Raw genomic sequence first — 55,853 nt, 5'->3', positions numbered from 1 at the left:
TGGTAAATGCTACGGTTTTTTTCCGGCACTTGCGCTTGGCGGTTCACCATCGGTAAAACATATTCAGATCGTCGATGCTCGGGTTCATTTTATACTTCTTGCTCAGATGGGTAATTTACGGATTCTTCGCGAAAATGAACAGGATAATACGGAATTTGTCCGTAATGCTGGCGAAGCAACATCATAGAGGTAATTTATATTTCTTTATGTGTTCTGACTTTTGTTTAAAATAATCATAAAATTCCGGTTTAAGTAAAGAAACGTTTCCAGCACGAACGGGGTGAACACTCACCCCGTTCGTTCACCGGAATACCTGATTTTTGTTTCCCTTCTACGTTAGAGGTGAACGTAGGGTGATCGCGTTCAGCTAAAAGTGCCTCAGCTATAGCCAGACGTATTCTTAAATCAGTATTTTTATCGTGTAGTTCTTTAAGGTAATTTTTATCTTTTTGAGCATTTTCTGCTCGACGGTTTAATTCTTTTTGTAAACTAACTATGGCTAGTCGCATGGTCGACATTGTTTCTTCGTTCACCCTGTGTGTTCGGGGAAGACAGAGAGTTTAAAGGAACACTTACACGAACAGTTCCACTATTATCTGTAATTTGCTTATAAGTAAGTTATTCCGTCTTTGTCATGATACTTTATTTTATAAATATCTATTAATAACGACAATATAATATCATTTTTAATTTTTAAATCGCTGATTTTATGTTTTTTTGTAAAGACATTCAGGAGCTTCCTTTATATCCTGCTTCCAGTCGGACATTGCGTTCAACTCCGGAGAGTCGATCGCGTGCCGGGTATGATGGCGCGAAAAAAAAGAACGGATCGAAGCTGCATATGGCGGTCGATACCCCGGGGCATCTTCTTGCTCTGCACGTCACTCTGGCAAACAGGGCTATACCGGATCAAAAGCAACGGAAGCCGCTGAAGAGCACAATATTACCATCGAAATCGTCAGGCGGCCTCAGACAAAACGGGGTTTTGTGTTGCTGCCCTGACGATGGATCGTGGAAAGATCATTCGCGTGGGCAACACGGTGCAGAAGGCTCCTGAAAGACTACGAGCGCTGCGTTTCAACACTCGCCGCAATGCACATCGTAGCCTTCGCTGGTTTCATGTTGAAAAACGCAGCCCGACTGCTCACGCAAAGTGCATAACACCCTCTGGTATAATTTAAGGTGGCAGGAAGAATAAAAAATCATTCAAAAACAAAGAACAGAAGCTGAAAAAAAAGAAACAGGACGCTCTTGAATACCAACCTTATTGACCAGGAGACCCAGGTTTTATTCTGGGTATGTGTTTCGTAAGATTTGACCCAAGATTTCGTGAGCAGCTTAGATCGCAACTTAAAGTTTATGCATTCTGTGCCACTTTAAAAAATATTGGATTTACAAGTCAGGCTAGAGATATGCAGTCTTATCAGAGGCTTGCTATGAGCCTTCTGTTTATTATGGATAAAATTATTATTGATCCTGCATCCTATCCTTTTTGCGTTATCTGAAGTTGAGTTTGCAACCTATGCTACGCAAATTTTTGATGGTGAAATTCAGAATATACAAAGCACTTACCATGCTCCAAGTTATTATATAGATGCTGCAAAACTGGCAATGATATCTATTTTTGGTTTGGTTTCTGGTGCAATAATGACAGCACTAATGCCTGAAATGCTTGCGGCTGGTGCGGTTATGTCTCGTTTAGCACCAGCATAGCGAAATCAGTTGCAAGTGGTGTAGGAGGGAAGATAGCAGCCGCAGTGCTACCTGTTGATCTTAGAAAAGATTATCAACAAAAAACACTTTGGCCAATTTATAACCTTGACCTTGAACGCCGGAAAATAAAATAATGATTTCATCACTTATAAAAGTGATAGGAGATTTTTCTTATAAACATTCAAGTATTGTAGGCATTTCATTCATTTTATGTTCGTATTGGCAGTTTTTTAAAGGGTATGATTTATGGCCTTTTGTTTTGATTTTATCTACAATGGTAGGTCTGGCGATGTGGCCCTTTGATGAAGAGCAAAAAAAGTGGAAAAAAAAGAGTAAATTAAGATCTATATATGTAAGTGTATCTATACCTTTGGTGCTTATATTTCAGGCATTACTTCCTTATATATCATAAGGATATGATTTTTAACCTTTGTTTTTCCTAACAGAAAAGACTGCTTCACAGAAAAAGCGAAAGGACTGAGCGGTAACTCTGACCTTTCAGCATAACCTGCCAGATGCCGGAAATCTGCTCAAATATGTCACCCTTGCTCAGCTACGCAGGCGCCGGTGCACGTTTTTCAACTATCAGAACGGACAGGCAGATCATGCAAGGGAATGCCGGCGTGGTAACGATACAGAACCGCTTTCACAAATAAACTGCTATCGTCAGTTATCCCGTGGACATGGCCTTCATGACCCCGGAAGAAGATCTTTTGTCCGCTCCCGCTGGCTGTCATTCAGGCCATATCGTCGCATCTATTCTCTCCCTGCAAGCAGAGAGAAGCACAGAAGCCGAAACACCCGAAATGTTCAGACCCGCAGGGTCTGAACATTAGTGGATATTTTAGTAGTGAACTGAGGCTGAATCGAGAGGTGTCGCTTTCGGCGGGACGAAAGTGGTGAGGTCAATCCCTTCGACAGCAGCTTTATATTCCTCATCGTTAGGTATACGTCCAAGGATCGCAGACAGCACAACAACAGGTGTTGAGGCCAGAAGCGATTCACCTTTCTTCACGCTGGAGTCTTCAACAACGCGTCCCTGGAAGAGGCGGGTTGACGTTGCAAGAACGGTATCACCCTTAGCGGCTTTTTCCTGGTTACCCATGCACAGGTTACAGCCAGGGCGTTCCAGATACAGAATATTTTCGTATTCTGTACGTGCTGCTGCTTTTGGCTTGTCATCGTTAAATTCAAAGCCAGAGTAACGTTCCAGAACTTCCCAGTCGCCTTCGGCTTTCAGCTCGTCAATGATGTTGTAGGTTGGTGCGGCAACGACAAGCGGTGCTTTAAACTCAACTTTACCCTGAGTTTTTTCAAGGTTTTTGAGCATCTGAGCAACAATTTTCATGTCGCCTTTATGCACCATGCACGAACCAACAAACCCAAGGTCAACTTTCTTATTGCCGCCATAATAGGAAACAGGGCGAATAGTGTCATGGGTATAACGCTTAGACACATCAGGGTTGTTTACGTCAGGATCAGCAATCATAGGCTCGTTGATCTGATCAAGGTCAACAACAACTTCAGCGAAATATTTTGCGTTTGCATCAGGGGTCAGAGCAGGTTTTTCACCTGAACGGATCTCAGCAATACGCTTGTCAGCTTTAGCAATCAGGCCTTTCAGCGTGCCGGCGGCATTGTCCATGCCTTTGTCGATCATGATCTGAATGCGTGACTTGGCAATTTCAAGCGATTCTATCAGTGTCTCATCCTGCGAGATACAGATCGCTGCTTTTGCCTTCATCTCAGCCGTCCAGTCGGTGAAGGTAAAGGCCTGGTCAGCGAGCAGTGTGCCGATATGCACTTCGATAATGCGACCCTGGAAAACGTTATCGCCACATTGCTTAAGCATCTGCGCCTGTGTTGCATGCACCACGTCACGGAAGTCCATGTGTGGCTGCATTTTGCCTTTAAACGTGACCTTAACAGACTGAGGGATGGGCATTGTTGCCTCACCCGTGGCCAGTGCAAGGGCTACGGTGCCTGAGTCAGCGCCAAAAGCAACGCCTTTAGACATACGGGTGTGGCTGTCACCACCGATGATGATCGCGGCATCATCAATCGTGATGTCGTTCAGAACTTTATGAATAACGTCTGTCATCGGATGATAGACGCCTTTTGGGTCGCGTGCAGTGATCAGACCGAAATTATTCATGAATTTCATGAGTTTCGGAATGTTTGCCTGTGCTTTTTTGTCCCAAACTGAAGCCGTATGACAGCCAGACTGATAGGCACCGTCTACGAGAGGAGAAATGACAGTCGCTGCCATTGCCTCAAGTTCCTGTGCAGTCATCAGACCGGTCGTGTCCTGAGACCCGACGATATTTACTTTTACACGGACGTCTGAACCTGCATGCAGGACTTTACCCGGTGTGACGCCAACAGCGTTGCGGTTGAAGATTTTTTCAACAGCAGTCAGACCCTGGCCATCAACTGTGATTTCTTTGTTGGGAGCAAAAACCTTGGGCGCTTTTTCGCCAAGAGTCTCAGCGGCAAACGTCTGGAGCTTTTTGCCGAAAACGATAGCATAAGAGCTGCCGGCTTTCATGAACTCCAGTTTCTGAGGCGTAAATGAAGAGGCAATATCAACCAGCTCTTTACCGTTTTCGTCACGAAGCTGCTTGTTTTTTACATCAATAGTCAGAACAGTGCCGGTCGCAACTGAGAATTTTTGTTCAAGAACCGGGTTGCCGTCTTTGTCCAGCACAGGCTTGTTGTCTGCGTCGGTTTTTTTAACCCAGTTTTTCAGGTTAATACCGATACCGCCGGTCACATCCACTGTGGTTGCAAAAATCGGTGAGATACCGTTAGTGCCCGCGACGATAGGAGCAAAGTTAACAAAGGGAACATAAGGGCTGGCCTGTTTGCCGGTCCAGAGCGCAACGTTGTTCACGCCTGACATACGGGATGAGCCAACGCCCATTGTACCTTTTTCGGCAATCATCATCACCCGGGCATCAGGGTGTTTCTTTTGCAGCGCAACGATTTCTTTCTGCGCCTCAGGTGAGATCATGCACTGACCATGCAGCTCACGGTCTGAGCGGGAGTGTGCCTGGTTACCCGGAGACAGAAGGTCAGTTGAGATATCGCCTTCAGCAGCGATAAACGTCACAACTTTAATTTCGTCTTCTACGGCAGGAAGTTTGGTAAAGAATTCAGCCCTGGCATAGCTTTCGAGCACGTCTTTTGCGACGGCATTGCCAGCTTTATAGGCGTCACGCAGACGGAACATGTCAGCGTCGTAGAGGAATACCTGGGTTTTCAGCACTTCGCCGGCCTGGGCAGAAATTTCACCCTTATCACCAAGCGCGATGTCGAGCAGAACTTTAACTGACGGGCCGCCTTTCATGTGTGAAAGCAGCTCAAGAGCAAAAGCTGGTGTAATTTCCGGGACAACTGTTTCGCCCAGAACAATTTTTTTAAGGAATTCTGCTTTCACACCAGCGGCGCTGGTTGTGCCTGGCAGTGTGTTGTAAATAAAGAATTTAAGGGCATCAGCACGGTGCTCGTTACCGGCGTCCTCAATTAACGCAATAATGTCACGAACCAGCCCACCGTCGTCGATTGGCTTGGGAGCAAGTCCTTGATTTTTTCTGTCCTTAATTTCGGCCAGGTAATCTGAGTAGGCGTTCATGGCAATTCCAACGTCATTGATGTGTGTGGACCTGAAACACAGTCCTGCAAACCGGTGGTGGCTGAGCTGGCAACGGTCAGACCGATTTCAGTTACGTCAGCTACCTTCGACAGACAAGACACTGTATTCCAGCAAAACAGTCCTTTTAATTCAGCGTTCACCGCTTAAAAAGCAACCCACATGCCTGTCAGACCAGCCTGCACAGCCAGCCTCACTTCACTGGGCTTTGCTTATCTGACTGATGATGGGGCTTTTGTCATTTCAAATTTCCGGCACTGCTTTTTGAGGAAGGGGCGGGAGCAGCTTTTTCATGCCAATTCGCATGACAACCCTGTCTGCCCGTTGTAAGCACTCTGTGGAGTTATGCCCTATATGCTGTGGCAGATGTCAGGAACGTACTATTTATGCCTGTTTATGATTATCTGGCTAACTGGAAACAGCAGATTGACCAGAGCCCGAACGCTATTTACCTGACACTGGCCGATGCACTGGCCTTTTCTATACGGAAAGGAGATTTGCAGGAGGGGGATAAGCTGCCTCCGCAGAGAACGATCGCAGAGTATCTCGGCACTAATCTTACGACAGTGACACGAGCCTTCACTGAAGCGCGTCGTCGTGGCCTGATTGATGCAACAGTGGGCCGCGGCACTTTTGTGCGTTTAGGAGCGGGTGAGAGCCACTGGCGACATACAGGGCCTGCCGTTGTTGACCTCACAATGAACCTGCCACCTATCCCGCAGGACCCCTCGCTCCAGCGTATTATACAAAATGATATTGCTGCGATCCTGAAACAGCAGGATCTCAGCAGCCTTATGTCTTATCGTGTGACCGGTGGCACACTTGAAGAGCGTCAGCTTGGCGCGAAATGGATCGCGCCGGTTCTTGGGGCGCGCCGTACGGATGATATTCTGGTCGCTCCGGGGGCACAAAGCGCTCTGGCTGCGATTGTCAGCAGCCTTACCCAGCCTGGTGACGTTATTGTTACAGATCGCATTGCTTATCCGGGCGTTCGTACAGTAGCTGCACAGTTTGGGCTTATTCTTGCAGGCGTTGACAGTGATATTGAAGGCATGATGCCAGATCAGCTTGATCATGTCTGTGCGCAGTATCATCCGCGTCTTTTATACTGCATCCCAACCATCAATAATCCTACGACAGCAACAATGTCTTTGCAGCGCCGTAAAGATATTCTGGCTGTGGCACAGAGACACCATCTGCATATTGTTGAAGATGATCCTTACAGTCTGTTGCTGGATGAACCGCTGCCAGCGCTGGCGGTATTAGACCATAACCGGGTGAGCTATATTGCTACACTTGCAAAGACTCTCAGTCCTGGTTTGCGTACTGCTTATGTGGCCCTGCCTAACTCTGATATGACCCGCCGGGTCACAGCTGCTATTCGGGCCATTGCACTCACGAATGCAGGTCTGCTGAGTGCAATGACTGCAAGATGGATGCAGACCGGCCAGGCTGAAACTTTGCTTCAGGCTATAAAAAAAGAGCTTCGTTTGCGTCAGTCTGTTGCACGTAAAGTGCTGGGGCCTGACCATTGTGCAAACCCCTGTGGCCCGCATGTATGGTTAAAACTACCAGAATGGTGGGGAAGTGCAGATTTTGTAGCCTATGCGCGCAGGCGTGGGCTGGCACTGGTGCCAAGCACTGTTTTTACCATTAGTGGTGAGCCGCCACAGCGGGCCCGCATTGCTCTGGGAAGTGCACCTGATGCGGCCAGCCTTGAGGAATCTTTAAACGGGGTGATGTCTGTTCTCCATCATAAGCGCTCACCTGGTTTTACGGATATTGTATGACCGGCTTCCTCTGCGCAGGCATCAGGAAGACTCCTTGTCTGAGGGGCATCACTCAGAGAGAAAGTGAAAAACAAGAACGGGCATCGATCACGAATTAGTGAGTAAAAATCCCTTTTAAAACAATACGTTACCTTAATATGATATGATTGTACGATTTTTCATAAAATATTGTATGCTTTTGATTGCATAGTATTGTCGTTTAATTTTTATTTTGATTTGTTTGTAATGCTTTATGAAAGCATACAATATTTTGTCTTTCCCTTATCCCGTGTCACGTTTGCTTCGGCAACACGGTCAGGTCCGGCTTGCCGCCGGAGGCCGCAGTACATGGGAGACATACTATGCCAGCAATCGAACACGCACCCCATAAAGATGGTGACTGCTTCGTCAATTATGAAAATAAAGTTTTTGAAGACGTTAAAGCAAAACCAGGCGAAAAAGCGCTTATCACATTTCATACTGTTGCCAACGAAGGTTCAGTCGGGTTTGTAAACCTTTTGCAGGCAACACGTCTTATCCGCAAAGGTTTCGAGACATCAGTTCTGCTCTATGGCCCGGGCGTGACCCTGGGTGTTCAGCGTGGTTTCCCCCGCCTTGGTGATGAAGCTTTTCCAGGTCATATGAACTGCAATAAGCAGATCGTGAAAATTCTTGAAGAAGGCGGAAAAGTTTACGCCTGCCGCTTCGCTCTTCAGGCACTGTATGGATATGGCGAGCATAATCTGATTCCGGGTATTACACCCATTAACCCTCAGGATGTACTCGACCTGACCCTCATCGCGCGCCGCGATAATGCGTTTATTCTGAACAGCTGGACTCTCTGACGGCCGAAGGGGGAATCGCCATCATGTCACGTATTGTTCGCGCCGCAGCCATTCAGATCAGCCCCGTCTTTGGTGACGATGGTCTGGGTACTGCCCGGAAAGTCTGCAAGGCCATCCGCGATGCCGCCTCAAAAGGCGTGAAGCTGGCGGTCTTTCCTGAAACCTTTGTGCCGTATTACCCTTATTTTTCTTTTATTCAGCCCGCATTTCGCTTTGGTGGCGAACATCTTGAGCTTTATGAGCGCGCTGTTGTTATTCCTGGTCCGGTAACAGACATGGTGGCTGAGGCTGCACGTGATACCGGTATGGTTGTTGTGCTGGGTGTAAACGAGCGCGATGTCGGCACGCTCTACAACACACAGATTATTTTCGATGCGACGGGCGAGATTCTGCTCAGGCGCCGCAAAATAACCCCGACTTACCATGAGCGTATGGTCTGGGGGCAGGGTGATGGTGCAGGGCTTAAAGTCGTTGACAGTGCAGCTGGTCGTATAGGTGCACTGGCCTGCTGGGAGCATTATAATCCTCTCGCACGCTATGCGCTGATGACCCAGCATGAAGAAATTCACTGCGCACAGTTTCCGGGTTCGCTGGTCGGGCAGATTTTTGCAGATCAGATGGAAGTCACCATTCGCCATCATGCGCTTGAATCAGGCTGCTTCGTTGTCAATGCGACAGGCTGGCTGACTGAAGAGCAGATTAAGGATGTCGCCCGCGATCCTTCTCTTGAAGGGCCTCTGCGTGGTGGTTGTTTTACGGCCATCATATCCCCCGAGGGCCGGCATCTGGCTCCGCCTCTGACCGAAGGTGAGGGCATGGTCATTGCAGATCTCGATTTTGCTCTGATTACTAAACGTAAACGTATGATGGATTCAGTGGGGCATTATGCCCGTCCTGAGCTGCTTAGTCTGCTGCATGACCGTCGTCCGGCCAGTACGGTGCATTATGTGGGTGAAGAGGCACCCCGTGACAAAGAAGGGGACGTATTATGACTGTCCCGACACTTGGCACATTATCAGGCCGTAAGCTTATTACAGATCTGCAGTCTATGGGGCTGCAGATTGGTGAACAAACCGGTGGTATCTCGCGTAAAGGCGGTGCCGGGCCGTCAGATCATAAAACAATCACGATTGCCGGGCAGACCATTATGGTGCCGGTGTTTACGGCAGGGGCTCAGCGTTCGCCATTTCAGGCCAGTCTGCCAGATCAGAGCGGCAGCAGCGTGTTGCAGCGCGATGGTCAGACACTTGGTATTATTCACTTTCCGTCAGCGCCACGTTTTTACGGGCTAAGCACAGCTGACGGTATCCCTTACTGGAAAATCGCTCTGCTGCATGGGCGTGATACACTGGCAACAACGGTGCATCAGACCTGTATTCGCTATGCAGACCGCCGTACCTCCTGCCAGTTTTGTGCCATTGGGCAGTCGCTCGAAGCAGACCGTACAATTGCGTATAAAACACCCGCTCAGTTAGCCGAGGTTGCTAAGGCTGCGGTTGAGCTTGATGGTGTGCGCGACATGGTGCTGACAACAGGCACGCCGAACGTCATTGACCGGGGTGCGGCTGTGCTGGCGGAGTCAGCGCGTGCTATTCGGGCTGCGGTTGACCTGCCGTTACAGGTGCAGTGTGAGCCGCCGCGCGATCATGACTGGTTCGGTCGCCTTCGTGATGCCGGGGCAGATAGTTTAGGCATGCACCTTGAGGCCGCGACCCAGGTGGTGCGCGAAAAGATTATGCCAGGTAAAGCGACTGTCAGTGTCGAACGGTATATGGAGGCCTTTGCCAGCGCTGTGCCTGTATTCGGGCGCGGGCAGGTTAATACCTACCTTCTGGCAGGACTGGGTGACAGTGCAGAAGACATTCTTGCTCTGGCTGAACGTCTGATTGCACTTGGGGTTTACCCCTTTGTGGTGCCGTTTGTGCCTATATCTGGCACACCGCTTGAAAATCACGCTCCTCCTTCAGCCGACTTCATGAAGTCAGTGCTGGCACCATTGGGTCGTATGTTGCGTGAAGCAAATATGAAATCGACTGACATTCGTGCCGGGTGTGGCCGTTGTGGTGCCTGCTCCTCTCTCTCAGCTTATGAGCCATGATGATGACGGAAGATGTAGAAAATCGCCCGTTTATTCCTGTTGAATATGTTGTGCGACTTGCCCGTACACCGTGGGAAAAAGCCGGTTTTTACGCACTTCGCAGAGAAGTCTTCTGCACGGAGCAGCATATTTTCTCAGGTGATGACCGGGATGAGATTGATGATGTTGCACTTCCTGTTATTGCCGCCTGTTGTGTAGCAGGCATGCCAGATCGTGTTGTGGGTGCTGTGCGTATTCATGAGGCTGAGACCGGCGTATGGCGTGGCTCTCGCCTGGCTGTGCAGGCTGAACACCGTAAGCTGGGGCGTATTGGCGCAGAGCTGATCCGCATGGCTGTCAGTACCGCGCACAGTCTGGGGGCGACGCGTTTTCTCGCCCAGGTACAGGAGCAGAATGTGCTGTTTTTTCGCCGGCTTTACTGGAAAAGCCTGGGGGAAGTGACACTGCACGGCCTGCCACATCATGATATGCAGGCTGACCTGACGCGCTATCCGCCACACGGGCTTGACCAGACCTGGCTGCTTCGTCCTCAGCCCCGTAACCGGCAGGTGGCATAATGACAGGCGCACTGGCTTCGCTGCTCCATACATTACGCACCGGCAGCGCTCTTGCTGCCAAGCAGGATATTGCCGCTGTCACAGCTATTCTTCCCCAGGCCAGTGAAACAGGGTTCAGACCTGGTGATGATTGTGCCGCCATTCCTGACGGAGAGGGTTATCTGCTCCTGGCAAGTGAAGGGTTTCAGGATAGTTTTGTACGGGCCATGCCGTGGTTTGCCGGTTATTGCGGGGTGATGGTTAATGTCAGCGACATTACCGCAATGGGCGGGCGCCCGGTCGCTGTAGTTGATGCGCTGTGGAGCGAGACGTCAGAAACGGCAGCGACAATTATGACCGGCCTGCGTGATGGCGCACGCACGTATCATGTACCGGTTGCCGGCGGGCACACCAGTATGCGCAGCACGCATAATTCGCTCTCTGTTGCTATTCTTGGGCGTGCGCGTCGTTTACTGACAAGTTTTGATGCCAGCCCGGGTGAGGTTCTGATCGCAGCCATAGACCTGCGTGGTCGCTGGCATGACCCTCATCCATTTTGGGATGCAAGTTCAGCACTATGTGGTACAGATGATGACGCCCGCCTGAGAGGAGATCTCGAACTTCTCCCCTCTATTGCAGAGGATGGTCTGAGCAAAGCGGCAAAAGATATCAGCATGGCGGGACTGCTGGGCACAGCTCTGATGCTGGCGGAATGTTCAGGTATCGGCATGAGCATTACTCTTGATCATATTCCCCGCCCGGATGATGCACCAATGCTACGGTGGCTGTCAGCATTCCCCAGTTACGGGTATCTGCTCACCGCATCAGCTGAAAATGCAAAGACGATTATGGATCGTTTTCACAGACGTGACATCGATGCTGCTGTCATTGGTGTCTGTAACGATACCCGTCGCCTTGAGGTGACATGGGGTGATGAGAAAGAAACTTTCTGGGACCTTGGGCAAAAAACTCTCATGGGGTGCGCACCATGAGCCTTTCAGTTGGTATTCTGACGCACTCAACAAACCCGCGCGGTGGTGTTGTGCACGGTATGGCCCTGGCAGAAGCATTGTGCGATGCGGGGTATGAGGCAACCCTTATTGCGCCAGATGTGACGGGGGCAGGTTTTTTTCGTAAACCCCGGTGCGCTACCCGCTATATTCCCGCTGTGGCAGAGCAGCACTTACCATCACTGGTGGAGCGTCGTATTGGCGAGATATCAGCAGCTCTGCGTCACAATGCACAGTACGATGTGCTGCATGCGCAGGACCCGCTGAGTGCGAATGCTCTGGCTGATCTGGTTGCTGAGGGGCAGATAGCAGGTTTTGCCCGCACGGTGCATCATCTGGATAATTTCTCTGATCCAGGTGTGGCTGCACGTCAGGTCAGAGGGTTAGCTGCCGCTGATGAACTGTTTACGGTCAGTCAGCTCTGGCAGGACACTTTGCTGACAGATTATGGCCGGCATGCCCCGGTTGTGGGCAATGGAGTGGATCTGACACATTTCTCTGCGCAAATAAAGCCGGAGGACTATCAGTTGCGCAGCCGTTACGGGCTGCCTGAACATACGCCGTTTATTCTCTCTGTTGGTGGTGTTGAGCGGCGTAAAAACACGCTTCTTCTGCTGGAGGCTTTTGAAGCGATACGACAGGATAAGCCTGACCTGCACCTGGTGATTGCAGGGGGCGCGTCTTTGCTGAATCACACAGATTATCGTCGCCTTTTTGACGAGAGAGTTCAGAGCGCAGGCCTGGAAAAAGCAGTTACTGTGACAGGAACCATTGCAGATGACGATATGCCTGCATTGTACAGGCAGGCTTCTGTTCTGGCTTATCCGTCACAAACGGAGGGGTTTGGTTTGTGCCCGCTTGAGGCCATGGCCTGCGGCACTCCGGTGATTGTACCAGCCTTAAGGCCTTTTACCGAGCACTTTGAGGGCGATGAGGTGTTCTGGTGTGATCCCCGGCACCTGGCAACACTGGTTCATGCATTGCGTGCAGCCCTGAGCGCTGTTGCTCAGGAGCGCTTTAAGGTGAGTGGCCCCGCAACAGCCTGTCGTTTCGCCTGGCATCATGTCGCCAGGCGGCATTTTTTAGCATACGGGCGCCTGGCCGCATTATCGCGTGCCGGTGTCCATGCTTCAGGAGTTTTGTAAGCATGCCCGAAATGATTTTTCGTGTGCGATGGCCCGACGGGAAGGAGGCAAACTGTTATTCTCCCTCCCTGGTTATTCAGGATCATTTTACGCCTGGTCAGGAATACCCGGTCCGCATTTTTCTTGAAAAGGCAGAAACAGCACTCGGCGAAGCGAGTGAGCGTGTACGTGCACGTTATGGCTTTCCATGCAGCCGTGCCCTTGGCCAGCTTCAGGTTATTCGTCAGACCTGCGTGCCTTTTCTTAACCGACCCGACGCACAGGTGAGCGTCCTGTCTTTCAGTTTCTGAGATGGAAAAATACCATGACACAGAATGAAAAAAATATTCCTGTTATTATTGTCGGTGGTGGTCAGGCTGGCCTGTCTATGAGCTGGTATCTCTGTCGTGAAAATGTTGAGCATATTATTTTTGAAGCGAAAACAGCCTGTCATTCATGGGATGATGAACGGTGGGATAATTTTTGTCTGGTAACACCAAACTGGCAGTGTGAATTGCCCGGGCACCCCTATAAGGGAAAAGATCCGCATGGTTTTATGGTGAAAGAAGAAATTATAGAGTATGTAAAAGGATTTGTTAATTCATTTAACCCGCCTTTGCGTGAACATACGGCAGTTTCATCCGTTACCCGTCATGAAAAGGGTGGTTACCGGGTTATTGCTAATGGTGAGGTATGGCATGCAGAGCATGTTGTGATTGCCTCAGGTGCGTATCATGATGCAGTTGTGCCCGGATATGCCAGTGCTATTGATTCATCAGTCTTTCAGTTGCATTCACAGGATTATCGCAATGCTTCACAGCTGCCTGAGGGCGCTGTGCTGGTTGTGGGGAGCGGGCAGTCTGGTGCACAGATTGTTGAGGATCTTTTCCTTGAAAACCGCAAAGTACATCTCTGCGTTGGGTCAGCCCCGCGTGTTTCACGCTTTTATCGTGGCCGCGATGTGGTGGACTGGCTGGCCGATATGCAGTTTTACGATCTGACGGTTGATAATCATCCCTTGCGCGATGGCGCGCGTGACAAGACAAATCATTATGTGACCGGCCGCAATGGCGGGCACGATCTTGACCTGCGTCTTTTTGCGAAAGAGGGTGTTGGTCTGCATGGCACACTTGAGACAATTCGCGATGATGTTGCATATTTTCTGCCTGATCTGAAAGAAAATCTCGATGATGCAGATAAGACCAATGCTGATATCAAAAAATCTATAGATGCCTATATTGCCCGCGAAGGCATAGAAGCACCGGTTGAAGCACCTTATGAGCCTGTATGGCTGCCTGATGGCAGGAATGCCCCCCTTGACCTGATGGCAGCGGGGATCACGTCAATCATCTGGTGTATTGGGTTCCGCCCAAATTATCGCTGGATTGATGTACCCGTCTTTAATGGTGCGAATAAGCCTGTGTGGCGCCGGGGTGTGACGGATGCACCAGGTTTTTATTTCCTCGGGCTGCCATGGCTGCACACATGGGGGTCAGGGCGGTTCTCAGGTGTATCACGTGATGCTGCATGGCTGGCAGGCCAGATCACCGGCAAAGACGTTTCTGTAGCCTGAGAAGGATCATCGCTATGCTTCCATGGACAACATATGACGCGATGTATGATGCGGCTGTCTCTGCTCCTGAGATATTCTGGCTGAATGCTGCGCGGCGCATCACATGGAAGCAGGCTCCCTCGGTTGCATGCCGTGTGCGCGAAGACGGGTGGCATGACTGGTTTCCCGGCGCGACGCTGAATACCTGCTATAACGCGGTTGACCGCCATGTTGAGGGTGGTCGCGGAGCACAGCCGGCGCTGGTCTGGCACTCATGCGCAACTAAAGAGCATCAGGTTGTTACTTATCAGGAGCTGAAAACAAGAGTAGCCGGGTTTGCCGGTGGTTTGCGTGCTCTGGGGGTGGGGCGTGGTGACAGAGTGCTGATCACCATGCCAACGATGGTCGAAACAGTTGTTGCTATGCTGGCCTGTGCCAGGCTGGGTGCTGTGCATGTTGTGGTTTTTGCTGGTTATGCAGGCCCTGAGCTGGCACAGCGTATTGATGATGTAACCCCGAAAGTCGTTATTGCTGCCAGCTGTAGCTTTCAGGGGCGTACTGTTATGCCGTCTGTTCCTGTTCTCAGCGAGGCACTCTCCCTGGCTACTTATAAGCCATCAGCCTGCGTTATTGTACAGCGTGATGCCTGCCCGGCAGCATTACAGCCAGGGCGGGATTATAATTTTCATGTGCTTGAAGAGGCAGAGCCGGCAGAGCCGGTTTTACTCCATGCGGAAGATCCTCTTTATATTCTGCATACTTCTGGCACAACGGGCCGGGCAAAAGGCATTGTGCGCGATAATGGCGGCCATGCTGTTGCTCTCGCTTTGTCTATGGAGCTGATTTACGACTGTAAGCCCGGTGATACTTTTTTTACGACATCTGACCTTGGCTGGGTCGTGGGCCATTCTTATGGTGTTTACGCGCCACTCATCAGTGGTTGTACAAGTGTGCTGGCAGAAGGATGCACAGCGACTGCTTCTGTAATGGCTCTTTGTCGCAGGCACACTGTAAAATGTCTGTTTATGACACCGACACAGATGCGGCTTATACGACATGAAAGCCGTTATCATTCTGATGTGAAGCTGCCTGCTCTTGAACAGATTTTTATTGCCGGAGAGTATGCAGACCCGGCATTGCTCGACTGGGCACGCTCGTTCTTTCACAAACCGGTGCTTAATCACTGGTGGCAAACTGAAACCGGGTGGAGTATCACAGCTCATTTTTCAGGCCTGCCTGATTATAACTCCGAGAGTGAGGGGAATGAAATCGGACGACCTGCGCCAGGTTTTCTCCCTGTTATTCAACCCCCTGCATCAGGAGGGGAGAGTGGTGAAATTCTTTTAAAACTGCCTTTGCCTCCTGGTTGCCTTGCTGGTTTGTGGAAAGATGAGGCTGTCACTGTTCCTGCATTATATTTTGATAATACCCTAAAATATTACCGTACTTTTGATGAAGGGAGTATTGAGGAAGATCTTACTGTTCGTATGTTCGGGCGTTCTGATGATGTGATTAAGGTAGCAGGTCGCCGTATTTCAGGGGTGCAGATCGAAAAAATCATTTCCTCTCATCCTGCTGTTTATAACTGTGCGGTAATTGCTACTTCTGACCCTTTGAGAGGGCAAAGGCCTGTTGCCTATGTCGTAACAAAAACTGAAGCAGAACATGAGCTCTCTTCAGATCAGATTGTCAGAAAAGTTCACGATATGCTTGGGCCGTGGGTCGGCCTTAAAGATGTACGGTTTATCAGCAGTCTTCCTGTGACAAAATCAGGTAAAATAATCAGAAAAAAATTACATTGTTGTTGATTATTCTACGTTTTCAATGAAATTAATATAAAAATGAAGCTGGCATAGATACCTGTTATTTATGAATCCTGAATATGGCTTCATGCAAAACAAATACGATAATTATTATAATTATTTATTCTATACTCTGGGCGTGGTTGTTCAGGTCTCACGCCACGTGAGTGTTGTATGCTTACAGTCAGCAGCCTTTTTTGCCCTGATTGTTGCATGCAGCGTTTTTAACGCAAAAGAGGATTAATATTATGGCGCAGAATATTGAAGGCAAAGTTGTCGTTATTACCGGCGCCAGTAGTGGCCTTGGCGAGGCTGCTGTGCGACGGCTTGCGGCTGACGGTGCCAAAATTGTTATTGGTGCCCGCCGTCTGGATAAGCTTGAGGCTCTGGTTAACACACTTTCTCTGGGTGCAGGAGCAGCCGTGAAGACAGATGTAACACAGCCCGAGCAGGTTCAGGCGCTGGTTGATCGCGCGATAAAACTGCATGGCCGTATTGATGTGATCATTAATAATGCCGGTCTTATGCCTCATTCTCCTCTGGAAAAATGTCGCATCGAGGACTGGAACCGGATGATTGACGTTAACCTTAAAGGCACACTTTACGGCATTGCTGCTGTGCTGCCCTATATGAAGGCACAGAAGAGCGGGCAGATTATAAATGTTTCATCGGTTGCAGGTCATAAAGTTGGCCCGGGAGGCGCCGTTTATTCTGCCACCAAGACAGCAGTCAGGGTTATTTCTGAAGGTTTGCGCCAGGAAGTTAAACCTTATAATATTCGTTCAACAGTTATTTCTCCCGGTGCTGTTCAGTCAGAGTTGCCGGAAAGCGTGACTGATGCAGATACGGCAAAAACCATTCAGGAATTCTACGATAAATATGCCATTCCGGCAGATTCCTTTGCACGGGCGGTCGTATTTGCCATGAGCCAGCCAGATGATGTTGATATTAATGAGATTCTGTTTCGCCCTACGGCTCAGCTATACTGAATATTCTCTTTATTTGCTCTGAATTGTGCATCATTACTGAAAGGTATTTTGGTAATGATGACGATTTCTTATTGAAGCAGCAGGAGAGTATCCTGATGGCGTATCGTGACTATGTTGCAGGATAGTCAGTTATTTTTCGCGGTAGCGTAATGCGTCAACGACTAAACGAAAAGCTGCAGAAGATTGTCGCCGGTTAGGGTAATACAGGCGATAGCCCGGAAATGGTGGGCACCAGTCCTCCAGTACACAGACCAGGCGCTGGTCTTCAAGGCAGGCTGCGATCTGATCTTCCATCAGGTATGCCAGTCCAAAGCCATCAACAGCTGCCTGAAGGATCATTTGTGGTGAGTTGAAGGTGAGTTGCCCGTCTACACGAACACGTAGCGCACGATGGCCTTTTTCCAGCTCCCACGCATAAATGCCCCCTGCCGTTGGAAGGCGGAAATTGATACAGCTGTGTTGTGACAGATCGTGCGGTGTAACAGGTGCCGGGTGCGATTTAAAATATGAAGGAGCCCCTGCAACGACCATACGGAGTGGCGGACCAATGGGTACCGCAATCATATCACGGGCAACTGTTTCTTCCAGTCTCACACCGGCATCAAAACGTTCAGCGACAATATCTGTCAGGCCGGTCTCTATTGCCAGTTCAACGTGAAGATCAGGATATTGCGGCAGTAATTTTTTGAGTGCTGGCCATAGCAGGGTAGTGGCGGCATGTTCTGATGTTGTAATCCGCACAGTGCCGGCCGGTTTATCTGATAATTCGCTGATAGAGGCAATTTCATCAGCAATTGTATCGAGTGCAGGAACGAGTGTACTCAGCAGGCGTTCACCTGCCTGTGTAGGAGACACGCGCCGGGTTGTTCGGGTCAGAAGTCTTACGTTAAGGCTTGCTTCCAGGCGCCGTATTGTGTGACTTAGTGTGGATTGTGACGTTCCCAGTCGTGCCGCGGCACGCGTAAAGCTCTGCTCCTCTGCAACTACCATGAACGCATTAAGATCGACCAGTTCGCTGCGACGCATTTATTAACCTCTGATATAAGATCAAGCGTATTATAGCATCTAATCATAGCAATAGCGTCATGGTTCAATAATTTTTCCTGTATAGCAGGAGCTGCTTTTCTGCAGCTCAATTCGCAAGGAAAGAACTCATGGATATCAGACGTCCTGGTTTCAGACCATCTGTTAAAGGCACGGCAGAATGGTTTACCGGAACAGTACGCGTGGATGCACCCTTCGCGGGGAGTGGTGCTCTCGCCTGTGCCACCGTCACTTTTGAACCTGGTGCCCGTACAGCCTGGCATACACACCCGCTTGGGCAGACTCTTCTTATAACAGCTGGTTCCGGGTGGGTTCAGCGTGAAGGTAGTCCGGTTGAAGAGGTATATCCTGGTGATATTGTCTGGTTCGAACCTGACGAAAAACACTGGCATGGTGCATCACCAGAATGCGCGATGACACATATTGCCATTACAGAAACAAAGGATGGCAGGTCCTCTGACTGGATGGAGCATGTCAGTGATGAGCAGTATCATCGTTAAAAATTCATAGACAGAAAAGAACTTTATTAATTTCACTGACAGGAAATGAATTATGAAAAAACGTATTCTTGGAAAAAATGGTCTGGAAGTTTCAGCTATTGGTCTGGGTTGTATGGGGCTGAGCTTTGGGTATGGTCCGGCAACCGAGCATAAAAGTGCGATTAATCTTATTCGTAACGCATTTGAAAAAGGCGTTACCTTTTTCGATACAGCAGAGGTTTATGGCCCGTTTACGAATGAGGAACTCGTTGGTGAAGCTCTGGAACCTGTACGCAAAGATGTGGTGATTGCCACGAAGTTTGGCTTTCGTAACGGGGATTCAAAGCAGGGACTGGACAGCCGCCCGGAGCGGATCCGTCAGGTCGCTGAAGAGTCACTCAAACGACTGCGTACAGATGTCATTGATTTATTTTATCAGCATCGTGTTGATCCGAACGTACCCATGGAGGATGTTGCGGGTACAGTAAAGGATCTGATAGCGGAAGGGAAAGTAAGGCATTTCGGCCTTTCAGAAGCCAGTGTGCAGTCTATTCGTAAAGCACATTCTGTTCTTCCGGTCACAGCTTTACAGAGTGAATATTCTTTATGGTGGCGTGAACCTGAAAAAGAAATTCTTCCTGCGCTTGAAGAGCTGGGAATTGGTTTTGTACCCTTCAGTCCTTTGGGAAAAGGGTTCTTGACCGGAAAAATTGATACTCAGACCACATTTGGCGAGGATGATTTTCGTCATGTAGTGCCAAGGTTTTCTCCTGAATCTCTTGCCGCAAACCAGGGGCTGCTTACTCTGGTTGAGGATATTGCAGCGGCTAATCAGGTTACTCCGGCGCAGATTGCACTGGCATGGCTTCTGGCGCAGAAACCATGGATTGTTCCTATTCCTGGAACGACAAAGATCGCCCGGCTTGAAGAAAATCTGGGTGGAGCAGGTGTAATTCTGAGTAGTAAAGAGCTTGCGCGTATTGATGCAGCTCTTGCTGATATTGTAGTGGCAGGTGAACGTTATCCCGCCTGGATTAAAGAAATGGCCGGACGATAATTTTTAAAAAGCCGTTCTGATATCTTCCGAATATCAGAACGGCTGAATGATTTTATGAGTAAATCTGTTTAATCAGAAAGCCAACCGGTTAGCTTTTTATTTTTATGTTTTTCTTAAAACAAAAATACTTATTTGCTTGCATAAAAATATAAAAATTATTTTTACAATTTTGTTTTGATTATAAAACAAAAATTTATTATCAATTTTATTTATAAAATTTATTTTATATTTTTTAGATTTGAATTATTAAAATAATAGTTCATGATGTAAGATAATATCAAACAAAATTAAGCAGATTAAGGAATATCCGGTGCATTCAGTTATCTTGGCTGTTTCTGACCTGTTTCAGGCGTGTCCTGAAATAGCATTATTCCTTGCACTACTGGCTGGATGCTGGATCGGTCGTTTCCGTTTTGGTTCTTTCCAGCTTGGCGGGGTAGCTGGCACTTTACTGGCCGCTGTACTGATCAGTCAGGTCGGCGTTCATATAGATTCCGGTATAAAAACTGTTTTGTTCGCTTTGTTTATTTACGCTGTAGGTTATCAGAGCGGACCACAGTTTTTTCGTTCGCTTGGTCGTCAGACCATGCGTGAAATTTTAATGGCTGGTGTGCTGGCCGTAACGGGCCTTGTCACTGTTGTAGTGATCGCCCGTATCTTTCATCTTGATAAAGGTCTGGCGGCAGGGCTTGCGGCTGGTGGCCTTACACAGTCAGCTATTATCGGTACTGCCGGTTCATCACTCGAAAAACTTGGTTTGCCTCTGGTACAGGTTCAGCAGCTTCAGGGTAATGTCGCTGTTGGTTATGCTGTAACATATATTTTTGGGTCAATTGGCCCCATTATTATGTGTGTTAATGTGCTTCCGTGGCTTATGAAGCGAAGCATAAGAGACGATGCGCTGCGCGCAGAATCACAACAGGCAGCCGGCGTGCATATTGCCGGGGAGGGTGAAGTTGAATCTTTTCCCGATCTGATCGGGCGGGCTTATCAGATAACAAAGTCAGATCTGACAGTTGCAGCTATTGAGGCGCTTAGTCCGGGTATAACGCTCGAAAAAATTGTGCGTAACGGTAAGATGCTGGCAACAGGCTCTGATGCTTCTCTGCAGCCTGGTGATAATGTGCTTCTTGTTGGTCGTCGTGCTGATATTATTGCAGCAGGAGCGCAGATTGGTCAGGAAGCTGGTGAAGTGGCTGGCCTTGATTTCGTTCTGTTGCGTCGTGATATCTGTCTTTCAAGAAAAGACTTTTCCGGTAAAACTATTAAACAGTGTGTGCAGTTGCTCTCTGCCGTAACGCGGCATGGCGTGTATCTGGTCTCTTTGTCGCGGGCTGGTGTAAAACTTGCTTTGACCCCGGATACTGAGGTTCATGACGGCGATGTCGTCACCCTTCTCGGTGCATCAGCAGACGTACAGCGTGTTGCATCACAGCTTGGCCAGATTTTGGTGCCCAGTATTAAAACTGATCTGGTCTTTCATTCTTTAGGCGTGGCTGTTGGCCTTTTAATAGGTCTCGCTGTTGTGCATCTGGGTTCAGTCCCGCTTACACTGGGCAGCGGTGGTGGTGCACTGCTTTCTGGCCTGTTGTTTGGCTGGTATCAGGGACGACACCCTTCTTCTGGTAATATGCCTTCAGGGGCTTCAGCGTTGCTGGTTGATTTAGGTCTTGCCGGGTTTGTGGCGGTAACAGGGCTGCAAACCGGCCAGCAGGCGGTAACGACAATTATGCAGCAGGGGATTACGTTATTCCTGCTCGGCGTTATCGTAACACTGATACCCCTGGTGCTGACAATGCTTTTTGGGCGTTATGTGCTGCGTTATAATAACACAGCTATTTTTGCCGGTGCACTTGCCGGGTCACGTAGCGCAAATCCTGCCTTTGGTGAGGTTCTCAGCAAGGCAGGTAATTCTGTTCCAACAACACCGTTCGCCATTACTTATGCGGTAGCCAATGTTTTACTGACATTGCTGGGGCCGCTGGTTGTTGCATTTTCCTGATTTTTTTCTCCTTTTAAAAGGTATGTTCTGATGAGTACGGATTATTCAAAATTTGCCAGCCTGAGCCCCTTTGAGCTGAAAGACGAACTTATTCGCCTCGCCTCTTCAAAGGCAGACCGTGCGATGCTTAATGCAGGGCGGGGAAATCCAAATTTTCTTGCTACATTACCCCGGGCAGTTTTTTTCCTGTTTGGGCAGTTTGCTCTGGCTGAATCTCGTTTATCTATGTCTTATTTATCTCCTGCACTGGGCGGAATGGTGCGTGTTGAGGGAATAGAAGGGCGATTTGACCGTTTTGTTGAGGCGCGTCAGGGGCAGGAAGATGCAGATGCCCTTGCTGTCGCTGTGAGCTATGTGCGTGACCAGATGGGCTTGTCGGCGTCTGAGTTCCTTCAGGAAATGGTCGAGGGTATTCTTGGTTGTTATTACCCCACACCTCCTCGCATGCTGCCTTTGAGCGAAAAAATTGTAGGCCAGTATGTTTTGCGCGAAATGGTGGGTGGAGATATTGCGCTTGACACGACAGAGTTCTTTGCGACTGAAGGCGGTACTGCTGCCATGGCCTATGTCTTCAATACGATGAAGCAGAATGGCCTGATTAATAAAGGTGATAAAGTTGCGATAGGGATGCCGGTTTTCTCACCCTATATTGAAATTCCGCAGCTTGAAGAATATGGGCTTGAAGTCGTTAGCGTACAGGCTGACCCGGCTCTGAACTGGCAGTACCCTGAGCATGAACTTGAAAAACTGCGTGATCCGGGCGTCAAGATTTTCTTTTGTGTAAACCCCAGTAACCCGCCTTCTGTAAAAATGGATGATGCCTCTCTTGCTAAGATTGCATCCATCGTTAAGGAACGTCCGGATCTGATGATTTTAACAGATGACGTTTATGGTACATTTGCAGATAATTTCCGCTCTCTTTATGCAGTTTGTCCGTGCAACACTATTCTTGTTTATTCGTTCTCGAAATATTTTGGTGCAACCGGCTGGCGACTGGGCGTTATCGGTATGCATAAAGATAACGCGATTGACGTTCACCTCGCAAATCTGCCCGCTGAAGAAAAAAGCCGTCTTGCAAAGCGCTACAGCAGCCTGACGCTTGATCCGTCAGCTCTTAAGTTTATTGACCGCCTTGTTGCTGACAGCAGAGCGGTGGCTCTCAATCATACTGCTGGTCTCTCTACACCGCAGCAGGTGCAGATGGTACTATTCTCTTTATTTGTGCTGACCGATCATGAAGAACGATATAAAAAAGTTCTTAAAAATCTTATTCGACGTCGCGAAGCTGTGATGTATCGTGAGCTGGGAGTCAGCCGGTCAGAAGATGCGAATGCTGTCGATTATTATACGCTTATTGATCTTGAAGATACCTGCCGTGCGCTTTACGGAGAAGATTTTGCAAAATGGATGCTTGAGCGTGCAAGCACAGGTGAAATTTTGTTCCGTATTGCAGATGAAACAGGGATAGTACTGTTGCCAGGCGGAGGATTTGGTACAGTCCGCGCAGCGGCCCGCGCTTCTCTGGCAAATCTGAACGAGTTTCAGTATGCCGCCATTGGCAGTGCTCTTCGTAAAATGGTTGATGAGTATTATCAGGAATTCAAGCAGAAAAAATCCTGATGAAAATCGGGCGGGAAGAATTTTCTTCCCGCCCGTAAATATATCATCTCTTTATTGTAGCTATCAGAAATACACATAAATAACGGGTAGCTCATGTCATGCCGGCTGTGGAAAACGATGTCGTATCAACCTTAGATATTTAAAAAAAACAGAAGATATCTTAAGCAGGTTATACAAAAGGAAAAAAGTTCGTGGGACAAACAATAAAGAGGGGATTTATAGCTGGCTGCTGTACGTTTTTTTTGGCTTATGAGCCTCCTGCCTATGCTGACCAGTGGTACACAGGTTCTCTGGTTTCTCCTTCAGGTACAACGACGTCGGGTATTCTTAATATCGAGCCTTATTTTTCATATAGTCAGCCAGTTGGTGCTTTTGATGCGCATAACCGTTCAGGTCCGGAAAAACATCCTTATCAGCGTAGTTTTGCTAACTCCACACTTATAAAATATGGAATCACACCTGATTTTAGTATCCAGTTTCATACGGTTGTTCAGTATGGCTGGAAACATAATGACGGGCACTCTCATGGTCCTAAAGCTGGTGATATGCCGCTTGATCTTATTTATCGCATTTTACGTCCTGACCCTAAACGTTATATTCCGGCCCTGAATGTCTTTGTCGGTATGATTTTCCCTGCGGGAGATTATAAAAAGCTCGGCGACACTCAGGATGGAATAGGCACTGGTGCTTATGTCTTCCGTTTTGCTCTGACAGAGCAGTCTACTTACACTTTACCAGGGCACCATCAGTTGCGTCTGCGTATGTGGAACTGGTTCAGGCGGGCAGTGACCTCAGCACAGCTGCAGGATGTTACCAGTTACGGTACTGCTATGGGCTTTAGGGGTAAGGGACAACCAGGAATGAGTGGTCAGACCGGGTTTTCTCTTGAATATGGTATCAATCAGAGCTGGGTTGTGGCAATGGACCTGGCGCGTGACTGGGCTAATGGTACCCGACTGCGCGGGCATAATGCAGATGGTCAGTATATTCACACGATTGGTAAGGCTTCAGGTGACTGGCAGATTGCCCCGGCGATGGAGTATAACTGGAACCCACGGTGGGGGATTATTGTCGGGTCTTCTTTTTACTTTGCCGGTCACAATAAATCTATTCAGATCACGCCGCAGTTTGCTATTAATTCAATGTTTTGAAGTGGTTTAAATTATTTTAGGCCGGTAAAATACAAGAAGAGAAAAGCAGGGGCTGAATACAGGCGGTGGATAACCGTCTGTTCAGCCGGCAGCTATAATTATGTTTGCCGTTAAGCTAATCACCCATGATGTCTGATATGTTCTTCCTGTGAGAGGGTAATATTGTTGCCCCGCCTTATTATTTTTCTCATATATGGCGGTATATCAGGCCTTATCCTGCCATGGAGAATGGTCCCTCAGCAGTTACGCTGGCAGAGCGTATACGTTGTGCGTCCTGTACTGGTGGTACACCAAACATACGGCGGTATTCACGGCTAAACTGAGAGGGGCTGTCATAGCCTACTGAAAATCCTGTGGCTGCGGCATCAGCTGAAGTGCTTAAAAGCAGTCTGCGCGCCTCCTGAAGACGAAGTTTTGTACGGTATTGTAAGGGGCTCATCATCGTTGCTGCACGAAAATGCCTGTGAAACGATGAGGGGCTCATCCCCGCCATTTTAGCAACTGATGCAATATCAAACGATTCAGTATAGTGGTTGCGGATCCAGCTGATTGCCCGGTTAAGTTGTGAAAGGTTTGTGCCCGCTGTTGCAATCTGGCGTAGTACGTAGCCCTGTGGGCCCTGTAATAAACGGTATAGCAGTTCACGTAAGATAGCAGGCCGCAGAATAGGAATGTCTTCAGGGTGCTCAATGAGCCTGACAAGCCGCATCACCGGGTCAAGTATTTCGCAGCTCAGTGCACTGACTGTCATGCAGGAAGGGCAGGAGGATCCGTTACCGGGGAAGGTATCCTGCATTTCAAGTAAAAGATCAGCAATATGCGCAGGGTTAAGTGTCAGACATAAAGACAGGTAAGGCTCATCAGGTGAGGCCTGTGTGATCTGCCCTGTTACAGGCAGGTCAACGGCTGTGACGAGGTATTTACTGGCATCATAATGAAAAACTTTATCACACAGAACGACCTGTTTGGCACCCTGCACAATAACGCAAAAACGCGGCTCATATACGACATCAGCAGGTATGGTCGGCGCATCAGCACGAAATAAAATCAGGTCAGGCACGACTGTCCGTGTCAGAGGCTCAACACAGTGACGGTCTATCATATCACGCAGCCGTAACAGAATATCCTGCATAAAATTATCCTTATGATGTTCGTCCATGAGCTTCTCTCATCTTTATAGTCATGCCTGATCCATGCAAAAGGAGAATTAAGGGTATATGGCAGGATTGTGCAAGGATCTGGCTGAATTGTGCATTTTTTATTGCCTTCTTAGTGTGGGAGGTTGAGATATATAGCGAATTTCAGCCATTTTTTTATATGTAAGGTATGGCTCTATAAGCAGTCAGATAAATGAAAAGCAGAATCGTGCAATTATCTGCGCGCATTACTCTATCGAATTTCAAAAGAAAAGTTGCATAATCCTCCCAATCCTTACGTGCTGATCTACTCTTCTCTGCTGAAAAACTCTTTCAGGCAGCAGTAAGACGTAATCACGGCGCGGTATCTTATTCATGGCGAAAAGCTTGCCGATTTGTCCGGGTGCTGTGGGGCTCCTGACAAGCGGGGTGTATGTCTGCGCCCCAAAGCCATCAGAACAGAGACAGTTAATGGGGATCGTCGCCTTTTCACTCCGACGGCCTTACACATTCCTGGTCGCAGGGCTTATTATCCTGCTGCTGGGTATTACGGCCCTCTTTAAAACACCGACCGATGTCTTTCCCAGTATCGATATCCCGGTTGTAACCGTTGTCTGGTACTATGACGGCCTGGATGCCGCCGAGACAGAAAAACGTATCAGCACTTATACAGAGTTTTCTGAAAGTTTTTTTGTTAATAACCTGCGTACAATCGAAAGCCAGACAACGCCTGGTCTTGTATTGCAAAAACTGTATTTCCAGCCTGGGGTTAATGTTGACCTTGCTGTTGCGCAAACAGTATCTGCAACAAACTCCATTCGTGCGCTTTTGCCGCCAGGTATTCAGCCGCCTATTATCATGCAGTACAGCGCCTCGAGTGTGCCTGTTCTTCAGCTTTCTCTGTCTTCAGATAAGCTGACAGAGAGTGATTTGTATGATTACGGCATTTACCGCATTCGTCAGCAGTTAGCACCTGTTCCTGGCACTATGTTGCCTCCGCCCTACGGCGGCAAAATTCGTCAGGTTATGGTGGATATTGATGAAACAAAGCTCGCCGGAGCAGGCCTGACTCCTCTTGATGTCTCTAATGCCATTAATGTTCAGAATCTGACGCTGCCAGGTGGTACCGTAAAATTCGGTTCAACCCAGTATGACGTGCGTATGAATGGTATGCCTGATGTGGCAGCGCGCCTGAATAATGTACCGTTAAAGCATGACCCGAAAACGGGTGCTATTGTGCGTATACGCGATGTTGCCCAGGTGCGGGATGGTACAGCTGTACAGCAAAATATTGTGCGTCGTGAAGGGCGCCGCTCTGTTCTGCTGTCCATTATGAAAGCCGGTAATGCTTCAACTCTGAATGTTGTTAATGCCATTCGTAATGAAGTTCTGCCGGTTACGCGGGCTGCAGCACCTGCAGGTATGAAAATTGAAGAACTGTTTGATCAGTCTCTTTTTGTTAAGGCTGCTATTACTGGTGTGGCGTCTGAAGCAGTGATTGCAGGCCTTCTGACTGCGGCTATGATTCTGGCATTTCTTGCGAGCTGGCGCTCAACACTTATCGTTGCTGTCTCTATCCCGCTGGCGATTTTATCTTCTATCGCTGTGCTGTCCTGGACCGGGCAGACCCTGAACCTGATGACTCTTGGCGGCCTGGCTCTGGCTGTTGGTATTCTGGTTGATGATGCAACAGTGACTATTGAAAATATCCACCGTATCCGTCATGAGGGAACAGAGCTTAAACGGGCTGTGCTGGATGGTGCTTCAGAAATTGCTCTGCCAACACTGGTTTCTACCCTGGCAATTTCAAGCGTGTTTGTCTCCGTTGAGTTTCTTGTGGGGCCAGCCCGCTTTCTCTTCACGCCAATGGCACTGGCAGTGGTATATGCCATGCTGGCATCTTATGCGATCAGCCGGACACTGGTACCTATTTTTGCAGCCATTCTGCTACGCGCAGAAGAACGCCAGGCAGAACGCCGTCGCGATGCAGGGCTGCCACCAGACCGCATTGCACGTTTTGGTATGGTTTTTGACCGTTATTTTGATCGTGTGCGTGACAGCTATGTGTACACCCTGCACAGACTGATCAGCAGTGGCTGGAAAGTGCCAGCTCTGGCAGGTACTGTTCTTCTGGTTACTGGCATTCTTGCAACGCAGGTCGGTCAGGATTTTTTCCCGAGTATTGATGCCGGTGAATTTAAACTTCACGTCAGGGCACCTGAAGGAACGCGTATAGAAAGTACCGAAAAATTATTTGACCAGGTTGAAGATGTTATTCGTGACATCGTACCTGAAAAAGAGCGTGCGCTTCTGCTCGATAATATGGGCATGCCTTTCCGTTATTCCATGCCTTTTGATGATGGTACAACCGTTGGTACAAATGACGGGCAGATTATGGTTGAGCTGAAGGAGGGACACCGCCCGACAGCTGATTACATTCGTAAACTGCGCACCGAACTGGCCCGTCGTTTTCCACATTGTGTGTTCTATTTCCAGCCGGCAGATATTGTGACCCAGATTCTCAATTTTGGCATACCAGCTCAGGTTGATATTCGTATTTCTGGTTACGATGTCACCAATAACCGAAAGGTTATGCAGGAAATCCGTCAGGAGATTTCTCATATCCCTGGTCTGGTCGATGTACATCTGCATCAGCAGATTGCAGCACCTGAACTGGCTGTGGTAATTGACCGCGAACGTGCACTTGACCTTGGGTTAACTCTTAATGATGTCGCCCGAAATGTGATGGTTTCTCTGGCATCGTCTAACACGGTTACTCCTAATTTCTGGGTCGATCCTGCCTCTGGTATTCAGTATCCGCTTGCAGTGCAGACCCCGCAATATCGGGTGAATAACCTGGGTGATTTGCGTAACACTGTGGTGGCGTCATCTTCTGCTGTGCAGAAAAACCCGGCATTGCTGAGCAATGTTGCAACAATTCAGCGCGGAACAGGGCAGAATGTTATTTCACATAGCAATATTCAGCCTGTTCTCGATATTGATGCGAGTGCTGAAGGGCGTGACCTGGGCAGCATTGCCCGTGATATCGATCGGGTTATTGCCCGTCATCGCGGTGAACTTTCTGCGGGTAACAGCATCACCGTGCAGGGGCAGATTGAAAGCATGCGTTCAGCTTTTGTCAGGCTTGGCATAGGGCTACTAGTGGCAGCTGTTGCGGTTTACCTGCTGATGGTTGTGAATTTTCAGTCCTTTATGGACCCCTTTGTCGTGGTGCTCGGCCTGCCTAGCGCGATGTGCGGTATTGTTTTTATGCTGTTTGTCACAGGTACAACATTCTCTGTTCCGTCTTTGATGGGGGCAATTATGAGTGTGGGTGTTGCGAGTGCAAACTCAATCCTGCTCGTAACATTTGCTAAAGAACGGCGCGCTGAAGGCATGAGTGCTGCTGAAGCCGCTATTGCCGCAGGGCAGGCACGCCTGCGCCCTATTCTGATGACCTCACTGGCCATGATTATTGGCATGCTGCCGATGTCGTTAGGGCTGGGGGACGGAGGGGAGCAAAATGCTCCGCTTGGTCGCGCTGTTATTGGCGGGCTCATGCTTGGTACGTGCGCCACATTATTCATTGTGCCCTGGCTTTATACCCGCCTGAGAAAACAGGAAAGTCGCATTCTTGAGGAGTACAGTCATGTCTGAACCTGTTTTACCTGTAACCGGCCCTCATAAAGATGTTGCCCGCCGGTCAGTCGCTCCTTTTATTGGTCTTGGTGTTGTGTGCCTGCTTGGATACGGTATTTATGCCCATGCTGAGCGGGGGAGTGCCGTGCGGGCTCTGGCCGCAACACGTGAGCACCAGATTCCCGAAGTGAGCTTCATGACAGTGCACAGAGAGACAAAGCCTGTCTCTCTCGACCTGCCCGGTGAAACAGTTGCTGTTGAAACAGCAGCAATTAACGCCAGAGCTTCAGGTTATATTGCTGCGCGTCATGTAGATATTGGTTCGCATGTCAAAGCAGGCGATGTTCTGGCGGTTATCAGAGCGCCCGAGCTTGACCGGGAGGAAGCCCGTGCGCAGGCGGCTCTTGCCCAGGCACGGGCTAATCTTAACCTTGCCCGTATTACGGCCAGACGTTCGGGCGGGCTTGTGGGCGGCGGAGCTGTGAGCCAGCAGAATTTTGATGCTGATCGTATTACTCAGCAGGCGCAGAATGCCGCTCAGGCTGCAGCTGATGCGGCTCTGGCAGTCAGTGCGCAACGGCGTGCATATACAATAATTACGGCTCCGTTTGATGGTGTGGTTACAGCCCGTAATGTTGAAAAGGGTGACCTGGTCAGTGCTGATAACCCGCAGTCTGCGCCTTTATTTGTCCTGGACAGAACTGACCGGCTGCGTGTGCGGGTGCATGTGCCGCAGGAAGAGGCGGGTCGCATACAGCCAGGAACACCAGTCAGGCTGACAGTGCCGGGCCGTCCGGGCGAAGCTTTTTCAGGTTCCGTTACACGCACAGGCCATGCACTTGAGCGCGAAAGTCGTATGCTGCCAGTTGAAGCAGAACTGGATAACCGTGATGACAGGCTTGCAGCCGGTGTTTACGGGTCTGTTCATTTTGAGGTGCCCCGGCCGGCATCAACTATTCTGATACCTTCAGAATCTCTGATGTATAATGCAACAGGTTTATCAGTCGCTACTGTTGATATGACGAATCATCTGCATATTCGCCCTGTCACAGTCGGGCGTGACTATGGTGATAAAATTGAAATTCAGACAGGGTTGCCTGAGGGAAGCCGTCTGGTTTTACATCCGGCTTCTGCTCTGGCAGACGGTCAGGAAATTGCACCACATGATGCTCATGCGCCAGAAGGAGCATGAGCATGGCACCATCATTGAAAATATTATCTGCAGGCCTGGCGTTGCTGATGGGCGGGTGCACAATGATCCCGACCTATCATCGTCCGGCTGCGCCGGTTGAGAAAAAATGGCCTGGTAACGGGGCATCTGAAACCGTGGCACAGGATGCAGCTGATCTTGATAACTGGCGTAATTTCTATCGCGATCCGGTTTTGCAGTCCCTCATTTCTGCGGCACTGACCAACAACCGCGATCTGCAGGTGGCACAGCATCAGGTTGAGGCTGCAAGTACACAGTTTGATATTGAAAATGCTGCTCTTTTTCCGACACTGAACGGCACAGCCGGTGCGAATGTGCAGAAAATGTATTCTCGTATCTGGAGTTTGTCTCAGGGGAATGAGCCATTTTATATGCGTCAGTATGCCGTAGGGTTTGGCATATCAGCCTATGAGGTTGATTTATGGGGGCGTATACGTTCAGCGTCGCGTGCATCGTTCGACCGCTATCTGTCGGATGCTCTTGGGCGTGAAAGTATGCGCCTGAGTGTTATAGCCAGCGTTTCGGTGGCTATGCTTAACTGGGTTGCAAATAATCAGGCATTGCTGATTACACAGCATGTTATTGAAAACCGTCAGAAAACGTACAGACTGGTTGAACAGACAGCGCGTGTTGGCACGGGCACACAGCTGGATGTCGCTGAGGCTGAAGCGGCTTTGCGCGACGCAGAGACACATTTGCAAATTTATACGCGTCAGCGTGAACAGGCGATGAATCAGCTTACGTTGCTTATAGGCGGGGCACCTGATCAGGCAACGCGTCTGGCATTAGAGAAGAAGGCTTCTCTGGATGATGTTCAGGCTTTTCCTGATGTGCCGGAGGGTTTGCCTTCAGACATGATAGCACGCCGCCCGGATATTCTCTCTGCTGAGCAGGTTCTTCGTTCGGCAAATGATGATATCGGGGCTGCACGTGCTGAATTTTTCCCTAAAATTCAGATTACGGCAGCTAACGGTACGGCCAGTAATAATATTACCCGTCTGTTTCAGAGTGGCATGGGTGCCTGGAATGTTGCCCCGCAGGTTACAGTGCCTTTGTTTGATGCCGGACGGCTTACAGCTGAGCTGCACCAGGCAAAAGCGCGCAAAAAAGAAGAAGTCTCACGCTATGAAAAAACCATACAGACTGCTTTTCGCGAAGTTGCTGATGCTCTGGCAGGACGAAGTACTTATCTCAAGCAGCTTTCTGCCCAGGTAGCACTCGTGCAGGCCAGTGATCGCCAGTATCAGCTGGCTCTGGCCCGGTTTAAAGGCGGGTATGACCCCTACCTGGATACTCTTGTGGCGCAGCGTACGTTGTATGATGCCCAGCTTGGCGCGATTACAACACATTTGCAGCAAATGTCTAATATCGTCACGCTGTATAAAACGCTGGGGGGAGGATGGCAGGGAACTCTGCCGCATCGTAAGGATAATGTAATTAATCATATTTTATAATATCTTAGACATTTACAGACCAGAAACAGAGTGCCGGTGTGTAACCCTGGTGCCGGAACAAATTTTCCCGGCATCAGGTATGCGGTATTTAACGGATGATGTTTTCTGAACAGTATTTTGATAATATATAAATTTAATTCATGTTTATATGAAAATAAATCATTTTTATTCATATATTTGATCGTGCATAAGGCGGTCACTACTTTGAACCGCATATAGAAAAATTATCGTTTATGAAAATAAGAAAGCATAGTTACTTTTTTATTTTCAATAAACGTAATCAGGTTTTTTTATAAAAACAGGATGCAGTAATACGATGATTAAGGAAGATACATTCACTATAAAACGTATTCGTTTTGATGAGCATTATCTCCCTTCAGAGAATACGCGTCTGACGACAAATTTTGCTAACCTTGCAAGAGGGGAAAGCCGCCAGGCAAACCTGCGTAATGTTTTAAAGATGATTGATAATCGTTTTAATGATCTGGCACGCTGGGATAACCCTAAGCGGGATCGTTATGCTGTCGAACTTGAGATCATTTCATTTGATATGGATATCAGTTTTAAAAATAATAAAGAAACTTTTCCTTTGATAGAAATTCTGAAAACAACTATTATTGATAAAATAAATAATAAGCGTATTGAGGGTATTGCGGGGAATAATTTCTCATCTTACGTGCGTGATTATGATTTTAGTGTTTTGTTGCCTGAGTATAATAAAGGCAGGAAAGATTTTTCTAAACCTGATAATTTTGGAGATTTACATGGAAATCTCTTTAAAACGGTCATCAGTTCAGATTCTTATAAAAGAAACTTCAGTAAAGCGCCTGTCATATGCCTGAGTGTATCAGGTAACAGGATATATCATAAAACTGATAATGAGCACCCTGTGTTAGGGGTTGAGTATCAGCAGCGTGACTTATCGCTGACCGATCAGTATTTTGCAAAAATGGGCATGCAGGTTCGCTATTTTATGCCAGCCAGGAGTGTTGCACCCTTAGCATTTTATTTCTTTGGTGACCTTTTGTCTGACTATACCACGCTGGAGCTCATAAGCACGATCAGCACGATGGAATCATTTCAGAAAATTTATCGTCCTGAAATTTATAACGCTAATTCTGCTGCATCTGACTGTTATCAGCCAAGCCTTAAACATCAGGATTATTCGATAACCCGGATCGTTTATGATCGGGAAGAACGCAGCCAGCTGGCTATCACACAGGGCAGGTTTACAGAAGAGCGATTTATTAAACCTTATCAGGATATTCTGGAGCAGTGGTCTGCCAGTTACGCCGTTTAACCATTTATAAGATACAAGGTCACGCCCCATGAAAACACTACTTCCAACCTCAACAGCAGGCAGTTTGCCCAAACCCTCATGGCTTGCAGAACCTGAAACGCTCTGGTCTCCCTGGAAGTTAGAGGGAGAAGAGCTGACAGAAGGGAAACAGGATGCGCTGCGCCTGACCCTTGATGATCAGGATCGCGCCGGTATTGATATTGTGAGTGATGGTGAACAGACCCGCCAGCATTTTGTTACCACCTTCATTGAGCATCTGAGTGGTGTTGATTTTGAAAATCGTCAGACCATTAAAATTCGTAATCGCTATGATGCAAGTGTGCCATCAGTTGTGGGGGCGGTTACACGTGAAAAACCTGTTTTTGTTGAAGATGCCCGTTTTTTACGTACACTGACAAAAAAGCCGATAAAGTGGGCATTGCCTGGCCCGATGACGATGATTGATACGCTTTATGACGGCTATTATAAAAGTCGTGAAAAACTTGCCTGGGAGTTTGCCGGAATTCTTAACCAGGAAGCCCGGGAATTAGAGGCAGCCGGTGTCGATATCATTCAGTTTGACGAGCCTGCATTTAATGTTTTTTTTGAGGAAGTTAATGACTGGGGTATTGCTGCTTTAGAAAAAGCAGCTGAAGGTCTGAAATGTGAAACAGCAGTCCATATCTGCTATGGATATGGTATTAAAGCGAATATTGACTGGAAAAATGCTCTTGGTGCGGAATGGCGTCAGTATGAAGAGATTTTTCCAAAGCTGCAGAGCTCCAGCCTCGATATCATATCACTGGAGTGTCAGAACTCTCGCGTTCCTATGGACCTGATCGAACTTGTTCGTGGTAAAAAGGTCATGGTAGGCGCTATTGATGTCGCAACTCATACTATTGAGACACCCGAAAAGGTTGCGGATGTTTTGCGTAAAGCTTTGCGGTTTGCAGAGGCTGATAAGCTTTATCCTTCTACTAACTGTGGCATGGCACCTTTGCCCCGGCATGTAGCAAGCGGCAAGCTCAGAGCATTAAGTGCCGGGGCAGCAATTGTTCGGGAGGAGCTGACCCGCTGACAGGAATATAACTTGTTAAAATAATAAAAAATGATAATTATCATATAATTATATAAATTTTGTGCATAGATTTAAGGTGAAGCATGGATGTTCTGGAGCGTAGTCACCTGAAGGTTATTCAGGCTGTCGCGCGTGAAGGCTCATTAACTGCTGCCGGGCTGCGTCTTAACCTGACGCAACCCGCGCTAAGCCATGCTATTCGTAAAATAGAAAATCAGCTCGGAGTTAAGGTCTGGCGCAGGGAGGGGCGGTCACTGGTGCTCACTCAGGCGGGAGAATGGTTGTTATCTCTGGCCAATCGCATGTTGCCTCAATTTGAACTGGCTGAAAAACGGCTTGAACAATTTGGCAATGGTGAGCGTGGTACATTACGCATTGGTATGGAGTGTCACCCCTGTTATCAATGGCTTTTAAAAGTGGTTTCTCCTTATCTGGAAAGATGGCCGAAGGTTGATGTTGATGTGCGGCAGAAATTTCAGTTTGGCGGTATTGGTGCATTGTTCAGTAATGAGATTGATCTTGTTGTCACACCTGACCCGCTTTACAAACCCGGCCTGAAATTCACTCCTGTTTTTGACTATGAACTTGTGCTGGTTGTTGGCCCTCAGCACCCTTTGCGTGGTGAGAAGTTTATCTCACCAGAGCAGCTTGCGGGAGAAACCCTGATAACATACCCTGTACCGTCAGAGCGGCTGGATATTTATACGCAGTTTCTGCAACCTGCGGGTATTAGCCCAAGGCAGCAAAAGCAAATAGAAACAACAGATATTATGCTTGTGATGGTCGCTCATGGCAGGGGTGTTACTGCCCTGCCGGGATGGCTGGTTGAGGAATATGCTCAGCGCTTTGAACTTTCTCCTGTGAAGCTTGGCAAAAAGGGTATCGCAAAGCAAATTTTCCTTGGCTGTCGTGATACGGATGATGATATTTTTTACCTGCAGGATTTTATCCGGTTTGCTGCATCGCATCATTAGCCCTTTTTACCTTCAGCATTGTTGACAGGCCTGTGTTCTGCGCGCACATCATCTGACTGATGGTCTTTGCCTTTAAAATACAAGGCAGAGTGTAAAAGGGAATCAGGTATCATGGCATGATATGCTGTTTAAGCCTGAGCTGTCCCCGCAACTGTAAGTGGTATGTTTCTGCATACTGATCATAAGATCAGACCACTGGGCCTGGCCTGGGAAGGGAGATGCAGCCGGCGACGCCACAAGCCAGGAAACCTGCCATCGTGAATTGTTGCAAACGGGAAATGCTGATCGGGGAGTGTCAGCACAGAGTGGCATGCGCTGGCACAGCCTGATAAGGGCGTCAGTTCCTGCATAAACTTAGTCTCGTGGCAACATTCGGACCACGAGGTAGTTTTTATGGTGCGCAGACTTCTTTTTTTGAGCACAGCATTCTTCATTTTTCCCGGATGTATGGTCCGGGCAGCTGAACAGCCACAGCAGGCAGAGACAAGCCTGACGTCAGAGGAAGAGATGCTGTCACGTAATCCTGAACAGATTACTGTGAGTGCAGCCCGCAGGCCCGTCAGGCGTGATGAAATCGGTACTGCCATGACAATCATTACAGAGCAGCAGATTTTAAAACAGCAACGTCGCTCTTTACCAGATCTGTTAGCCCGTGAACCAGGGTTAAACCTTGTTCGCACCGGCGGAGCAGGGGGCACAACGTCAATTTTTATGCGTGGTACGAATGCCAATGAAGTAAAAGTGCGCCTTGATGGAATGGATATTAATGATGGCAGTTCTGCCAGTGGCATGTTCGATGCTGCTCAGTTTATGACTGATGGTATAGGGCGTATTGAAGTTCTGCGTGGTCCGCAAAGTGGCCTCTATGGTGCAGATGCTATGGCAGGGGTAATCGATATTACGACAGCCCGTGGCGAGGGGCGTTTTAAACCTTTTGTACGTCTTGAAGGCGGCTCATATGGCACATTTAATCAGGTTATCGGGTTACGTGGCAGTAAGGGGCGTTTCCATTATAATGTGACGCTTAATCATTATCGTATGGATGGGTTTCGCAGCATTCCGCATTATATTGACCGCTATTATGGTGCCACACGTGCGCAACGCCACACCAGCAACCGCAATGATAACCGGGGCACAAATATTCGTCTGGGCTATGACGTAACCAGAAATTTTGACCTTGGCCTGACAACCCGTCTGATTCAGAGCAATTATCACACCTATTCCCTGTATGACCTTCAGAGTGAAAACGAAGGCGGGGGGCATGTGCGTGAGCGTAATAATACAAATGAAGCAATTGTGCGCGGGACAGCTCATCTTGTGTCATTTGATGGTTTTTTTGATCAGGTCATCGGTCTTGGTTATATGGCCATTCGTAATCGCTGGAACCAGACAGGGCTGTATGCTACCGGGCCCATTTATTACCGGTCAGACCGGCTGAAAATTGACTGGCATGGTACATTTAACTTTAAAAAATATGGCACAGTGCTGATTGGTGCTGAGCATTTTCATGACACGTTTGATACCAGTCATACTGCAGGCAGCGCTTATGACACCGGCTATCATACACAGGCGAGTATGGATACAACTGCAGGCTATGCACAGTATGAAGGTAACTGGAACAAGATTCTCTATGGGGCTGCCAACGTGCGTTATGACAGCAATTCGCGTTATGGCCATTATGTCACCTGGCGTGTGGCGCCTTCTGTTCATATTCCACATACAGGCACAATTATTAAGGCAAGTGCAGGGTCAGGTTTTCATGGCCCTACACTTTATCAGCTCTTTTTTAATCAGACCGGATCCAGCTATTCGCAAAAAGGTAATCCTGACCTGCGGGCAGAGCGTCTGATTGGCTATGATGCCGGTGTTGAACAAAAACTGCTGCACGATAAGCTGCATTTCGGTGCAACATGGTATGATAACAAGGTTAAAAACCTTATCCAGTCAACATTGTCGATAGATAACTCTTCAGGCTATTCGTATTATCAGTATTCCTATGGCAACGTCTCCCGTGCCCGTATGTATGGGGTGGAGGCATTTGCTGAGTGGAAACCCATAAAGACCCTCGATTTCAATCTGACTTATACCTGGACACATGCCCGTGATCTGACAAATCATCTGCCTTTGCAACGCAGGCCACAGCATAAGCTGAATTTTAATACTTCATGGAACCCGCTGAAAGATCTCACGTTATCTGGCAATATTCTTTATGTCAGCGGCTGGCGCGACCTGCCGGTTATTGGTTCTGAGGTTTGCAGCACCTGTGGTAAGGGGCATGGATATTTCACAGTTGATCTTGCTGCCAGTTATAAAATTAATCGTTTTGTTACAGTCTTTGCCCGTGCTGATAATCTGCTCAACAGGCAGTATGAAGAACCGATAGGCTATCTTCAGCCCGGGCGGGCAGGTTATGGAGGCGTAACACTGAGCTACTGATGCGCTGGTTAATTCCTCTGATAGGCATAGTGTATTGCGGGGTTCTTGCTGGTCATGGTCAGGCTGCCCCGCGTATCGCCTCACTTAATTTATGTACTGACCAGCTTGCCCTGATGCTCGCTGATAAAGAGGAGATCGTTGCCCTTTCTCCTCTTGTGCGCGACTGTTCTGCTTCTGTGCTGTGTCATGAGGGGTTGCCACACGTTATATTTGCAGCAGATGCTGAAAATATTCTGTCTGTACATCCTGATATTGTTCTTGCAGGGCAATACACAGCCCGTACTGCAGTGATGGCAGCGCGTGAGGTTGGTGCTCATATAGTCATACTGCCACCGGCGCGCCGTTTGTCTGACATCCCCGGGCAGATCCGGCGCGTAGCTCAGGCTGTGGGCCATCCGGAGCGGGGGGAGGCTCTTATTGCTGTTTTTGAAAAGCGCCTCAGAGGTATGAGTGATCTGACGACAGACGTTAACCCGATTGCGGCTGTTTATGAAGCTAATGGTCTGGTTGCTGCTGGTGCTTCCTTGCAAAATGATGTTTTGAAATATTCAGGTTTCCAGAATCTTGCTGTGCGTGCTGCTTTGCCTGCAGGGGGGCGTATACCGCTTGAAACGCTGCTGGCCTGGCGCCCTGACCTGCTTATTCTTGACCGCTCAGGGCAGGGGCACTCTCTTGCTCAGGCTATGCTGGATAACCCGGTTCTGACGGAGTTTTTTCCCGGGGTGCATCATGTGAATATTCCTGCCTCTCTCTGGTTATGTGGTTTGCCACAAACGCTTGAGGCAGTAGCTGTTCTGCGTCGTGCCCGTGCAGCACTGGCAGAGAATAAAACGGAGGCTCCATGACGAAGCGCGAGGTTCTGCTCAACAGTCTGTTATGTATGAGTATATGCCTGCTGGTTATGACCTCTCTGCTATGGGGAGAGCACGGTTTTTCTTTTATGCAGGCATTGCATGAATGGCTTGCCGGTCAGCATACAGCCGGCTCTGTTATTCTGGGGGGGCTGCGTCTGCCACGGGTCATTCTGGGCATTATGGTTGGTGGTACACTGGGCCTTTCAGGTGCCGTATTACAAGGGTATTTGCGTAACCCGCTGGCCGACCCGGGGTTGCTGGGGGTTTCGGGCGGGGCGGCACTTGGTGCTGTTTGTGTATTTTACACGGGGCTTAGTGTGATGGGCTCAGCTCTGCTGCCCGCCGGTGGGCTTATCGGGGCCTTTCTTGCTGTCGCTATGCTGCTTCTTCTGGTGGGGCGGGGCACTGCTCTGGTGCTCTTACTGGCTGGCGCTGCTCTGAGCAGTTTTACTGCGGCTTTAACGGCACTTGTGCTGAACCTCGTGCCAAGCCCTTATGCTTCGTTTGAAATTATGCGCTGGCTGATGGGCTCTCTGACAGACCGGACCATGTCTGATGTATTGCTGGCACTGCCCGGTGTAGCAGGAGGATGCATTGTGATGATGTTATCAAGACGTGCTCTGGACGCGCTGACACTGGGGGAGGATGTTGCCCAGACGATGGGCTTTCATCTGCGTGGCCTGAAGGGGGTGCAGTTACGTCTTGTCGTGGGCACGGCTCTGGCTGTTGGTTCCTGTGTGGCTGTGTCAGGCGCTATTGGTTTTGTCGGGCTGGTTGTACCTCATCTGCTCAGGGTGGTTGTGGGGTACAGGCCGTCTCGTCTGCTCTTGCCTTCTTTTCTGGGCGGGGCCGCTCTGCTTTTGCTTTCAGACCTCATTGTGCGTACAGTTTCAGGCCATAAAGACATACAAATTGGTGTTATAACTGCACTTATTGGTGCACCTGTCTTTTTTTACAGAGTGCTTCAGTTCAGAAAACAGGGGCAGTTTTAATGCTCGAAGTGCATCACCTTTCCTGCCAGGCCGGAGGACGTACGTTACTGGATGCTGTTTCTGCACAGTTTGATAAAGGGTGTGTTACAGGTTTACTCGGTCCGAACGGAGCCGGTAAAAGTACGCTTCTGAAAGTTACAGCCGGCCTTGTGCCAGCCTGTGCGGGGAAAATAACACTCGACGGGCATGATATACAGTCTTTAACGACAGCGCAGCTGGCGCGACAACTGGCTTATATTCCGCAGGATAATCCGCCTCTTCCAGCTATCCCGGTATGTGAAATCATTTCACTGGGGCGTTTACCTTATGGTGAGACTGGTAGCCGGGCTATAAAGCATTATGCTGTTGAAAATGCTTTGAAAGCTACTGGTCTGGCAGACCTGGCGCAACGTCGGGCTGATCAGCTTTCAGGAGGAGAGAAGGCGAGATTAATGCTCGCACGCGCGCTTGCTACAGAAGCGGAAATTATACTGGCAGATGAGGTGATGGCGGCTCTTGACCCCGCTCATGCACTTTCTGTTATGCAGATATTGCGTAGTCAGGCTGAAGCAGGCAGGTGTGTTGTGCTTGTTATTCATGATCTGCTCATGGCAACGCGTTTTTGCGATAATCTGGTGCTGATATCTGATGGTAAAGTGCAGGCCTCTTTGTCACCGGCAGACCTGACGGACACTCTCGTGCAGAATGTTTATGGTGTCACCACGCGTAAAATCGGAACCGGGCTTGTGCCGTGGAATCGTGTGTGACCCCATAGCTGCCAGTATTTTTATAGGTTAAGTCTCATAAAGAGATTTTTCGTAATAGTATGCCGCAGTTATATCAGCGATACACTATTACGGGATCATTATGCAGAAAGAGAAAAATGTGTGATTTCCTGCTGAGAACCTACGGTGCGGATACCAAAATACCCTGGGGATGCAGCATTGACTGGTGCTGAAAAGATTTTTTTACCATCAAGGAACAAAGTCGTCACACCGTTATGAACACTTATAACGGTGTGATAAACATGGTCCGGTTTCAGCATATCAGCCGGGGCAGTACTTTCCTGTAACAGGATGCGTGCGCCTGAGCTGTCATAATGCCTGAAGCGTGTGGTTGTATTATTATTACCGCCAATACCTGCATATTCGAGAACAAGAGAGTTATAGGCAGAGAGCGTGCCGTTGCGCACGTGAGGAAGTGCGCCATTTTTTTCATGTGCGTTCCAGAAGATATTCATATCTGAAACGCGGAGTGCTCCTTCCGGCTTCAAAATTTTCCGGTCGAATGTAAGGGTATAGTTACCTTTTAGCGGGTGTTCGAACCAGAGTGTGACACCCCGCTGTGCTACGATTTTTACTCCATCAGGAATAATTTCTGCCTGTGAAGCAGGGGTGACAGGCAGAGTTTTCTCAGCTTCAAAGCGCCAGATATGGTTCTGATTATCCTTTATAGTTAAAGTGTTTTCGGCTTTTGTCCCGGCTTTTGATAAAACCGGAGAGGCCGCACTGAGAGCAAGGCATAAAACGTAGTGCCCGGGTGTATAAACACGTCTAGAGCGTTTCATAAAAAATGTTCTCCTCCTGCGGGGCAAGTGCCATCAGACCTGTTGCCCCCAGCCCCCACTGAGCCGCGGCATTTGTTGAAATATGTGGTGCTTCATCAACTGGTTCAGGCACTGCCGGCGGTGAGAGATGGTTTATCTGAAAGTCACTGAGTAAAAGCCCTGCATCACCCTGTGCAAAAATACGCCACGCCTGCCTGCGCAAAGCGGTGTCTCTGAGAGTGTAGCCTGCGTAGGCCAACAGGCGGGCATGTGCCTGCCTGAGGTTTAAGTGATGCAGTGCCTGCCCCAGTTTGTTTTTCTGGTTTTGTGCGTCAGCCAGATAGAGTGTGCAGTAATCCAGCCAGGCATTTTTAAAATCAGGCTGCGGTAAGAGCATAATCAGCTCGCTGCATGTTTCTGGCAGTCCGAACATGGCGCTCAGATGTGAAACAGAAAGAGCCCCTGTGCGATCCTGAGCAAACTCACCTGTATGCAGGTCCATCACACCCAGTCCGGTAAAAAAACCATGAGGCTGGGCTGCAATGCTGGTCATAGAGGTCAGTAGTTTGTTTTTCCATTGCTCATCACCTGTACGTTCCCACTCCAGCAGCCAGGCGGCGGCAATGGCTCCCCAGTCTGTACCAAAGGAGACCGTTGCGTGATGAGGCTGTGCCTTGATGGCCGCTGCCCCGCCAGTTTTGCGTCCGGGAACAATATCCTGCAGGCGGTTAACAGCGTTAACCTGTGCACGCAGTAACTCACCGGTACGCTCATCCGCAGTCAGGAAATAATAGATTTTTGCATTTGCAACGCTGGAGATACGCAGTTGTTTGGCGCTGTCTCCCCAGTGCTGCACGTTATGACGCGAACCTAAGGGGGCGAATTTTCCGATATGGTAGACATCAACTTCTGTAATATGTCGTGTCATGGCTTCAGCCTGACGAAAGCTTTCCGCATTGCCTTTGTGCAGGTGGTATGCCCAGAACCACATAACAGAGCTTAGTTCACCGTTATCCCATGCAAACCCGCCGATATCATAACGCCATGTATGCCTGTCGGCATCATAGGTGTGCATAATGTCACCGTAGTCCCAGAAGCCATACCAGCGTCTTTGCTCAATCTGATTACGGTAAAATGTAAAAAGTGTATCAAGAGCCTGGTTTACTTTTGAATTTACATTCTGTGGGTGTTCGGGGCTCCAGAAAGCGTGGGTCGCACGTGATGTGAACAGGTCAGGCAAAGATTGCTTTAATTGCGGTGGAGATGAAATGCGCTCAGCGATAGCCGCCAGGCTGGTGTTGTCGGGTGTATGGTCAGTAAATTCTATAACGATTTCGCTGGTTCGGCCAACACCGTAAGAGGAGGAAAAACCGGGTTCATAATCCTCATAAGTGATATCGAGAGCCTGCCGCTGCGTGGTATAATCGTTCTGATTTTCGGGGGTCTGATAAGGTGCCATCTGCATGGGCTCTGCATCTGGTGCCCAGAGCCATGCTGTGAGTTGTGCATTATTCTCTCCTCCGTTTTCTACAGAGAGTGCTGCCGGGTAGCTCTGCCAGAAATTTCTGATGCCGAGCACGACACCCCCCGATACGTCGCCAAGAAAAACAGTGCCAGAAGCTCTTTGTCCAGAAAAAGAATTGATCCAGGCATCATGTTTTGTAATTCGTTTTTTGATTGAAAAGCCATCACACGTTGCCTGGGTAAGTGTATAATCACCATAAACAGGGACATACCCGATAGCACCAGAGACTTTAGGAGACCATTCTGCCTCAGGTGGCACAGCCTGGCCCTGTGTTTGTGCTGAACGTATATTGCTGCCCGGGTCGCGGCGTAAGCCGGTCAGAGGTTGCAATGCTTCAGCGAAGACACCGCCATCAGCACTTACAAAGCGAATGTGCCGGTTATAGGCTTCACCATGAAACTGAGAGGAAATATTCAGCCCCAGACCACGCACTTCATATTTTTTGGGGTCAATATCATGAATGATTGAGTGTATAACACGAATTGCACCACTATTTTTATAAAAATAGAAACGAAAAATAAATGGAATAACCCGTGTATGATCTGGTCCGCTATGTTTACCTTCTATGCGGATAACAGCCCGGTCAGGCCCGTTACCTTCAATTTCAAGTGTGTGAACGTCGCCATGGCACGAGAAGGTTCTGGTTTGTGTTATCTCTCCCTGTTGTGTGCTTTGTTCCAGCAGAGTGATGGCCTGCACCTGTGCCTGGCGTGGAAACGAGAGGGACAGAAAAGACTGCCCTTTTGAAAAACTGGCCTGGAGTTTCCCTGTGTTGACAGAGATCTGATCATCCGTCTTTTGCGCAATGGTTTCCGTTCTGGTTTCTGAGTGTCGGGCAGGTACAGCATGAAGCCGGGTATATGCCGCCAGGTCAGAATGTGCAGTTGGAGAAACTGCATGAGCACTCCATTTGACAGATCCGTCCGGCCACCATGCGGTGATCCATGACTGTATCTGCTGCGTTCCGGCATCTGAGGTGCCCAGCGAAAAGCGCGCTGGTGCACGTACAGCACCCTGTGGCCAGGCGGCGCCAAACGTCGTGCCCTGAAAGACATTTCCTGATGGCGGACCGTCAAGCCAGTTTATCTGTGTCGTAGCAGATTTGTGCTCTGCTGAGCCTTGAGCCTGCGTTGCTGCGGTGAAAAATAAGCTGCTGGTTGCGGTTGAGAGTTTAAGGAAATGGCGCCTTCCTAAATGTGGCAACGTACCTGTCTCCGTCTTATAAGAATAGAAAATGAGCTGCCTGGTTTTTCAGAAATGCACACTTACCGTGCCACCGATGATGCGTGGTGTACCCAGCCAGCCGAATACAGAGCCATAATCTCCCTCACGCAGGCTGCGATAATATGTTTTGTTCAGAACATTATTTACCCATACAGAGGTATCGATAGCCGTATTATGCACCTTAATTTTGTACCCAAGAGAAAAATTCAGCAGGCCGTAAGCCGGTATCTTGGCTGAGGGAGAGTCATCAACCGTTGCAAATGTTGCTGTGCGATAAGAGTAACGCACTGTGGCGTACACTGAGGATGTATCATTGAGGGTATAGTCATACCGCCCAAGCACACTCAATGAGAGTTTAGGTGCCCTGAATACAGGTTTGCCGTTCAGACTGCATGATTTCGGAGGCTGACTTTGCATCGAAACCTCGGGCATGCACCTGGCGTTGTCGTATGTCAGATATTTTGTGTCATTATACAAAATATTGGGTGTAATCATCAGCCCTTTAAGGGGGTGCCAGTTCATAGTATATTCAACCCCGCGCGACCTGTAGTCACCCGCATTGGTTAAATAGGTCTGCTGTGTTGTCGGGTCGTACCCCTGGGTCTGAAAATTCTTAACCAGAGCATTAAAATAATCAATTTTGAAATCAAGCCTGGCAACCGGAATTTCTTTGTGAAGACCGACTTCAATACTTTCAGTTGTTTCAGGTTTGATATACAGGCTGCCAAAGCCTGCTTTTCCGGCTGAGCCGGATGAAATATTCAGCGCTCCGGCTTTCATGCCATAGGCAAGTGCAACGTAAAATTTTGTCAGGCTGTCAGGGTCATAATCAATATTGACCATTGCTGAGGGTAAGGCTGTCGTTTTGCTTAGCACACCAGAGTAAAACGGACTTTTGTTTAACCGGCGGAACGTACCGCTTTTATCGTCGATACCTTCACGAAAGCCAAATTTCATTGTGACTTTTTTAATCGGATGTGCCGTAGCCTGCGCATAAAACGAATAATAATCATCGCGGAGTGAGCCGTAGCGATAAACATCCAGGCCGTTATACAGTTTATTACCATACCATGCACCAGCACTGTCAGCGCTGTATCGTGTAATGGCATTAGTATTCAGACTTTCACCCGAGTAGGCAAAGCCCGCAGCAAAGTTAATAGTCTTCCATTGAGGGGAGTCAAAACGAAGGTTTTCATACCATGTCCGGTCACGTACATTCGTGCCCGAATTATAATAGACATTAATGCTGTATGGGTCGGCCATAACCGGATTTGTATCAAAATAGCGGAACGAGCTTATGGATGAGAACTTCCACCCTCCTGCAAAACGCCAGCTCAGCTGAGGTGAAACACCAAATTGCTGCGTTGTGTCATAGTTCTGGTAGTCAATATCAGTTTTGCGGCCAGTAACGATATGGTTGCCAAATTTGGATGACATATCCTGGAATTCGTTTTTCCCATCGACAGTAATGCTTTTATAAAAAACCGGTGTCGGAGTTTCCCGTTCAGCACTGTAATCTGCGATCAGTCTGAAGTGGAATCTTTTACCCGGTCTGTAAGCAAGCTGCACTCTGACACTATCGCCATGATACCCGTTGACGTTGTTGCCATAGCGAACATTTTTAATAAAACCGCCCTGTGCTGTATGGTTATAGCTGATGCTGCCAAATAAGTTTTTCAGAATTCTGCCTGATGTTAAAGCTGAGGCCTGCATATACCCGTAGCTACCGTAGGAGAATAAAGCTTCATTGCGCGGTGTGGCAGAGGGCATACGCGTTTTAATATCAATGACGCCAGCCGTGACGTTGGCGGGGTATAAAGTCCCCTGTGTGGCTCCGTTATATACGTCTATTGATTCCAGGTCGTTAAACCCGTGTGACATCATTGACGGACGGCTCAGGTAAACACCGTCAAGAAACAGCCCGACACTGCTGGGCATACCGACGTTTGTCTCACCGCCTGTCTGACCACCGCCATCACCCATGCCGCGTATAGAAATACTGCTGTTAAAAGGGTCAGCCGCATCAATATTCAGGCTTGGTGCCAGCTGCTGAAGGTCTTCAAGTGTGTTAATTCTCTGGCTAACCAGCTCTTTTCCTGAAAAATGGTAAGAAGAGGACGTCGCGCGCTGAGGATCTTTGCGTACCTTGTTGCCAATAACCTCAAGAGATTCTTTCAGTGCTTCTCTTTTATGGAATTTACTGGCGTTTTTATGCCGTAATGGTTGCCCGGTCTGAGCGCTTTCAGCCCATGAATTTGTGCTGAGCAAAGCGGTTGTCAGTACAAAATTAATAACTATCCCTTTTCGCAACATAAAAAAACCACCACAAAATTGTCATTAAAATTCCTAAATCATCTGATTCCACGATATCTATGTACATTATAGTTAAATAAACTTTAGATGATGTTATTTTATAAAAAATATACGATAAATTTTAGTGTTAAATGAAAGTCAGAGTGATGTTCTCTTCATATTTTTTGTGTATTCTCAGAGGGGGGCTGCCCTTTCTCCTGCTTCCGGCACTGGCCTGTGCAGACGAGAAAGCTCCACCAAAATCATGGGTAGACCCTGATACAGGGCACCGTGTTATCCGCGTGACAGATGATCCTGGCTCATCGAGTCTTTATTTTAATATCAATACGTACACACCTGATGGGAAGCAGATGATTTATACCACGCCTGATCGTGGTATAGGTGTGATTGATCTCACTAGTCTAAAGGCCAGACCTCTGGTCAAAGGGCCGGTTGGTGGTGGGCCGGGTGCTGTTGTTGTTGGTCATAAATCCCCCGTTGTTTATTATTTTAAGGGGAAAGAGAATGATCCGCAGTATGCCTCTTTGTGGAAAGCGGACATTAATACAGGCAAACAGCAGAAAATTGCAGATCTGCCACGCCGGTCGGGTGTTTTTTCAATTAATGCTGATGAAACGCTGGGAGCCGGCAGCTATATCGTCGGTGACGGAGAAGACTATAACGGGCGCCAGGCAGGGCAGATCGCACACAAAAATACGGTTACAGAGCCATTAAATAAGAAAGAGAAAATGGCCAGACGGTTTGCTGCAAAGTTGCCAATGATTATTTTTACTGTCGATTTGCATAATGGTCAGATTAAACCCGTTTTTGCCAGTACGGACTGGATAGATCATTTGCAGTTTTCACCCTCTGATCCGACCCTTTTGATGTATGCCCATCAGGGTGCCTGGCAGCAGGTTGATAAGCTCTGGACTATTCGCACTGATGGTTCAGAAAATACCCATATCGACCCACGTATTATGCAAATGGAGGGCAGTGGCCATCAGTGGTGGGACAAAAGCGGTAAAAACATCTGGTATGACCTGCATATGCCATTAGGTGTTAATTCGTTTGTTGCAGGGTATAATGTTGAGAATGGAAGCAGAACATGGTTCCACTATGAGCCGCAGCAGGCTTCAATTCATTTTAATTTGTCCTCTGACGGTAAACTGTTTGCCGGAGATGGTAGTAATGCACCTGATGCAAAGTGGATTTATCTGTTCCATCCGAAACTGGTGAAAGATGATCATACGCTGGGGAAAAATCTTATTCGTCCTGGTTATTTCGTGGCTGAACATCTGGTGAATATGGCACATCATAATTACCATCTTGAGCCTAATGTCAGTTTCACTCCGGATAACCGGTACGTTATTTTCCGTTCTGATATGTTCGGGCCGACTTATGTTTTTGCTGTTGAAGTAAAAAAACATAATGAAGGTACTGACTGAAAAAATTTCCACCGGTGGAGAGCGCAGAGGTAACCACCTGATATTTAGCGGGGAGGGCGTAAGCTTTGCATAAACGCCCTCCGATTGTTTTCTGTTTATCCAAAGTGGCTGGTGCAGCTGAGTATACTGACGGGCTCAGAGCCTTGTATGGAAGTATAAAACTCCTTTTTTCTATGGTAGCGTTTCTGTGACACGAAATGATGCAGGGCAACAGGAGGCAACATGGTGCAGTATGTTGGCGTTCACGACCTTATTCGGCTCATTCGCCTGCAGGGTATCGAAACTGTTCTCAGAGAGCTTGCTGAGTATATCGAGGATGATTTTCGTCGATGGTCTGCTTTTGATAAGAGACCGCGCCTTGCCAGTCATTCCGAGCATGGTGCCATTGAACTTATGCCCACCAGCGATGATGCTCTCTATAGCTTCAAATATGTTAACGGACATCCCGGCAACACCCGTGACGGGCTTCAGACCGTTATCGCCTTTGGTATGCTCTCTGACGTCAGAACCGGCTATCCGCTTATTTTGTCTGAAATGACACTTCTGACAGCTTTGCGAACAGCGGCAACCTCTGCTGTTGCAGCACGTCATCTGGCCCGTCCTGACAGTCATGTGCTGGCTATCATTGGTGCGGGTGCTCAGTCAGAATTTCAGGCGACTGCATTTAAAACCCTGCTGGGTATAGATACTGTGCGTATATATGACACAGACCCCGATGCCACACAGAAGTTCTGTGACAATATGAAAAACAGCGGCCTGACTATTACAATCGCTGCCAGTAGTCAGGAGGCGGTTGAGGGCGCTGATATCATAACGACCATTACAGCAGATAAACAAATGGCGACTATCCTGTCCGATAATATGATCGGCGCTGGTGTGCATATTAATGCTGTTGGCGGAGACTGCCCCGGTAAAACCGAACTGCAGGCTGATATTCTGACGCGAGGCAGAGTCTTTGTGGAATATACTGAACAGACACGGCTTGAAGGCGAACTGCAACAAATGCCCGAAGACTTTCAGGTTACCGAGCTATGGGAGATTATAGCTGGTAACAAAAAAGGTCGTCGCAGCGCGCGTGATATTACCATTTTTGATTCTGTTGGTTTCGCGACGGAGGATTTTTCCGCTCTGCGCTATCTGCGCGATAAAGTGAGCGGTACTTCTTTTTGTAAAACTCTCGATCTTCTGGCAAATCCTGAAGACCCTCGTAATCTCTTCGGGCTTCTTAACAGTTCTGTACCGGATGAAGAGTGTTCTTTTGAATAGGATGTAGCCTATGTCTTTGTCTCACCCTCCTGTGCCCGCAACAATGGTGGCTGCAGCAGTGCCGGCCCCGGGCGGACCAGACGCAATTCGTTTTGAAACTCTGTCCGTGCCACAACCCGGGCCGGGTGACATTCTGGTGCGCGTCCTGGCCTGCGGTGTAAACCGGCCTGATGTTATGCAACGCAAAGGGCTGTATCCGCCACCACCTGGTGCACACCCTGGTCTGGGGCTTGAGGTGGCCGGTATTGTTGCCGCCTGCGGTGAGCCTCTGCCTGGTCAGACTATGCCTGAAGTCGGTGCACGGGTATGTGCTCTGACAAATGGTGGCGGCTATGCAGAGTATGCACTTGTGCCTGCAGCCCAGTCTTTGCCCTGGCCTGATGGTTTTAATGCGGTTGAGGCAGCAGCTCTGCCAGAAACGTTTTTTACGGTCTGGTCTAATCTGTTTATGCCGGCATTTCCTGCCCCAGGGTCACGTGTACTCATTCATGGTGGCAGCAGTGGCATTGGCACAGCGGCTATTCAGCTGGTCAGATCTTTTGGTGGCATACCTTATGTCACAGCCGGTACAGCTGAAAAATGTGCTTTATGTGAAAAGCTTGGTGCCATAGCCATTAATTACCGTGAAGAAGATTTTGCTGAACGTCTTCGTGAGTTAACAGACAAAAAAGGCGTCAATATTATCCTTGATATGGTGGGTGGCGGCTACCTTGAGCGTAACCTGCGCAGTCTCTCAACGGATGGTCGTCTGGTTATCATTGCTCTTCAGAGTGGCTCTAAAGCACCGGATGCTGACCTGACCCGTATTATGACACAGCGTTTGACCATTACCGGCAGCGCCCTGCGCAAACGAAGCCCTGAGGCAAAAGCACAGATTGCTCAGCAATTGCAGCAGTATGTCTGGCCACTTCTGGTGTCGGGTGAAATAACACCTCTGATCCATACTATTTTACCGCTATCGCAGGCAGCGCAGGCGCATGAGGAAATGGAGAGCGGTAATCATTCAGGTAAGATTATTCTGACAACAGAAGAGTCTCCTCAGTCATGACAACATCTTCTCTGCTGGCACAACGTCTTGAGCGGGTGCGCTCTGAAATTGCCGCAGCTGCACATAAAGCCGGTCGAAATCCGGAGGATGTTGAGCTTGTTGCTGTTTCCAAATTTCATCCCGCCAGTAGTATTGCTGGCGCTATTGCTGCTGGGCAGCGTATATTTGGCGAAAACCGTGTGCAGGAGGCATTTGCAAAATTCCCGGCATTACGGGAACTCAGTCCTGACATAAAGCTGCATCTCATCGGTGGGTTGCAGACTAACAAAGCCCGGGATGCTGTGCAGCTGGCTGACAGGATTGAAAGCCTTGATCGTCCTGCCCTGGCTGATGCTCTGGCAAAAGCTGCTGATGCCTGTGGCCGTATGCCAGAGCTGCTGATTGAGGTAAATACGGGTAACGAGCCACAAAAATTTGGTATAGCCCGCGATCAGGCCGATGATTTCATCAGGCTTTGTCAAAAACGCTTCGGAGAGAAACTGTGCGGGCTGATGTGTATTCCCCCGGCGGATGAAGATCCGACTTTGCATTTTCAGCTGCTTCGCAGTATGGCCTTGCATCATGGACTGCCTGTTCTTTCTATGGGTATGTCAGCTGACTACCCCCAGGCGATTGCTCAGGGTGCAACACATGTGCGGGTAGGTACGGCCATTTTCGGGCCCAGACCAACTATACCCTGATGAAGAAAAAACACGAATGACTTGCTCTTTGCCTGCAAGTGCCTTTATGCAGGCGCTCCTGAACCTCTTGCCCGTAAGTACATGCATACGGAGTGTAAACTGACATGACCGACCCAGCCAGCCCTTCATCTGATCATGGTGCCTCTGACGGCACTACGTCAGTCGATGCAGCGCCACTGCACGATCAGTCAGCCCCTCCCGGGCCCCGGCATATTACTGAATTTGCCGGTGATGAACCTCAGCACGTAGCAGCTCCGGTTGGCTTTGCGGCCCTCCTGTCTGTGCTTGGTGTTGTTTATGGTGATATTGGTACAAGCCCGCTTTATGCCTTTCGGTCTACCGTGCAGGTTATTTCGGGTCATCATCAGGTGGCCGCGTGGGAGGTGATGGGGGTCGCCAGTCTGATCTTCTGGACACTGATCCTCATCGTAACCCTGAAATATGTCATGCTGATTATGCGCGCTGACCATAACGGAGAAGGTGGTATTCTGGCCATCTCCTCTCTGGCGCAGCGTGTCATTTCAAAACCAAAGCTTCGTACAGCGCTCGCGCTGGTTGGTGTTGTCGGAGCCTGCCTGTTTTTTGGCGATGGTATTATTACTCCGGCTATTTCTGTTTTATCGGCGGTCGAAGGTATCGAAGTCAGTGTGCCCGCAGCGCATGATCTGGTTATTCCGATCGCTGTGATTGTTATTATCAGCCTGTTTAGTGTGCAGTATATCGGTACCGGCAAGGTAGGAACAATTTTCGGGCCGGTTATGCTCCTCTGGTTTGGCACAATTGGTGTGATGGGTTTGCTTAAAATTCTTCATCATCCTGCCATTCTCATGGCTCTCTCGCCTGTTTATGCTGTTGAATTCGTGTTCTACCACGGCAGACTCTCATTTCTGGCGCTTGGCTCTGTCGTGCTCTGTGTCACCGGGGCTGAGGCTCTTTATGCCGATATGGGGCATTTTGGTCGGGCGCCTATTCGTTATGCCTGGTTGTTTTTTGTGCTGCCTATGCTGGTGCTGAACTATTTTGGCCAGGCGGCACTTATTATTGAAAGCCCTAAATCTCTGGCTAATCCCTTCTTCCTGCTCTGCCCGGGCTGGATGCAGGGTTTTATGATTGTTCTCTCCACACTGGCCACCGTTATTGCCAGCCAGGCTGGTATTTCAGGTGGTTTTTCGGTCTGTCGCCAGCTGATTCAGCTTGGGTACATGCCGCGGCTGCGTATTACGCACACGAATGCTGAAGAGGAAGGGCAGATTTATCTGCCCGACTTTAACCGTTTTCTGGCTGTTGGTGCGGTGCTGCTGGTTCTGGCTTTTCAGAGTTCAGACCGTCTCGCTTCAGCTTATGGCATCGCTGTTACAGGTACGTTTATCTGCACCACATTGCTGGCGATTGTTGTCTTTCGTTATCATTTCAACTGGCCTGCCTGGCGGGTGGCTGTTGTCTTTGGCAGCTTCATGGTGCTGGATACGACCTTCTTTTCTGCCAATGCGCTTAAAATTCCTGATGGTGGCTGGGTGCCGGTCCTGCTTGGCTGTGTACTGACACTGATGATGACGACCTGGAAAAAAGGCCGCAGTCTGGTCATAGGCAGGCAACGTCAGGACAGCCTGCCCATGGGCTCCTTCATCGCCAGGCTGCCACAGTCGCGCATCATCCGTGTGCCGGGTATGGCAGTATTTATGACGGGTACGCCTGATATTGTACCTCCGTGCTTGTTGCATAATCTGCGTCATAATAAAATTTTGCATGACCATGTAATGTTTGTGACTGTGCAGAACCTTGATCAGCCTGAAGCTGAAAGAGGCCATCGTGTTTCTGTCGAGCAGCTGGCCCCCGATATTTATCGTGTTATTCTGCGTTATGGCTTTATGGAAATGCCCAATATTCCGCGCGCTCTTGAAAATCTCAAAGCAAATGGTGTGGATTTTGATGCGCTGCAGGCCTCTTACTTCACCTCACGCGAGATGATTACCCGTTCGCCTGTTTCACGTCTCTCGCGGTGGAGAATGTGGCTCTTTATGTTCATGGCACGTAACTCAACATCCAGCATGGAATTCTTCCGCATTCCGCCTGACCGTGCTGTGCAGCTGAGTGTGAAAGTGGCGATCTGATCCTTGTCTGCTGAACTACTCGCTCTTTATATCCACTGGCCTTTTTGTCTGGCCAAATGCCCCTATTGCGATTTTAATTCGCACGTCAGAGAGCAGATCCCTGAGGAACGCTTTGTTAAAGCGTTGCGTGCTGAGCTGGCTTACGAGGCCAGCCGCCTCGGGCGGCGTAAGCTGGGCTCGGTTTTCTTTGGCGGGGGCACGCCCTCTCTCATATCGCCTGAAAATGTGGCCGCGTTGATTGAAGATGCGACCTCACTTTTTGATCCGGCAGATGATATCGAAATTACTCTTGAGGCTAACCCGACCAGTGTTGAGGCGGGGCGTCTGCACGGCTTCAGACAGGCCGGAGTGAATCGTGTTTCGTTAGGGATTCAGGCTCTTGATGAAGATTCTCTGCGTTTCCTTGGGCGGGAGCATTCTGCAAAACAGGCAGTTGCAGCACTCGAAATCGCCCGCAACCTGTTTAGCCGCATTACCTTCGATCTGATTTACGCCAGACCAGGGCAGTCACTTGCTGACTGGGAGGAAGAGCTGCAAACAGCATTAACTCTTGCGGCAGATCACATCTCTCTTTACCAGCTCACAATAGAGCAGGGCACACGTTTTGAAGCTCTTTTTCGTTCAGGTAAGTTTAGTTTGCCAGATGAAGACGAGGCAGCTTCTCTTTATCAGCACACAGCAGAAGTCACCTCCCGTTTTGGGCTGGCCGGATATGAGGTGTCGAACTATGCCCGCCCTGGCAGTGAAAGCCGACACAACCTGACATACTGGCGTTATGGTGATTATCTGGGGATCGGGCCAGGTGCACACGGGCGTATTACTGAGGGTGATGATCTGTTTGCGACACGTCGTCACCGTGCCCCTGAGCCATGGGCAACGCTGGTTGAGCAAAAAGGTACAGGCCAGACACAGAAGGAAAGTCTTGTTGCACAGGAACGTGCACGAGAGATGTTGCTGATGGGGCTGCGGGTCACAGAAGGCCTGAACCTTACACGCTTCAGAGAGCGTACCGGCCTTACATTAGCTGATGCGACGAACTCAGTTATTCTCGACGCAGCCTGCGAAGAAAACTACCTTACTTTAGAGGGCAATAATCTCCGTGCCACAGCTGAGGGCCGCCTGCGCCTGGAAGCTTTGCTTGGTGCCCTGATTCGTTAAAAGGCACCTTACACGTATATTATCAGAGCTCTTTGCAGGGCTTTACATTATCTCTTTCGCGTGTCGGCCGCTGAGGGCGGCGCTCGAAATGCAGGTCCTGGGGACCGTTCAGATTTTTCGCTTTCTGAGACAGCGTGTTCAGCCAGCGTTCTCTTGCCTGCTCGGACAGAGCAGAGGAGGGAGATTGATTATGGACAGACAGGTTCATACTATAACCTCTCGCGTAAAGAGCTCCGGCAGGGAGCTATCAGGAAAATATCTCCGGTTATGACGGTAAAATAGTCTGTACCAGTCACTCTGAGATGGTCTGTTTCTACTCTGTTTCTCTCTTGTTATTTTTGACAGTTTTTTTAATTCTTATTAGTCATAAAATAGCGGTATTTAGTGATACCAGACAAAAGAAGAGACTTGCTAAGCCTAACATGACCAGTTTTTTTTGCAATGTTCCTGGTAGCTCAGAGCATGACTGAAAGGCGCTGTCGGGTGGACAATCTTTCCCTTCGAGGTAACGCCACCCCTGAAAAGGACGCATTGTCATAGGGTTAGTGCGTATTAACTCAGGCGATACACATATGAGTGTACTCTCTCTGCCATCGGGACGTGTACCGCTTTTAATATCAAGAATAGTTTGCCGGCATACAATCAGCCCGCCAATTACCCGGTATAATGAACCGCCGCTCAGAAGTTCATCCGCACGTTTAGGAAAAAACCGCGTATAGACCACCGGCACCGGGCCATAATCCGGGTGTGGATAAAGGTTTTCTGACATTTTCTGGCGCTGTATCAGCTCTTCAGGCGAAGACACACCAACGGCAAGTTTGATGAGACCGAGCATGAGAGGGACCTTCTTATATCAGAGTAAGTTAGCAGGGTTGTGGTACATGGGGGAAAATCCTGTCACTGACAGATATTCTCTTTTGCCAGAGAAGCATAGTTTGTGTTTTATCATCACCAATGATAAATTCAGGGACATCCTGAGAAAAGACAGCATTTTATGAATGTTTCGTCAGCATCCTCCCTTTTTTCGAACATATAAGGAATTTTTTGTTATCCATGTCTGTTCGTCTTTTGAACATTACAGGTCTTTTCCGTAGCAGGCCTAAAGCTTCTCCTCTTGTGATACTAACGAGTGTTTTTTCACTGGCACTATCGGGTTGTGGTTATTACGACTCTCGTACGGCCCATAAAGCGCAGATCTCTCTTATCGGTATTTCAAGCAGTGATTTACAGGCCTGTATGGGTATCCCTGATAAGACTAAAAAGCTGCCTGACGGGTCTGAAATTTATGAATATACCCGGGGCCTTAATATACCATCAGCTAATGACTCAACTCTTTTCCCGTTGCAAAGTGTCGTCAATATTATTGAAAATGCACTGGGTGGCGCCGGAAAAACCTGCGTTGCAGATGTGCGTATTACAGACGGGAAAGTGACTGATCTGCATTATGGTGGCGATAATGACGAAATTGTCGGTGCTGATGGTGTTTGTGCGACAATTGCCAGGGGGTGTGTTCGTCGTCCCCTGCCGTCGATGCAGGTTATTTCTTCTAATCCCCTGGGGCCGGTCAAGGCATATCGTCAGCCACAGATTAAACCTGCCAAATCGCAGCCAGTTGCAACGGGAGAGGGTGCCGCCGTTACGCCTCAGGCCGGAGCAGCCGTCGAAGGTATGCCAGCTACTACTCTGCCCGACCTGAAGACAAAAGCGGTTACACCAGCAATACCTTCAGCTATTGCGCCGGCTAACGCGCCATAATATTTTATAATCCTGTGGTCCGATGTAAAAAGGAGCACAGGGTTATTCTTTGTTTTTCATTATATCCTCTTGGCAGAGCACAGGCTTTGCGCTAGGAAGGCAAAATGTGGACCCGTAGCTCAGCTGGATAGAGCGTCGCCCTCCGAAGGCGAAGGTCGAAGGTTCGAATCCTTTCGGGTCCGCCATATAAGAGTTAACTACTTGATTTAAAAAGAAAAATAGAGAAGTTAGACACTTCCTGTTTTTGTGTTAGACACTTTCTCGAATTTATCCATCGCTTCCTGTGCCATTTTTTTCTGTTCAGCAGAGCGTGTGTATCTCATCAC

Annotated in this window: 44 protein-coding genes, 1 tRNA gene, 1 pseudogene and 1 riboswitch; of the genes and pseudogenes, 38 read left to right on the top strand and 8 right to left on the bottom strand. The window is 48.8% G+C overall.

Translation table 11 applies throughout. From position 1 onward, the window contains the following. Nucleotides 1–187, top strand: a 187-nt coding sequence (locus HK11_RS00240) for a T6SS immunity protein Tdi1 domain-containing protein (RefSeq protein WP_143216332.1), incomplete at its 5' end; no start/stop codon positions are given. A gap of 61 nt (nt 188–248) precedes the next feature. Here the strand turns inward: HK11_RS00240 and HK11_RS00235 are convergent. After that, nucleotides 249–518 carry a hypothetical protein gene (locus HK11_RS00235; RefSeq protein ID WP_233133228.1) on the bottom strand — a complete coding sequence of 90 codons (270 nt, stop codon included), beginning with the start codon at nt 516–518 and terminating at the stop codon, nt 249–251. Nucleotides 519–757: 239 nt separating this feature from the next. On the opposite strand from HK11_RS00235, the pseudogene HK11_RS00230 reads away from it, so the two are divergent. The 3 genes and pseudogenes from HK11_RS00230 to HK11_RS00220 all read left to right on the top strand — a co-directional run. Next, a pseudogene (locus HK11_RS00230) lies at nt 758–1,161 on the top strand (transposase); the annotation flags it as partial. A gap of 309 nt (nt 1,162–1,470) precedes the next feature. Next, nucleotides 1,471–1,713 carry a hypothetical protein gene (locus tag HK11_RS00225; RefSeq protein ID WP_086553334.1) on the top strand — a complete coding sequence of 81 codons (243 nt, stop codon included), beginning with the start codon at nt 1,471–1,473 and terminating at the stop codon, nt 1,711–1,713. Nucleotides 1,714–1,846: 133 nt separating this feature from the next. Next, nucleotides 1,847–2,125 (top strand): hypothetical protein, encoded by a 279-nt coding sequence (locus HK11_RS00220; protein WP_086553333.1) that lies wholly within the window; start codon nt 1,847–1,849, stop codon nt 2,123–2,125. Nucleotides 2,126–2,557: 432 nt separating this feature from the next. Here HK11_RS00220 and HK11_RS00215 read toward each other — a convergent pair whose 3' ends face one another. Then, nucleotides 2,558–5,347 carry a bifunctional aconitate hydratase 2/2-methylisocitrate dehydratase gene (locus HK11_RS00215; RefSeq protein ID WP_086553332.1) on the bottom strand — a complete coding sequence of 930 codons (2,790 nt, stop codon included), beginning with the start codon at nt 5,345–5,347 and terminating at the stop codon, nt 2,558–2,560. Between the two features lie 404 nt (nt 5,348–5,751). Here HK11_RS00215 and HK11_RS00210 point away from each other — a divergent pair, with 404 nt between their 5' ends. The 11 genes from HK11_RS00210 (at nt 5,752) to HK11_RS00160 (ending at nt 17,090) form a co-directional block, all read left to right on the top strand. Next, the gene (locus HK11_RS00210; RefSeq protein WP_086553331.1) at nt 5,752–7,155 is read left to right on the top strand and encodes a PLP-dependent aminotransferase family protein; all 1,404 of its coding nucleotides are present in this window, start codon (nt 5,752–5,754) and stop codon (nt 7,153–7,155) included. Between the two features lie 341 nt (nt 7,156–7,496). Next, nucleotides 7,497–7,979: an MSMEG_0572/Sll0783 family nitrogen starvation response protein gene (locus HK11_RS00205; RefSeq protein ID WP_086553330.1), complete on the top strand. Its 483-nt coding sequence runs from the start codon at nt 7,497–7,499 to the stop codon at nt 7,977–7,979. A gap of 23 nt (nt 7,980–8,002) precedes the next feature. After that, the gene (locus HK11_RS00200) at nt 8,003–8,971 is read left to right on the top strand and encodes a Nit6803 family nitrilase (RefSeq protein ID WP_086553329.1); all 969 of its coding nucleotides are present in this window, start codon (nt 8,003–8,005) and stop codon (nt 8,969–8,971) included. After that, nucleotides 8,968–10,077 carry an MSMEG_0568 family radical SAM protein gene (locus HK11_RS00195; RefSeq protein ID WP_086553328.1) on the top strand — a complete coding sequence of 370 codons (1,110 nt, stop codon included), beginning with the start codon at nt 8,968–8,970 and terminating at the stop codon, nt 10,075–10,077. The genes HK11_RS00200 and HK11_RS00195 overlap by 4 nt, the downstream gene beginning before the upstream one ends. 2 nt (nt 10,078–10,079) lie before the next feature. Next, on the top strand, nt 10,080–10,634 hold the full coding sequence (locus HK11_RS00190; protein WP_086553339.1) for an MSMEG_0567/Sll0786 family nitrogen starvation N-acetyltransferase: 555 nt from the start codon (nt 10,080–10,082) through the stop codon (nt 10,632–10,634). Further along, complete coding sequence (locus HK11_RS00185; RefSeq protein ID WP_086553327.1) at nt 10,634–11,605, top strand: sll0787 family AIR synthase-like protein; 972 nt, start codon at nt 10,634–10,636, stop codon at nt 11,603–11,605. Before HK11_RS00190 ends, HK11_RS00185 begins: the two co-directional genes overlap by 1 nt. Next, the gene (locus HK11_RS00180) at nt 11,602–12,768 is read left to right on the top strand and encodes an MSMEG_0565 family glycosyltransferase (RefSeq protein ID WP_086553326.1); all 1,167 of its coding nucleotides are present in this window, start codon (nt 11,602–11,604) and stop codon (nt 12,766–12,768) included. Before HK11_RS00185 ends, HK11_RS00180 begins: the two co-directional genes overlap by 4 nt. Before the next feature lie 2 nt (nt 12,769–12,770). Continuing rightward, nucleotides 12,771–13,058, top strand: coding sequence for an MSMEG_0570 family nitrogen starvation response protein (locus HK11_RS00175; RefSeq protein WP_086553325.1), 288 nt, complete (start codon nt 12,771–12,773; stop codon nt 13,056–13,058). A 14-nt stretch (nt 13,059–13,072) separates the two neighbouring features. After that, the gene (locus HK11_RS00170; protein WP_086553324.1) at nt 13,073–14,320 is read left to right on the top strand and encodes an MSMEG_0569 family flavin-dependent oxidoreductase; all 1,248 of its coding nucleotides are present in this window, start codon (nt 13,073–13,075) and stop codon (nt 14,318–14,320) included. Nucleotides 14,321–14,334: 14 nt separating this feature from the next. After that, nucleotides 14,335–16,107, top strand: coding sequence for an AMP-binding protein (locus tag HK11_RS00165; protein ID WP_086553323.1), 1,773 nt, complete (start codon nt 14,335–14,337; stop codon nt 16,105–16,107). A 242-nt stretch (nt 16,108–16,349) separates the two neighbouring features. Continuing rightward, on the top strand, nt 16,350–17,090 hold the full coding sequence (locus tag HK11_RS00160; protein WP_086553322.1) for an SDR family oxidoreductase: 741 nt from the start codon (nt 16,350–16,352) through the stop codon (nt 17,088–17,090). 129 nt (nt 17,091–17,219) lie between these two features. Here the strand turns inward: HK11_RS00160 and HK11_RS00155 are convergent, their stop codons facing one another. Beyond that, nucleotides 17,220–18,116, bottom strand: coding sequence for a LysR family transcriptional regulator (locus HK11_RS00155; protein WP_086553321.1), 897 nt, complete (start codon nt 18,114–18,116; stop codon nt 17,220–17,222). A gap of 128 nt (nt 18,117–18,244) precedes the next feature. On the opposite strand from HK11_RS00155, the gene HK11_RS00150 reads away from it, so the two are divergent. The 5 genes from HK11_RS00150 to HK11_RS00130 all read left to right on the top strand — a co-directional run bounded on the left by HK11_RS00150 (nt 18,245) and on the right by HK11_RS00130 (nt 24,443). Beyond that, the gene (locus tag HK11_RS00150) at nt 18,245–18,634 is read left to right on the top strand and encodes a cupin domain-containing protein (RefSeq protein ID WP_086553320.1); all 390 of its coding nucleotides are present in this window, start codon (nt 18,245–18,247) and stop codon (nt 18,632–18,634) included. Nucleotides 18,635–18,686: 52 nt separating this feature from the next. Beyond that, nucleotides 18,687–19,670: an aldo/keto reductase gene (locus HK11_RS00145; protein WP_086553319.1), complete on the top strand. Its 984-nt coding sequence runs from the start codon at nt 18,687–18,689 to the stop codon at nt 19,668–19,670. Nucleotides 19,671–19,980: 310 nt separating this feature from the next. Next, nucleotides 19,981–21,672, top strand: coding sequence for an aspartate-alanine antiporter (aspT, locus tag HK11_RS00140; protein WP_198943196.1), 1,692 nt, complete (start codon nt 19,981–19,983; stop codon nt 21,670–21,672). Between the two features lie 30 nt (nt 21,673–21,702). Further along, the gene (locus HK11_RS00135; protein WP_086553318.1) at nt 21,703–23,292 is read left to right on the top strand and encodes a bifunctional aspartate transaminase/aspartate 4-decarboxylase; all 1,590 of its coding nucleotides are present in this window, start codon (nt 21,703–21,705) and stop codon (nt 23,290–23,292) included. Between the two features lie 242 nt (nt 23,293–23,534). After that, nucleotides 23,535–24,443: a hypothetical protein gene (locus tag HK11_RS00130; protein WP_143216331.1), complete on the top strand. Its 909-nt coding sequence runs from the start codon at nt 23,535–23,537 to the stop codon at nt 24,441–24,443. A 211-nt stretch (nt 24,444–24,654) separates the two neighbouring features. On the opposite strand, the gene HK11_RS00125 is transcribed toward HK11_RS00130, so the two are convergent. Then, nucleotides 24,655–25,602 carry an AraC family transcriptional regulator gene (locus tag HK11_RS00125; RefSeq protein ID WP_233133226.1) on the bottom strand — a complete coding sequence of 316 codons (948 nt, stop codon included), beginning with the start codon at nt 25,600–25,602 and terminating at the stop codon, nt 24,655–24,657. 448 nt (nt 25,603–26,050) lie between these two features. Between HK11_RS00125 and HK11_RS00120 the strand changes: the two genes are divergently transcribed. The 10 genes from HK11_RS00120 to HK11_RS00070 all read left to right on the top strand — a co-directional run bounded on the left by HK11_RS00120 (nt 26,051) and on the right by HK11_RS00070 (nt 40,241). After that, nucleotides 26,051–29,236 carry an efflux RND transporter permease subunit gene (locus HK11_RS00120; protein ID WP_086553317.1) on the top strand — a complete coding sequence of 1,062 codons (3,186 nt, stop codon included), beginning with the start codon at nt 26,051–26,053 and terminating at the stop codon, nt 29,234–29,236. Then, nucleotides 29,229–30,410 (top strand): efflux RND transporter periplasmic adaptor subunit, encoded by a 1,182-nt coding sequence (locus HK11_RS00115; RefSeq protein ID WP_086553316.1) that lies wholly within the window; start codon nt 29,229–29,231, stop codon nt 30,408–30,410. Before HK11_RS00120 ends, HK11_RS00115 begins: the two co-directional genes overlap by 8 nt. Nucleotides 30,411–30,412: 2 nt before the next feature. Next, the gene (locus HK11_RS00110) at nt 30,413–31,882 is read left to right on the top strand and encodes an efflux transporter outer membrane subunit (protein ID WP_086553315.1); all 1,470 of its coding nucleotides are present in this window, start codon (nt 30,413–30,415) and stop codon (nt 31,880–31,882) included. A gap of 316 nt (nt 31,883–32,198) precedes the next feature. Next, nucleotides 32,199–33,182, top strand: coding sequence for a DUF1852 domain-containing protein (locus HK11_RS00100; RefSeq protein WP_086553313.1), 984 nt, complete (start codon nt 32,199–32,201; stop codon nt 33,180–33,182). Between the two features lie 28 nt (nt 33,183–33,210). Next, complete coding sequence (locus tag HK11_RS00095) at nt 33,211–34,239, top strand: methionine synthase (protein ID WP_086553312.1); 1,029 nt, start codon at nt 33,211–33,213, stop codon at nt 34,237–34,239. 83 nt (nt 34,240–34,322) lie between these two features. Continuing rightward, nucleotides 34,323–35,213 (top strand): LysR family transcriptional regulator, encoded by an 891-nt coding sequence (locus HK11_RS00090; protein ID WP_086553311.1) that lies wholly within the window; start codon nt 34,323–34,325, stop codon nt 35,211–35,213. A 43-nt stretch (nt 35,214–35,256) separates the two neighbouring features. After that, nucleotides 35,257–35,485, top strand: a riboswitch (cobalamin riboswitch). A gap of 175 nt (nt 35,486–35,660) precedes the next feature. After that, nucleotides 35,661–37,649: a TonB-dependent receptor plug domain-containing protein gene (locus HK11_RS00085; protein WP_369822895.1), complete on the top strand. Its 1,989-nt coding sequence runs from the start codon at nt 35,661–35,663 to the stop codon at nt 37,647–37,649. Then, a complete protein-coding gene (locus HK11_RS00080; RefSeq protein ID WP_086553309.1) occupies nt 37,649–38,494 on the top strand; it encodes an ABC transporter substrate-binding protein in 846 nt (281 codons plus the stop codon). The genes HK11_RS00085 and HK11_RS00080 overlap by 1 nt, the downstream gene beginning before the upstream one ends. Continuing rightward, a complete protein-coding gene (locus HK11_RS00075; protein ID WP_086553308.1) occupies nt 38,491–39,495 on the top strand; it encodes an iron ABC transporter permease in 1,005 nt (334 codons plus the stop codon). Before HK11_RS00080 ends, HK11_RS00075 begins: the two co-directional genes overlap by 4 nt. Beyond that, on the top strand, nt 39,495–40,241 hold the full coding sequence (locus HK11_RS00070) for an ABC transporter ATP-binding protein (RefSeq protein ID WP_086553307.1): 747 nt from the start codon (nt 39,495–39,497) through the stop codon (nt 40,239–40,241). The genes HK11_RS00075 and HK11_RS00070 overlap by 1 nt, the downstream gene beginning before the upstream one ends. A gap of 98 nt (nt 40,242–40,339) precedes the next feature. On the opposite strand, the gene HK11_RS00065 is transcribed toward HK11_RS00070, so the two are convergent. Genes HK11_RS00065 through HK11_RS00055 form a run of 3 tightly spaced genes read right to left on the bottom strand, consistent with a single transcriptional unit; the run spans nt 40,340 to nt 46,082 of the window. Further along, nucleotides 40,340–41,041, bottom strand: a complete 702-nt coding sequence (locus HK11_RS00065; protein ID WP_086553306.1) for a DUF6250 domain-containing protein — start codon at nt 41,039–41,041, stop codon at nt 40,340–40,342. Next, nucleotides 41,028–43,748 (bottom strand): hypothetical protein, encoded by a 2,721-nt coding sequence (locus HK11_RS00060; protein ID WP_086553305.1) that lies wholly within the window; start codon nt 43,746–43,748, stop codon nt 41,028–41,030. Before HK11_RS00060 ends, HK11_RS00065 begins: the two co-directional genes overlap by 14 nt. A 48-nt stretch (nt 43,749–43,796) precedes the next feature. Then, nucleotides 43,797–46,082: a TonB-dependent receptor gene (locus tag HK11_RS00055; protein WP_086553304.1), complete on the bottom strand. Its 2,286-nt coding sequence runs from the start codon at nt 46,080–46,082 to the stop codon at nt 43,797–43,799. A gap of 146 nt (nt 46,083–46,228) precedes the next feature. Here HK11_RS00055 and HK11_RS00050 point away from each other — a divergent pair, with 146 nt between their 5' ends. The 6 genes from HK11_RS00050 to hemW all read left to right on the top strand — a co-directional run bounded on the left by HK11_RS00050 (nt 46,229) and on the right by hemW (nt 53,772). Then, nucleotides 46,229–47,509, top strand: coding sequence for an oligogalacturonate lyase family protein (locus HK11_RS00050; protein WP_086553303.1), 1,281 nt, complete (start codon nt 46,229–46,231; stop codon nt 47,507–47,509). A gap of 222 nt (nt 47,510–47,731) precedes the next feature. Next, on the top strand, nt 47,732–48,775 hold the full coding sequence (locus HK11_RS00045) for an ornithine cyclodeaminase (protein ID WP_086553302.1): 1,044 nt from the start codon (nt 47,732–47,734) through the stop codon (nt 48,773–48,775). Nucleotides 48,776–48,785: 10 nt separating this feature from the next. After that, nucleotides 48,786–49,823 (top strand): NAD(P)H-quinone oxidoreductase, encoded by a 1,038-nt coding sequence (locus tag HK11_RS00040; RefSeq protein ID WP_369822894.1) that lies wholly within the window; start codon nt 48,786–48,788, stop codon nt 49,821–49,823. Continuing rightward, nucleotides 49,820–50,503, top strand: a complete 684-nt coding sequence (locus HK11_RS00035; protein ID WP_086553301.1) for a YggS family pyridoxal phosphate-dependent enzyme — start codon at nt 49,820–49,822, stop codon at nt 50,501–50,503. Before HK11_RS00040 ends, HK11_RS00035 begins: the two co-directional genes overlap by 4 nt. Before the next feature lie 104 nt (nt 50,504–50,607). Beyond that, nucleotides 50,608–52,614: a potassium transporter Kup gene (locus HK11_RS00030; protein ID WP_086553300.1), complete on the top strand. Its 2,007-nt coding sequence runs from the start codon at nt 50,608–50,610 to the stop codon at nt 52,612–52,614. Between the two features lie 3 nt (nt 52,615–52,617). Continuing rightward, the gene (gene hemW / locus HK11_RS00025; protein WP_086553299.1) at nt 52,618–53,772 is read left to right on the top strand and encodes a radical SAM family heme chaperone HemW; all 1,155 of its coding nucleotides are present in this window, start codon (nt 52,618–52,620) and stop codon (nt 53,770–53,772) included. 364 nt (nt 53,773–54,136) lie between these two features. Here hemW and HK11_RS00015 read toward each other — a convergent pair whose 3' ends face one another. Further along, the gene (locus HK11_RS00015) at nt 54,137–54,607 is read right to left on the bottom strand and encodes a DUF1489 family protein (RefSeq protein ID WP_086553297.1); all 471 of its coding nucleotides are present in this window, start codon (nt 54,605–54,607) and stop codon (nt 54,137–54,139) included. A gap of 218 nt (nt 54,608–54,825) precedes the next feature. Here HK11_RS00015 and HK11_RS00010 point away from each other — a divergent pair, with 218 nt between their 5' ends. Together HK11_RS00010 and HK11_RS00005 are read left to right on the top strand one after the other, a co-directional pair. Then, complete coding sequence (locus tag HK11_RS00010; RefSeq protein WP_086553296.1) at nt 54,826–55,527, top strand: hypothetical protein; 702 nt, start codon at nt 54,826–54,828, stop codon at nt 55,525–55,527. Between the two features lie 108 nt (nt 55,528–55,635). After that, a tRNA-Arg gene (locus HK11_RS00005) sits at nt 55,636–55,712 on the top strand. Nucleotides 55,713–55,853: the final 141 nt, after the last annotated feature.

Source organism: Acetobacter sp. DmW_043, from assembly GCF_002153485.1.
Classification (GTDB): Bacteria; Pseudomonadota; Alphaproteobacteria; order Acetobacterales; family Acetobacteraceae; genus Acetobacter; species Acetobacter thailandicus.
The sequence above is the reverse complement of the archived record's forward strand: the minus strand, read 5'-3'. Positions and strand labels throughout refer to the sequence as shown.

What these genes read in the sequence shown, in the direction of transcription:
- HK11_RS00235 (WP_233133228.1), bottom strand. Translation starts at nt 518, where the DNA reads ATGTCGACCATGCGACTAGCCATAGTTAGTTTACAAAAAGAATTAAAC.
- HK11_RS00220 (WP_086553333.1), top strand. Translation starts at nt 1,847, where the DNA reads ATGATTTCATCACTTATAAAAGTGATAGGAGATTTTTCTTATAAACAT.
- HK11_RS00215 (WP_086553332.1), bottom strand. Translation starts at nt 5,347, where the DNA reads ATGAACGCCTACTCAGATTACCTGGCCGAAATTAAGGACAGAAAAAAT.
- HK11_RS00210 (WP_086553331.1), top strand. Translation starts at nt 5,752, where the DNA reads ATGCCTGTTTATGATTATCTGGCTAACTGGAAACAGCAGATTGACCAG.
- HK11_RS00205 (WP_086553330.1), top strand. Translation starts at nt 7,497, where the DNA reads ATGCCAGCAATCGAACACGCACCCCATAAAGATGGTGACTGCTTCGTC.
- HK11_RS00200 (WP_086553329.1), top strand. Translation starts at nt 8,003, where the DNA reads ATGTCACGTATTGTTCGCGCCGCAGCCATTCAGATCAGCCCCGTCTTT.
- HK11_RS00195 (WP_086553328.1), top strand. Translation starts at nt 8,968, where the DNA reads ATGACTGTCCCGACACTTGGCACATTATCAGGCCGTAAGCTTATTACA.
- HK11_RS00190 (WP_086553339.1), top strand. Translation starts at nt 10,080, where the DNA reads ATGACGGAAGATGTAGAAAATCGCCCGTTTATTCCTGTTGAATATGTT.
- HK11_RS00185 (WP_086553327.1), top strand. Translation starts at nt 10,634, where the DNA reads ATGACAGGCGCACTGGCTTCGCTGCTCCATACATTACGCACCGGCAGC.
- HK11_RS00180 (WP_086553326.1), top strand. Translation starts at nt 11,602, where the DNA reads ATGAGCCTTTCAGTTGGTATTCTGACGCACTCAACAAACCCGCGCGGT.
- HK11_RS00175 (WP_086553325.1), top strand. Translation starts at nt 12,771, where the DNA reads ATGCCCGAAATGATTTTTCGTGTGCGATGGCCCGACGGGAAGGAGGCA.
- HK11_RS00170 (WP_086553324.1), top strand. Translation starts at nt 13,073, where the DNA reads ATGACACAGAATGAAAAAAATATTCCTGTTATTATTGTCGGTGGTGGT.
- HK11_RS00165 (WP_086553323.1), top strand. Translation starts at nt 14,335, where the DNA reads ATGCTTCCATGGACAACATATGACGCGATGTATGATGCGGCTGTCTCT.
- HK11_RS00160 (WP_086553322.1), top strand. Translation starts at nt 16,350, where the DNA reads ATGGCGCAGAATATTGAAGGCAAAGTTGTCGTTATTACCGGCGCCAGT.
- HK11_RS00155 (WP_086553321.1), bottom strand. Translation starts at nt 18,116, where the DNA reads ATGCGTCGCAGCGAACTGGTCGATCTTAATGCGTTCATGGTAGTTGCA.
- HK11_RS00150 (WP_086553320.1), top strand. Translation starts at nt 18,245, where the DNA reads ATGGATATCAGACGTCCTGGTTTCAGACCATCTGTTAAAGGCACGGCA.
- HK11_RS00145 (WP_086553319.1), top strand. Translation starts at nt 18,687, where the DNA reads ATGAAAAAACGTATTCTTGGAAAAAATGGTCTGGAAGTTTCAGCTATT.
- HK11_RS00135 (WP_086553318.1), top strand. Translation starts at nt 21,703, where the DNA reads ATGAGTACGGATTATTCAAAATTTGCCAGCCTGAGCCCCTTTGAGCTG.
- HK11_RS00125 (WP_233133226.1), bottom strand. Translation starts at nt 25,602, where the DNA reads ATGGACGAACATCATAAGGATAATTTTATGCAGGATATTCTGTTACGG.
- HK11_RS00120 (WP_086553317.1), top strand. Translation starts at nt 26,051, where the DNA reads ATGGGGATCGTCGCCTTTTCACTCCGACGGCCTTACACATTCCTGGTC.
- HK11_RS00115 (WP_086553316.1), top strand. Translation starts at nt 29,229, where the DNA reads ATGTCTGAACCTGTTTTACCTGTAACCGGCCCTCATAAAGATGTTGCC.
- HK11_RS00110 (WP_086553315.1), top strand. Translation starts at nt 30,413, where the DNA reads ATGGCACCATCATTGAAAATATTATCTGCAGGCCTGGCGTTGCTGATG.
- HK11_RS00100 (WP_086553313.1), top strand. Translation starts at nt 32,199, where the DNA reads ATGATTAAGGAAGATACATTCACTATAAAACGTATTCGTTTTGATGAG.
- HK11_RS00095 (WP_086553312.1), top strand. Translation starts at nt 33,211, where the DNA reads ATGAAAACACTACTTCCAACCTCAACAGCAGGCAGTTTGCCCAAACCC.
- HK11_RS00090 (WP_086553311.1), top strand. Translation starts at nt 34,323, where the DNA reads ATGGATGTTCTGGAGCGTAGTCACCTGAAGGTTATTCAGGCTGTCGCG.
- HK11_RS00085 (WP_369822895.1), top strand. Translation starts at nt 35,661, where the DNA reads ATGGTCCGGGCAGCTGAACAGCCACAGCAGGCAGAGACAAGCCTGACG.
- HK11_RS00080 (WP_086553309.1), top strand. Translation starts at nt 37,649, where the DNA reads ATGCGCTGGTTAATTCCTCTGATAGGCATAGTGTATTGCGGGGTTCTT.
- HK11_RS00075 (WP_086553308.1), top strand. Translation starts at nt 38,491, where the DNA reads ATGACGAAGCGCGAGGTTCTGCTCAACAGTCTGTTATGTATGAGTATA.
- HK11_RS00070 (WP_086553307.1), top strand. Translation starts at nt 39,495, where the DNA reads ATGCTCGAAGTGCATCACCTTTCCTGCCAGGCCGGAGGACGTACGTTA.
- HK11_RS00065 (WP_086553306.1), bottom strand. Translation starts at nt 41,041, where the DNA reads ATGAAACGCTCTAGACGTGTTTATACACCCGGGCACTACGTTTTATGC.
- HK11_RS00055 (WP_086553304.1), bottom strand. Translation starts at nt 46,082, where the DNA reads ATGTTGCGAAAAGGGATAGTTATTAATTTTGTACTGACAACCGCTTTG.
- HK11_RS00050 (WP_086553303.1), top strand. Translation starts at nt 46,229, where the DNA reads ATGTTCTCTTCATATTTTTTGTGTATTCTCAGAGGGGGGCTGCCCTTT.
- HK11_RS00045 (WP_086553302.1), top strand. Translation starts at nt 47,732, where the DNA reads ATGGTGCAGTATGTTGGCGTTCACGACCTTATTCGGCTCATTCGCCTG.
- HK11_RS00040 (WP_369822894.1), top strand. Translation starts at nt 48,786, where the DNA reads ATGTCTTTGTCTCACCCTCCTGTGCCCGCAACAATGGTGGCTGCAGCA.
- HK11_RS00035 (WP_086553301.1), top strand. Translation starts at nt 49,820, where the DNA reads ATGACAACATCTTCTCTGCTGGCACAACGTCTTGAGCGGGTGCGCTCT.
- HK11_RS00030 (WP_086553300.1), top strand. Translation starts at nt 50,608, where the DNA reads ATGACCGACCCAGCCAGCCCTTCATCTGATCATGGTGCCTCTGACGGC.
- HK11_RS00015 (WP_086553297.1), bottom strand. Translation starts at nt 54,607, where the DNA reads ATGCTCGGTCTCATCAAACTTGCCGTTGGTGTGTCTTCGCCTGAAGAG.
- HK11_RS00010 (WP_086553296.1), top strand. Translation starts at nt 54,826, where the DNA reads ATGTCTGTTCGTCTTTTGAACATTACAGGTCTTTTCCGTAGCAGGCCT.